The sequence below is a fragment of the Streptomyces sp. NPDC031340 genome, assembly GCF_055569945.1.
The window spans coordinates 55,494-104,270 of record NZ_JBVIIE010000033.1 but is presented as its reverse complement, the minus strand read 5'-3'; the positions used below and the strand labels follow the sequence as shown (position 1 = coordinate 104,270).

General features: G+C 72.0%; 50 protein-coding genes. 17 read left to right on the top strand and 33 right to left on the bottom strand.

All coding sequences use genetic code 11. From position 1 onward, the window contains the following. Window positions 1-142: 142 nt before the first annotated feature. Window positions 143-448, bottom strand: coding sequence for a WXG100 family type VII secretion target (locus ACZ5GT_RS25135; RefSeq protein ID WP_324786381.1), 306 nt, complete (start codon window positions 446-448; stop codon window positions 143-145). Window positions 449-717: 269 nt separating this feature from the next. Here ACZ5GT_RS25135 and ACZ5GT_RS25130 point away from each other — a divergent pair, with 269 nt between their 5' ends. Next, the gene (locus tag ACZ5GT_RS25130) at window positions 718-5,283 is read left to right on the top strand and encodes an FtsK/SpoIIIE domain-containing protein (RefSeq protein WP_469030267.1); all 4,566 of its coding nucleotides are present in this window, start codon (window positions 718-720) and stop codon (window positions 5,281-5,283) included. A gap of 13 nt (window positions 5,284-5,296) precedes the next feature. Here ACZ5GT_RS25130 and ACZ5GT_RS25125 read toward each other — a convergent pair whose 3' ends face one another. Both ACZ5GT_RS25125 and ACZ5GT_RS25120 read right to left on the bottom strand, forming a co-directional pair. Beyond that, the gene (locus tag ACZ5GT_RS25125) at window positions 5,297-7,165 is read right to left on the bottom strand and encodes a serine/threonine-protein kinase (RefSeq protein ID WP_469030260.1); all 1,869 of its coding nucleotides are present in this window, start codon (window positions 7,163-7,165) and stop codon (window positions 5,297-5,299) included. Between the two features lie 110 nt (window positions 7,166-7,275). Continuing rightward, complete coding sequence (locus ACZ5GT_RS25120; RefSeq protein WP_469030257.1) at window positions 7,276-8,124, bottom strand: menaquinone biosynthetic enzyme MqnA/MqnD family protein; 849 nt, start codon at window positions 8,122-8,124, stop codon at window positions 7,276-7,278. 289 nt (window positions 8,125-8,413) lie between these two features. On the opposite strand from ACZ5GT_RS25120, the gene ACZ5GT_RS25115 reads away from it, so the two are divergent. Then, window positions 8,414-8,617, top strand: a complete 204-nt coding sequence (locus ACZ5GT_RS25115; RefSeq protein ID WP_043442843.1) for a cold-shock protein — start codon at window positions 8,414-8,416, stop codon at window positions 8,615-8,617. Window positions 8,618-8,733: 116 nt separating this feature from the next. On the opposite strand, the gene ACZ5GT_RS25110 is transcribed toward ACZ5GT_RS25115, so the two are convergent. The 3 genes from ACZ5GT_RS25110 to ACZ5GT_RS25100 form a co-directional block, all read right to left on the bottom strand. Next, window positions 8,734-9,837: a sugar ABC transporter substrate-binding protein gene (locus tag ACZ5GT_RS25110; protein WP_469030252.1), complete on the bottom strand. Its 1,104-nt coding sequence runs from the start codon at window positions 9,835-9,837 to the stop codon at window positions 8,734-8,736. Window positions 9,838-10,035: 198 nt separating this feature from the next. Then, window positions 10,036-11,976: an AMP-dependent synthetase/ligase gene (locus ACZ5GT_RS25105; RefSeq protein WP_469030249.1), complete on the bottom strand. Its 1,941-nt coding sequence runs from the start codon at window positions 11,974-11,976 to the stop codon at window positions 10,036-10,038. A 207-nt stretch (window positions 11,977-12,183) separates the two neighbouring features. Beyond that, the gene (locus tag ACZ5GT_RS25100; protein WP_469030245.1) at window positions 12,184-13,470 is read right to left on the bottom strand and encodes an acetyl-CoA C-acetyltransferase; all 1,287 of its coding nucleotides are present in this window, start codon (window positions 13,468-13,470) and stop codon (window positions 12,184-12,186) included. A gap of 86 nt (window positions 13,471-13,556) precedes the next feature. Between ACZ5GT_RS25100 and ACZ5GT_RS25095 the strand changes: the two genes are divergently transcribed. Together ACZ5GT_RS25095 and ACZ5GT_RS25090 are read left to right on the top strand one after the other, a co-directional pair. Next, a complete protein-coding gene (locus ACZ5GT_RS25095; protein WP_469030240.1) occupies window positions 13,557-14,903 on the top strand; it encodes a 3-oxoacyl-ACP reductase in 1,347 nt (448 codons plus the stop codon). After that, window positions 14,903-15,862 (top strand): MaoC family dehydratase, encoded by a 960-nt coding sequence (locus tag ACZ5GT_RS25090; protein ID WP_469030235.1) that lies wholly within the window; start codon window positions 14,903-14,905, stop codon window positions 15,860-15,862. The genes ACZ5GT_RS25095 and ACZ5GT_RS25090 overlap by 1 nt, the downstream gene beginning before the upstream one ends. A 64-nt stretch (window positions 15,863-15,926) precedes the next feature. Here the strand turns inward: ACZ5GT_RS25090 and ACZ5GT_RS25085 are convergent, their stop codons facing one another. From ACZ5GT_RS25085 to ACZ5GT_RS25055, 7 genes are all read right to left on the bottom strand, one after another. Continuing rightward, on the bottom strand, window positions 15,927-16,580 hold the full coding sequence (locus ACZ5GT_RS25085; RefSeq protein ID WP_469030232.1) for a TetR/AcrR family transcriptional regulator: 654 nt from the start codon (window positions 16,578-16,580) through the stop codon (window positions 15,927-15,929). A gap of 83 nt (window positions 16,581-16,663) precedes the next feature. Further along, window positions 16,664-16,969 carry a DUF4229 domain-containing protein gene (locus ACZ5GT_RS25080; RefSeq protein WP_469030229.1) on the bottom strand — a complete coding sequence of 102 codons (306 nt, stop codon included), beginning with the start codon at window positions 16,967-16,969 and terminating at the stop codon, window positions 16,664-16,666. 105 nt (window positions 16,970-17,074) lie between these two features. Further along, window positions 17,075-17,599 carry a GNAT family N-acetyltransferase gene (locus ACZ5GT_RS25075; protein ID WP_469030226.1) on the bottom strand — a complete coding sequence of 175 codons (525 nt, stop codon included), beginning with the start codon at window positions 17,597-17,599 and terminating at the stop codon, window positions 17,075-17,077. Window positions 17,600-17,615: 16 nt separating this feature from the next. Further along, on the bottom strand, window positions 17,616-18,284 hold the full coding sequence (locus tag ACZ5GT_RS25070; protein WP_469030223.1) for a UdgX family uracil-DNA binding protein: 669 nt from the start codon (window positions 18,282-18,284) through the stop codon (window positions 17,616-17,618). A gap of 140 nt (window positions 18,285-18,424) precedes the next feature. Continuing rightward, entirely contained in the window at window positions 18,425-19,588 is a 1,164-nt protein-coding gene (mqnE, locus tag ACZ5GT_RS25065; protein WP_469030220.1) for an aminofutalosine synthase MqnE, read from the bottom strand. A 49-nt stretch (window positions 19,589-19,637) separates the two neighbouring features. Further along, window positions 19,638-20,093 (bottom strand): Lrp/AsnC family transcriptional regulator, encoded by a 456-nt coding sequence (locus tag ACZ5GT_RS25060; RefSeq protein WP_469030217.1) that lies wholly within the window; start codon window positions 20,091-20,093, stop codon window positions 19,638-19,640. Between the two features lie 113 nt (window positions 20,094-20,206). After that, window positions 20,207-20,881, bottom strand: coding sequence for a UbiX family flavin prenyltransferase (locus ACZ5GT_RS25055; RefSeq protein ID WP_469030214.1), 675 nt, complete (start codon window positions 20,879-20,881; stop codon window positions 20,207-20,209). 137 nt (window positions 20,882-21,018) lie between these two features. On the opposite strand from ACZ5GT_RS25055, the gene ACZ5GT_RS25050 reads away from it, so the two are divergent. Both ACZ5GT_RS25050 and ACZ5GT_RS25045 read left to right on the top strand, forming a co-directional pair. Beyond that, window positions 21,019-21,237 carry a type II toxin-antitoxin system VapB family antitoxin gene (locus tag ACZ5GT_RS25050; RefSeq protein WP_469030211.1) on the top strand — a complete coding sequence of 73 codons (219 nt, stop codon included), beginning with the start codon at window positions 21,019-21,021 and terminating at the stop codon, window positions 21,235-21,237. Then, complete coding sequence (locus ACZ5GT_RS25045; protein ID WP_469030206.1) at window positions 21,234-21,644, top strand: PIN domain-containing protein; 411 nt, start codon at window positions 21,234-21,236, stop codon at window positions 21,642-21,644. The genes ACZ5GT_RS25050 and ACZ5GT_RS25045 overlap by 4 nt, the downstream gene beginning before the upstream one ends. A 30-nt stretch (window positions 21,645-21,674) precedes the next feature. On the opposite strand, the gene mqnP is transcribed toward ACZ5GT_RS25045, so the two are convergent. Both mqnP and ACZ5GT_RS25035 read right to left on the bottom strand, forming a co-directional pair. Beyond that, complete coding sequence (mqnP, locus tag ACZ5GT_RS25040; RefSeq protein ID WP_469030203.1) at window positions 21,675-22,577, bottom strand: menaquinone biosynthesis prenyltransferase MqnP; 903 nt, start codon at window positions 22,575-22,577, stop codon at window positions 21,675-21,677. Next, on the bottom strand, window positions 22,574-24,025 hold the full coding sequence (locus ACZ5GT_RS25035) for a menaquinone biosynthesis decarboxylase (RefSeq protein WP_469030197.1): 1,452 nt from the start codon (window positions 24,023-24,025) through the stop codon (window positions 22,574-22,576). The genes mqnP and ACZ5GT_RS25035 overlap by 4 nt, the downstream gene beginning before the upstream one ends. Window positions 24,026-24,101: 76 nt before the next feature. On the opposite strand from ACZ5GT_RS25035, the gene ACZ5GT_RS25030 reads away from it, so the two are divergent. After that, on the top strand, window positions 24,102-24,395 hold the full coding sequence (locus ACZ5GT_RS25030) for a PLD nuclease N-terminal domain-containing protein (protein WP_469030190.1): 294 nt from the start codon (window positions 24,102-24,104) through the stop codon (window positions 24,393-24,395). 23 nt (window positions 24,396-24,418) lie between these two features. Here the strand turns inward: ACZ5GT_RS25030 and ACZ5GT_RS25025 are convergent, their stop codons facing one another. Continuing rightward, the gene (locus ACZ5GT_RS25025; protein ID WP_469030183.1) at window positions 24,419-24,769 is read right to left on the bottom strand and encodes an ArsR/SmtB family transcription factor; all 351 of its coding nucleotides are present in this window, start codon (window positions 24,767-24,769) and stop codon (window positions 24,419-24,421) included. 103 nt (window positions 24,770-24,872) lie between these two features. On the opposite strand from ACZ5GT_RS25025, the gene ACZ5GT_RS25020 reads away from it, so the two are divergent. Beyond that, window positions 24,873-25,853: a quinone oxidoreductase family protein gene (locus ACZ5GT_RS25020; protein WP_469030178.1), complete on the top strand. Its 981-nt coding sequence runs from the start codon at window positions 24,873-24,875 to the stop codon at window positions 25,851-25,853. A 40-nt stretch (window positions 25,854-25,893) separates the two neighbouring features. Here ACZ5GT_RS25020 and ACZ5GT_RS25015 read toward each other — a convergent pair whose 3' ends face one another. After that, window positions 25,894-26,196, bottom strand: a complete 303-nt coding sequence (locus tag ACZ5GT_RS25015; RefSeq protein ID WP_469030174.1) for a hypothetical protein — start codon at window positions 26,194-26,196, stop codon at window positions 25,894-25,896. 167 nt (window positions 26,197-26,363) lie between these two features. On the opposite strand from ACZ5GT_RS25015, the gene ACZ5GT_RS25010 reads away from it, so the two are divergent. Further along, complete coding sequence (locus tag ACZ5GT_RS25010; RefSeq protein WP_469030170.1) at window positions 26,364-26,837, top strand: nucleoside deaminase; 474 nt, start codon at window positions 26,364-26,366, stop codon at window positions 26,835-26,837. Between the two features lie 157 nt (window positions 26,838-26,994). On the opposite strand, the gene ACZ5GT_RS25005 is transcribed toward ACZ5GT_RS25010, so the two are convergent. The 9 genes from ACZ5GT_RS25005 to hemL all read right to left on the bottom strand — a co-directional run bounded on the left by ACZ5GT_RS25005 (window position 26,995) and on the right by hemL (window position 36,284). Further along, entirely contained in the window at window positions 26,995-27,825 is an 831-nt protein-coding gene (locus tag ACZ5GT_RS25005) for a tetratricopeptide repeat protein (RefSeq protein WP_469030167.1), read from the bottom strand. A gap of 100 nt (window positions 27,826-27,925) precedes the next feature. Then, window positions 27,926-28,327: an SRPBCC domain-containing protein gene (locus tag ACZ5GT_RS25000; RefSeq protein ID WP_469030161.1), complete on the bottom strand. Its 402-nt coding sequence runs from the start codon at window positions 28,325-28,327 to the stop codon at window positions 27,926-27,928. Between the two features lie 70 nt (window positions 28,328-28,397). Then, window positions 28,398-29,477, bottom strand: a complete 1,080-nt coding sequence (gene ccsB / locus ACZ5GT_RS24995) for a c-type cytochrome biogenesis protein CcsB (protein ID WP_469030156.1) — start codon at window positions 29,475-29,477, stop codon at window positions 28,398-28,400. Further along, window positions 29,474-31,336, bottom strand: a complete 1,863-nt coding sequence (resB, locus tag ACZ5GT_RS24990) for a cytochrome c biogenesis protein ResB (protein WP_469030150.1) — start codon at window positions 31,334-31,336, stop codon at window positions 29,474-29,476. Before resB ends, ccsB begins: the two co-directional genes overlap by 4 nt. Before the next feature lie 3 nt (window positions 31,337-31,339). Beyond that, on the bottom strand, window positions 31,340-32,110 hold the full coding sequence (locus ACZ5GT_RS24985; RefSeq protein WP_360751432.1) for a cytochrome c biogenesis CcdA family protein: 771 nt from the start codon (window positions 32,108-32,110) through the stop codon (window positions 31,340-31,342). A gap of 1 nt (window position 32,111) precedes the next feature. Beyond that, a complete protein-coding gene (locus tag ACZ5GT_RS24980; RefSeq protein ID WP_469030141.1) occupies window positions 32,112-32,729 on the bottom strand; it encodes a TlpA family protein disulfide reductase in 618 nt (205 codons plus the stop codon). Between the two features lie 77 nt (window positions 32,730-32,806). Continuing rightward, window positions 32,807-34,087, bottom strand: coding sequence for a polysaccharide deacetylase family protein (locus tag ACZ5GT_RS24975; RefSeq protein ID WP_469030138.1), 1,281 nt, complete (start codon window positions 34,085-34,087; stop codon window positions 32,807-32,809). Window positions 34,088-34,287: 200 nt separating this feature from the next. Further along, entirely contained in the window at window positions 34,288-34,935 is a 648-nt protein-coding gene (locus ACZ5GT_RS24970; RefSeq protein WP_469030282.1) for a histidine phosphatase family protein, read from the bottom strand. A gap of 32 nt (window positions 34,936-34,967) precedes the next feature. Beyond that, window positions 34,968-36,284, bottom strand: a complete 1,317-nt coding sequence (gene hemL / locus ACZ5GT_RS24965; RefSeq protein ID WP_469030135.1) for a glutamate-1-semialdehyde 2,1-aminomutase — start codon at window positions 36,282-36,284, stop codon at window positions 34,968-34,970. Window positions 36,285-36,667: 383 nt separating this feature from the next. On the opposite strand from hemL, the gene ACZ5GT_RS24960 reads away from it, so the two are divergent. Beyond that, entirely contained in the window at window positions 36,668-37,306 is a 639-nt protein-coding gene (locus ACZ5GT_RS24960; protein WP_469030132.1) for a hypothetical protein, read from the top strand. An 83-nt stretch (window positions 37,307-37,389) separates the two neighbouring features. Here the strand turns inward: ACZ5GT_RS24960 and ACZ5GT_RS24955 are convergent, their stop codons facing one another. Beyond that, window positions 37,390-37,788 carry a nuclear transport factor 2 family protein gene (locus ACZ5GT_RS24955; protein ID WP_469030129.1) on the bottom strand — a complete coding sequence of 133 codons (399 nt, stop codon included), beginning with the start codon at window positions 37,786-37,788 and terminating at the stop codon, window positions 37,390-37,392. Window positions 37,789-37,980: 192 nt separating this feature from the next. Here ACZ5GT_RS24955 and ACZ5GT_RS24950 point away from each other — a divergent pair, with 192 nt between their 5' ends. The 5 genes from ACZ5GT_RS24950 (at window position 37,981) to ACZ5GT_RS24930 (ending at window position 40,731) form a co-directional block, all read left to right on the top strand. Then, window positions 37,981-38,430, top strand: a complete 450-nt coding sequence (locus tag ACZ5GT_RS24950) for an ASCH domain-containing protein (RefSeq protein ID WP_469030126.1) — start codon at window positions 37,981-37,983, stop codon at window positions 38,428-38,430. 38 nt (window positions 38,431-38,468) lie between these two features. Continuing rightward, entirely contained in the window at window positions 38,469-39,008 is a 540-nt protein-coding gene (locus tag ACZ5GT_RS24945) for an SRPBCC family protein (protein ID WP_469030119.1), read from the top strand. Window positions 39,009-39,096: 88 nt separating this feature from the next. Beyond that, a complete protein-coding gene (locus ACZ5GT_RS24940; protein WP_469030112.1) occupies window positions 39,097-39,990 on the top strand; it encodes a phosphorothioated DNA-binding restriction endonuclease in 894 nt (297 codons plus the stop codon). 31 nt (window positions 39,991-40,021) lie between these two features. Further along, the gene (locus ACZ5GT_RS24935) at window positions 40,022-40,288 is read left to right on the top strand and encodes a hypothetical protein (protein ID WP_469030108.1); all 267 of its coding nucleotides are present in this window, start codon (window positions 40,022-40,024) and stop codon (window positions 40,286-40,288) included. Then, the gene (locus ACZ5GT_RS24930) at window positions 40,285-40,731 is read left to right on the top strand and encodes a hypothetical protein (RefSeq protein WP_469030104.1); all 447 of its coding nucleotides are present in this window, start codon (window positions 40,285-40,287) and stop codon (window positions 40,729-40,731) included. Before ACZ5GT_RS24935 ends, ACZ5GT_RS24930 begins: the two co-directional genes overlap by 4 nt. Window positions 40,732-41,241: 510 nt before the next feature. Here ACZ5GT_RS24930 and ACZ5GT_RS24925 read toward each other — a convergent pair. After that, window positions 41,242-43,512, bottom strand: a complete 2,271-nt coding sequence (locus ACZ5GT_RS24925; RefSeq protein WP_469030101.1) for a heavy metal translocating P-type ATPase — start codon at window positions 43,510-43,512, stop codon at window positions 41,242-41,244. Between the two features lie 89 nt (window positions 43,513-43,601). Further along, a complete protein-coding gene (locus ACZ5GT_RS24920) occupies window positions 43,602-43,874 on the bottom strand; it encodes a heavy-metal-associated domain-containing protein (RefSeq protein WP_469030280.1) in 273 nt (90 codons plus the stop codon). Between the two features lie 181 nt (window positions 43,875-44,055). Here ACZ5GT_RS24920 and ACZ5GT_RS24915 point away from each other — a divergent pair, with 181 nt between their 5' ends. Next, window positions 44,056-45,021 carry a hypothetical protein gene (locus ACZ5GT_RS24915; RefSeq protein WP_469030099.1) on the top strand — a complete coding sequence of 322 codons (966 nt, stop codon included), beginning with the start codon at window positions 44,056-44,058 and terminating at the stop codon, window positions 45,019-45,021. Between the two features lie 26 nt (window positions 45,022-45,047). Continuing rightward, entirely contained in the window at window positions 45,048-45,329 is a 282-nt protein-coding gene (locus tag ACZ5GT_RS24910; RefSeq protein WP_469030096.1) for a metal-sensitive transcriptional regulator, read from the top strand. Window positions 45,330-45,486: 157 nt separating this feature from the next. Here ACZ5GT_RS24910 and ACZ5GT_RS24905 read toward each other — a convergent pair whose 3' ends face one another. The 4 genes from ACZ5GT_RS24905 to ACZ5GT_RS24890 all read right to left on the bottom strand — a co-directional run bounded on the left by ACZ5GT_RS24905 (window position 45,487) and on the right by ACZ5GT_RS24890 (window position 48,665). Beyond that, window positions 45,487-46,146, bottom strand: a complete 660-nt coding sequence (locus ACZ5GT_RS24905) for a sigma-70 family RNA polymerase sigma factor (protein WP_469030093.1) — start codon at window positions 46,144-46,146, stop codon at window positions 45,487-45,489. A 166-nt stretch (window positions 46,147-46,312) separates the two neighbouring features. Next, complete coding sequence (locus tag ACZ5GT_RS24900) at window positions 46,313-47,035, bottom strand: hypothetical protein (protein ID WP_469030090.1); 723 nt, start codon at window positions 47,033-47,035, stop codon at window positions 46,313-46,315. 111 nt (window positions 47,036-47,146) lie between these two features. Beyond that, window positions 47,147-48,025 carry a universal stress protein gene (locus ACZ5GT_RS24895; protein ID WP_469030087.1) on the bottom strand — a complete coding sequence of 293 codons (879 nt, stop codon included), beginning with the start codon at window positions 48,023-48,025 and terminating at the stop codon, window positions 47,147-47,149. A 121-nt stretch (window positions 48,026-48,146) separates the two neighbouring features. Continuing rightward, window positions 48,147-48,665, bottom strand: coding sequence for a DUF3515 family protein (locus ACZ5GT_RS24890; protein ID WP_469030277.1), 519 nt, complete (start codon window positions 48,663-48,665; stop codon window positions 48,147-48,149). Window positions 48,666-48,777: the final 112 nt, after the last annotated feature.

The following is a 48,777-nucleotide window of genomic DNA, read 5'->3' as shown; positions in this document are numbered from 1 at the left end:
GTTTTCTGTGAGGGTTTTTGGGGGATTTTTCTGGCTTCTCCTTTCCCACTGACCTCCTTTTGGTGGTTGCAACCCCCCAGCGCGTGCTCTTGCTGCCGCCCCTCCCCCCCCCCCCCCCCCCGGTACGACCTGGAAGCGCCGGTCAGCCCTTGGCCGACTTGGCGAGCTGGTCGTCCAGCTGCTCGTAGGCTTCCTTGGCCTTCTTCAGGAAGTCCGACAGGCCGTGCAGGCCCTGGATGGTCTTGGTCGCGCCCTTGGTGAAGTCCTTCATCGAGTCGTCGTAGGCGCCGGAGGCCTTCTGGGTGGTGAAGCCGTTCTCCACCAGCTGGCTGACCCGCTTCTCGACCGACTTGATCTTGTCTTCGAGCTCGTGCATGTCCTTGATCAGGTCACCGGCGACCTTCTCCATCTCGGCATAAGTAAGGTCTGCGTCTTTGCCCTTGCCCATGACGGCTCTCCTCCCGTTCGTGCGGCCGCAGGGCCTGCCCCCGTGGCGCTGTGGTGCAACGCGGCCGGCGTGGACGCCCGTTGAGCGTCCGTGCGCGGCCGCGTCCGCATGAGCAAAGATCTTACGGGTGTGGCCGGTGGGGCCACAGAGCTCTCTTGCGAGGGAATCGTGAACCGGCGCGTATCCCGTTGCGATGGGCAAAGGGTGGGCGGATATGGTCACTTGCACGGTGAGTTGGCCCGGTGGGCCGAGCGTAGTGGGGGACTGACGTGCGTCTGAGTCTGACCGTCGTCGATCCGGTCGGCGGTGCCAGTGCCGACGTGGTGCTCGACGCCGATCCGGAGTCCACGGTCGGCGACATCGCCCGGGAACTGGCGCGCCAAGTCGGTCTCGGCGACGGTGCGCAGGTCATTCCGATCGGGGCCTCCCGCGCTCAAGTCGGCGGCGGCTCCGGCGCTCCGCTCGCCTACGTCGACGGGTACGCGCTGGACCCGGCCGCCACCGTCGTCGGGTCGCCGCTGCGTGACGGTGTCGTCGTCAGCCTGCACGATCCGGCCGGCTGCGTCCTGGGCGAGCCCACCGGCGTGGTGGAGCTCCGGGTGGTGGGCGGGCCGGGGGCGGGTGCCGTGCACCGGCTCGGGGTCGGGAAGTACGACATCGGCAGCGGGGCAGGAGCCCAGTTGCGTGTCGAGGATCCCGAACTGCCGGGACGGGCGGCTACTTTGTCGATCGCCATCGACGGGACCTGCCAACTCGTCCTGCACACGGGCAAAGAAGAGAACCCCCGCCTCGACGGCGAGGACTTCGAGGGCGGGGAGTGGCCGCTGCGGTCGCAGCTCGCGCTCGGCAACACCCTTCTGGAGCTGACCCCGTACGCCCCGCCGAACGCCGCCCTGAAGTGGTCCGACGACGGCGCCGGCCTCGACTACAACCGGCCGCCGCGGCTGCGCCCCGCCGAGCGCACCACGCACTTCATGCTGCCGAACCCGCCCGGCGACTACGAGGCCCGACCGCTGCCGTGGCTGATGGCGCTGCTGCCGCTGGTCGGCGCCGTGGTCTCGGTGCTGATCTTCGGGCGCTGGTACTACATGGTCATGGCGCTGATGAGCCCGATCATGCTCTTCGGCAACTACTTCATGGACAAGAAACACGGTCGCAAGTCGCACGCCAAGCAGGTCAAGGAGTACAAGGAGCACAAGGCCCGGATCGAGAAGGACGCGCAGGACGCGCTGGTCACCGAGCGCGGCGACCGGCGGCAGGCGGTGCCCGACCCGGCCGCCGTGCTGGCCTTCGGCACCGGGCCCCGTACCCGGCTGTGGGAGCGGCGGCGCACCGACGCCGACCATCTGCTGCTGCGCTTCGGCACCGGACGCCTGCCCTCCGAGGTGGAGCTGGACGATCCGCAGCAGGACGAGCACAAGCGCAAGGTCCGCTGGTACATCGAGGACGCGCCGGTCGCGCTGCCGCTGCGCGAGCTCGGGGTCATCGGCGTCGCGGGCCCCGGCGACTCGGCGGCCGCGCTCGGGCGGTGGGCGGTCGCGCAGACCGCGGTGCTGCACAGCCCGATGGACGTGCAGTTCTACGTCCTCACCGACAACGACGCCCGCGACCGCTGGGACTGGGTGCGCTGGCTGCCGCACGCCCGCCCGGCCGCCGGCCAGGACGCGAACGTCATGATCGGCACGGACTCCGAGACCGTCGGCGCGCGCGTCGGCGAGCTGACCCAGCTGCTCGACGCCCGGCAGAAGGCCCTCCAGCAGGGCGGACGCAACAAGAACGACGGGCCCGCCTTCACCGACCCCGACATCGTCGTCGTGTGGGACGGCTCGCGGCGGCTGCGGTCGATGCCGGGTGTGGTACGGCTGCTGCGGGAGGGTCCGGCGGTCGCGATCTACGCGATCTGCCTGGACGAGGAGGAGCGGTTCCTGCCCGGCGAGTGCCAGGCGTTCGTGGTCGCCGAGCCGCGCCGCGCGGACGATGACGACGCCGGCTTGCCCGTCGCCTCGGCCCAGCAGTCCGCCGGGGGGTTCCCGTCGTTCCAGGCCTGGCACCAGGGTGCGCAGCACGTCGAGCAACAGGTCGAGCAGCAGCGGGAGTTCCGGCTGCGGGTGGAGCAGACGGGGGCGCTGCGGAAGAAGGACGTACGGCCGGACTTCGTGTCCGCCGCGTGGTGCGCCCGGCTGGCCCGCTCCCTGGCGCCGCTGCGTGACATCAGCGGGGAGACCGAGGACTCCGCGCTGCCGGCCGCCAGCCGCCTGCTGGACGTGCTGCAGTTGGAGCCGCCGACGCGGGACGCGATCGCCGCGCGCTGGCGGACGGCCGGGCAGTCGACGATGGCCGTGATCGGCGAGTCTTACGACGGGCCGTTCGGCATCGATCTGCGCCGGGACGGGCCGCACGGTCTGATCGCCGGTACGACCGGTTCCGGCAAGTCGGAGCTGCTGCAGACGATCGTGGCGGCGCTGGCGGTGGCGAACACGCCGGAGAACATGACCTTCGTCCTCGTCGACTACAAGGGCGGGTCGGCGTTCAAGGACTGCGTGAAACTGCCGCACACCGTCGGCATGGTGACCGACCTGGACGCGCATCTCGTGGAGCGCGCGCTGGAGTCGCTGGGCGCCGAGCTGAAGCGGCGCGAGCACATCCTCGCCGCCGCCGACGCCAAGGACATCGAGGACTACCAGGACCTGGTGAGGAGAGACCCGAGCCATCCGCCGGTGCCCCGGCTGCTCATCGTCATCGACGAGTTCGCGTCCATGGTGCGCGACCTGCCGGACTTCGTCACGGGCCTGGTGAACATCGCCCAGCGGGGCCGTTCGCTGGGCATCCACCTGCTGCTGGCCACCCAGCGGCCGAGCGGTGTCGTGTCGCCGGAGATCCGCGCCAACACCAACCTGCGCATCGCGCTGCGGGTGACCGACGCCGGCGAGTCCACCGACGTCATCGACGCGCCGGACGCCGGGCACATCTCCAAGAGCACGCCGGGCCGGGCGTACGTCCGTCTCGGCCACGCCTCCCTGATCCCGTTCCAGTCCGGCCGTGTGGGCGGCCGCCGCCCCGGCGCGGCCGACCCGGCGACCCTCGCGCCGTGGGCGGGCGAGCTGACCTGGCAGGACCTGGGCCGGGCGGCGCTGCGCAAGCCGAAGACCGAGGCCCGCGAGGACGACGAGATCACCGACCTGAAGGTGCTGGTGGACGCCGTGCGGGAGGCCAACCGGGCGCTGGGCATCCCCGCCCAGCACTCCCCCTGGCTGCCCGCGCTGGACGAGACGCTGCTGCTCGACGACGTCCCGGCGGTGCGCGCCCAGGGTGCGCTGCCCGCCGCCCCGTTCGGCGTCGAGGACCTGCCGGCCGACCAGGCCCGCCGCCCGGTCGCGGTGGACTTCGCGACCTTCGGGCACCTCATCGTCGCGGGCGCCCCGCGGTCCGGCCGCTCGCAGGTGCTGCGCACCATCGCCGGTTCGCTGGCCCGCACCAACTCCTGCGCCGACGTCCACCTCTACGGCATCGACTGCGGCAACGGCGCGCTGAACGCGCTGACCCGGCTGCCGCACTGCGGCGCGGTCGTCGGCCGCAACCAGCTGGAGCGGGTCGAGCGGCTGATGAACCGGCTGAGCGGCGAGCTGAGCCGACGTCAGGATGCGCTGGCCGACGCGGGGTTCGCGGACATCGGGGAGCAGCGGGCGGCCGTCGGTGAGGAGGAGCGGCTGCCGCACATCGTGCTGCTGCTGGACCGCTGGGAGGGCTGGCTGCCGACGCTGGGCGAGCACAACCACGGTGACCTGACCGACCAGATCATGGCGATGATGCGGGAGGGCGCGAGCGTCGGCATCCACGTCGTCATCACCGGTGACCGGCAGCTGCTGGCGGGCCGCATCTCCTCCCTCACCGAGGACAAGTACGGTCTGCGGCTAGCCGACCGCGCCGACTTCTCGATGCTGGACATCAACTCCCGCAAGGTGCCCGAGGAGATCCCGCCGGGCCGCGCCTTCCGCGGCGAGTCCGCCACCGAGACGCAGTTCGCGCTGCTGTCCGAGGACACCACCGGTCAGGGCCAGAACGCCGCGCTGCTCGCGATCGGCGAGGCGGCCGCCGCCCGGGATGCCGAAGTGCCGCGTGCCCGGCGGCCGTTCCGGGTCGACGTGCTGCCCAGCCGGATCTCCTTCGAGGACGCGTGGGCGATGCGCGACCCGGCGACGACGTCGTCCCCGCTGTGGGCGCTGGCCGGTGTCGGCGGCGACGAACTCACCGCGTACGGGCCCGATCTGGCCGAGGGCGTGCCGGCGTTCGTGATCGGCGGTCCGGCGAAGTCCGGCCGCAGCACGATGCTGCTCGCCTTCGCCCGCTCCTTCCTCGCCAAGGGCGTCCGGCTCGTCGTCGCGGCGCCGCGGCCCTCACCGCTGCGTGAACTGGAAGGCCAGGAAGGCGTGTTGCGGGTCTTCACCGGCCGCGACGTCGACGAGGACGAGCTGGAGGAGGTCATCGGGTCGGCCAAGCCGCAGGAGCCGGTCGTCGTCCTGGTGGACGACGCGGAGGTGCTGGACGACTGCGACGCCGAGGACGTCCTCAAGCGCATCGTCGAGCGCGGCGCCGAGGAGGGGCTGGCCCTGGTGATCGCCGGTGACGAGGACGAGATCTGCGACGGGTTCTCCGGCTGGCAGGTGGACGCGAAGAAGGCCCGCCGCGGCATCCTGCTCTCCCCGCAGGAGTCCGGCTCCGGCGAGCTGATCGGCATCCGCACCACCCGCAGCATGGTCGGCGGCCCGATCACCCCCGGCAAGGGCATGCTGCACCTGGGCAGCGGGGAGCACCTGACGGTCACGACGCCGTTGTAGCGGGGCTGTCCGGCTACCCCACCCGGGACATGCGGGCCGTGGGGTTGCCCTCCGCCTCGCTGTCCGAGGCGTACGTCAGGTCGTCGCCCACCCGGGTCAGCCGTACCGTGTGCGCGGCCGGGTTGCAGCCGTCGTGGTTGGTCCGGGCGCCGACCGACGTGGCGACGATCTGCTGCTTCGTGACCGACTTCAGGGTCAGTACGTCGTTGCAGACGCCGCCCAGTTGGTCGGTCTGGCGCAGCTTGCCCAGTTCCTCGCCGACGTCCGCCCGGTGGACGGTGAGCCGGAACGTGCCCACCGGCAGGGTGCCGTCGAGGGCGAGGCCCTGCCCCTCCCAGGTGCCGAAGTAGGCGTCGGGGACGGCGGACGGGGCTGCGTCGGGGGCGCTGGAGCCGCCGGTCGGGGTCGAGCCGGGCGCCTCGGACGTGGCCGAGGGGCCGGACGTGGCCGAGGGGCCGGACGTGGCGGACGGGCCGGACGTGGCGGAGCCGGACGTGGCACCGACGGACGGTGAACGGGTGCCCGGGCCGCTCGCGGTGTCGTCGCTGTCCTTGGGGAGCAGGTCGAGGAGGAACACCGATCCGACGGTCACCGCCGCCAGCGCTCCGGCGACCGCCAGCGCCACCGTGCAGCTCATCCGGCGTCCCCGTCCGCCGTCCCCGGGCACGGACGTCGCGGCGACGGAGACGGACAGCTTCCCGGGGCCCTTCCCGGGGCCCGGCCCCACGCCAGTGGCCGTACCGGGGCCCGTACCGGGGGCCGTGCCGAGGTCCGCCCCCGCGTCCCCGCCGGTGCCCCCGCCGGGGCCCGCGCCGGGCCGCTGTTCCGCCCCGGGTGCGTCGCGCGGCCCGGGCACCGGGGACAGCGGCATCGCCGGGGCGGGCCCGAACTCCCCCAGCGTCGGCTGCCCGGCCCCCTCTCCCCCGGCCGTGGGCGACTCCCGCACCGCCGGGCTGCTGAACCCCACCGGCCCGGAAGCGGTCTCCGCCGCCTCCAGGTTCAGCAGCCGTACGGCGCTGCGGCTGACCTGCTCCACCAGCGCTCCCGGCAGCCAGCCGCCCGCGATCAGCCCGGCCGCGCCCTCGGGGGCGAGCCGTCGGGCCACTTCGGCGGGGGCGGGCCGGGCGTCCGGCTCCTTGGACAGGCAGCGCTCCACCAGTCCCCGCAGCTCGCCGCCGGGCAGTCCGAGTTCGGGCGGCTCGTGGACGACCTTGTACAGCAGCGCGGCGGACGAGTCCCCGGGGAACGGGGGCCGGCCGGTCGCGGCGAAGGCCAGCACCGCGCCCAGGGAGAAGACGTCGGCCGCGGCGCCGGCCGGCTTGCCGAGGATCTGCTCGGGGGACATGTAGCCGGGCGAGCCGATCGACACGCCGGTCGAGGTCAGGGAGGCCGTGCCGTCCGTGGCCCGGGCGATGCCGAAGTCGATCAGCAGGGGTCCGTCGAGGGTCAGCAGCACGTTGGACGGCTTCACGTCCCGGTGCACCAGTCCCAGCGCGTGCACCGCCGCCAGCGCCTCGGCGAGGCCCGCTCCCAGCGCCCGTACCGAAGGGGCCGGCAGCGCTCCGCCGTCCGCGACCGCCGACGCCAGCGAGGGGCCGGCCGCGTAGGCGGTGGCGACCCAGGGCACGGCCGCCTCGGTGTCGGCGTCGAGGACCGGCGCGGTCCAGGCGCCGCCGACCCGGCGCGCGGCGTCGACCTCGCGCCGGAACCTGGCCCGGAACTCCTCGTCCAGCGCGAAGTGCGGGTGCACGATCTTCACCGCGACGGTGCGGCCGCCCGCGCTGCGGCCCAGGTACACCCGGCCCATGCCGCCGGAGCCGAGCCGGCCGAGCAGCCGGTAGGGCCCCACGGCGGTGGGCTCGTCGACTCCGAGTGGCTGCATGGCGTCCACCCTCCCCCGTGAGGACCCCTTCGAGGACCCGTTCACCCGTTTTCAGGACCCGTTTCAGGCACCGACCGGTGCCCCGTGCCCCGTGCCCGGCAGCGTAGTGACTACGGCTGGAGCAGCTCCACCTTCACGTCCGCCGGGAAGCCGGTCGTCGGCCCGACCCGCCGGGCGAACTCGGCGACGGCCTCCAGCTGCGGGGGCCCGAACCTGAAGTCGAGGGTGGTGAAGTACTGCTCGAGGACCCGCTCGTCGAAGGCCTCCCAGCGGGCCGCCTGCTCGGCGACCTTGCCCACCTCTTCCAGGGAGAGGTTGCGGGAGGCGAGGAACGCCTCGTGGACCTTGCGGGTGATGACCGGCTCCCGCTCCAGGTAGTCGCGGCGGGCCGCCCACACGGCGAAGACGAACGGCAGGCCGGTCCACTCCTTCCAGAGCCGGCCGAGGTCGTGCACGGCGAGGCCGTAGCGCGGGCCGTCGAGGAGGTTGGCGCGCAGGGCCGCGTCCCCGATGAGCACGGCGGCCTCGGCCTCCTGCATCATCACGCTGAGGTCCGGCGGGCAGGTGTAGTACTCGGGCGTCACGCCGAAGCGGTCGGCCAGCAGCAGCTGGGCGAGGCGGACGGAGGTGCGCGAGGTCGACCCGAGGGCGACCCGGGCGCCGTCCAGCCGGTCCAGCGGGACCTGCGAGACGATGACGCAGGACATCACCGGGCCGTCGCAGCCGACGGCGATGTCGGGGAAGGCGACCAGGTCGTCCGCGTGGCGGAGGAACTCGACCAGGGTGATGGGCCCGATGTCGAGGTCTCCCCGCACCAGCTGCTCGCTGAGCTTCTCCGGGGTGTCCTTGGTCAGCTCGAAGTCGAGGAGCGTGCCCGTTCTCGCGAGCCCCCAGTACAGGGGCAGGCAGTTGAGGAACTGGATGTGGCCGACGCGCGGCCGGGTGCGAGAATTGTCCACATCGCGAGGCTAGCCCCTATGGGGTACGCTCCAGACTCCGGCCCGGTAGTCAACCCCCTGCGCGGTCTTCAAACATCCGGGTGACGTGATCTTGACCTCTGTTGCGTTCGGCTGCCCGCATGCTAGGCTCGCCGCAAGTTGCAGTTTGGTTTCCCTTGCAGTACAGAGCCTGCGGAGCATGTGACCGCGGGCTCTAGTCGTTTTCAGACGTATGCAGTTGTGCGGCATTCTTGTTTTCACACTTGCAGGGTTCTGGAGCAGGGCAACCCTTTGGGCCCAAGGAGGGCTTATGGCTACCGGAACCGTGAAGTGGTTCAACGCCGAAAAGGGCTTTGGTTTCATCGCCCAGGAAGGCGGCGGCCCCGATGTCTTCGTCCACTACTCCGCGATCAATGCGAACGGCTTCCGTTCGCTTGAGGAGAACCAGCAGGTATCGTTCGACGTGACCCAGGGCCCCAAGGGTCCCCAGGCCGAGAACGTCACCGCCATCTGAGTTGACGAGCCCAAAGCTCTGATCCGGAACAGATAGCAGTACCAAGGAGCCCCGCGCCGCACGGCGACGGGGCTCCTGCCTTTTCTCCGGACTGCTTCGGGCCGGTCTTCTCCGGACTACTTCAGGCCGATCGCCGCGCAGTCCGCGGCGTAGGCCGAGGTGCAGATCTCGTCGACGGTGTAGACGCCGTCCGCGATCACCGTCTCCTTGATGTTGTCCTTCGTGAGCGCGACCACCGGGACCAGCATCGAGGGGATGTCCTTCTCGGTCGGGCTGTCGACCTGGTCCTGGGTCAGCGCGTCGAACTCGATGTCGTGGCCCTGGACCTTGGTCACCGCGATCCTCGCCGCGTTCGTCGCCTCCAGCAGGAACGACTTGTAGACGGACATGTACTGCTGCCCCGCCACGATGCGCTGCACCGCGTCCAGGTTCGCGTCCTGTCCGGTCACCGGCGGGATGCGGGTGGCGCCCGCCTCCTTCAGCGTGTCGATGACGGCGCCCGCCATGCCGTCGTTGGCCGAGTAGACGGCGGCTATGCGGTCCAGCCCGATGGCCTGGATCGCCTGCTTCATGTTCGCCGCGGCGGCCTCGGGCTTCCACTCCTTGGTGTCGTACTCCTCGGCGATCTGCACCTTGCCCTTGAGCTCGCTGAGCGCGCCCGACTTGAACCGGCCGGTGTTCGGGTCGGCGGGGTCGCCGTTCATCATGACGATCTTGCTGGTCGCGGCCTTCGTGCCGAGCGCGTCGAGGATGGCGCGTCCCTGCACCTCGCCGACCAGTTCGTTGTCGTGCGAGACGTAGCCGTCGATCGGGCCCTGCGCGAGCCGGTCGTAGGCGATGACCGGTATGCCGGCGTCCTTGGCCTTCTGCACGTCGGAGGCGATGGCCTCGGCGTCCACCGCGTCGACCAGGATGACGTCCACCTTGTCGTCGATCATCTCCTGGAACTGCCGGCTCTGGGTGGCCTTGCTCGCCTCGGCGTTGGCGTAGCGGACCGTGCCCTTGCCCTGGGTGAGCGAGGAGACCTCCTTCTTGATGATCGGATAGTCGAACTTCTCGAAGCGCGCCGTGTCCTTGTCGGGGAGCAGGAGGCCCACCGTGAGGTCGTCGCCCTTCGTCGGCTCGCTGGAACTGCCGGTCGCGCCGACGTCGGTGACGCCGCACGAGGACAGGGAGAGCGCTGCGGAGAAGACGGTCAGGGCTGTGGCGGTGCGACGCACAACGGCCCTTCGGGTGGTGCGAGGGTTCACGTCAGGGGGGCCTTCCGAACCAGGGAGAAACATCGGTGCCAGACCGCCGACAGCAAAGCGTCACCGGACCGACACGTCAAGATGTTGTCGTAACAAGAGCGCAACTGATGTTTACCGGTCGGTATCTTGGGCATGACGGGGCGGTCGGCTCTTGGGGACGGCGCGGCGTCAGCGGCGGGCCGTCCGGGAATCCCGCTGCCGCTCGTAGAGCGCCTCCACCTCCGGCGCGAAGTCCCGCATGACCGCCTCCCGGCGGAGCTTCATCGACGGCGTCAGGTGCCCCTCCCGCTCGGTGAGGTCACGGGGCAGGACGGCGAAGCGGCGGATGGACTCGGGGCGGGAGACCAGTTTGTTGGCCTCGTCGACCGCGCGCTGCAGGACCGCCCGCAACGCCTCGTCGTCCACCAGCCGTTCCGGCGGGACGGCGGGCCGGCCGTTCATCCGGCACCAGTGGGCAGTGCCCTCCTGGTCCAGGGTGATGAGCGCGGAGATGTAGGGGCGGCCGTCGCCCAGGACCATGCACTGGGATATCAGGGGGTGCTGGCGGAGCCAGTTCTCCAGCGGGGCGGGGGCCATGTTCTTGCCGCCCGCGGTGATCAGGATCTCCTTCTTGCGGCCGGTGATCGTCAGATAGCCCTCGTCGTCCAGGCGGCCCAGGTCGCCCGTCGGGAACCAGCCGTCCGCCGTCGAGGGGGCCACCCCGCCGCCGTGCGGGTCCCAGTAGCCGCGGAACACCTGGCCGCCGCTGAGCAGGATCTCGCCGTCGGCCGCGATGCGCACCTTCGTGCCGGGCAGCGGCCAGCCGACCGTGCCCAGACGGGGCTTGAGGGGCGGCGTCACCGTGGCCGCTCCCGTCGACTCGGTCAGGCCGTAGCCCTCGTAGATCTCCATGCCGGCGCCCGCGTAGAAGGCGGCGAGGCGGCGGCCGAGCGGTGAGCCACCGCAGATGATGTGCCGGACGCGGCCGCCCATGGCGTTGCGGATCCGGCGGTAGACGAGGGGGTCGTAGAAGGCGCGGGCCGCCTTCAGGGCCGCGCCCGGGCCGGGGCCGGTGCCGGCGTGCCGGGCCTCGGTCGCTTCGCCGTGGCGGACGGCCACGTTCGCCGCGCGGTCGAAGGCCGTCACCCGGCCGCCGCTCTCCGCCTTGGCGCGCGCGTTGTTGTAGACCTTCTCCAGCATGTACGGGATGACGAGGAGGAAGGTGGGCCGGAAGGCGGCCAGGTCCGTCAGGAGGTCCTCCGCCGCCATGCTCGGCGCGTGGCCCAGGCGGACGCGGGCGCGGATGCAGGCGATCGCCACCATGCGGCCGAAGACGTGCGACATCGGCAGGAACAGCAGCGTCGCCGGGTCCTCGGTGACCTTCGACCGGAAGACCGGGTAGAGGAGTTCGATCGCGTTGTCGACCTCCGTCAGGAAGTTGCCGTGCGTGAGGACGCAGCCCTTGGGGCGGCCGGTGGTGCCCGAGGTGTAGATGACGGTGGCGAGGGTGTCCGGGACCAGCATCCCGCGGCGTACGGCGACCTCCTGGTCGGGGACGTGCTGTCCGAGTTCGGCCAGCCGCTCCAGGTGCTGCTTGTCGACGACCCACAGGTGGCGCAGGTCGGGCAGGCGGCTGAGTTCCGGGCCCAGGGCCGCCGCCTGCCCGGCGGTCTCGGTCACCAGGGCGACCGCGCCGGAGTCCTGGAGGATCCAGCGGGCCTGGAAGACGGAGGAGGTGGGGTAGATCGGGACGGTGACCAGGCCGGCCGCCCAGGCGGCGAAGTCCAGCAGCGTCCACTCGTAGACCGTCCGCGCCATGACGGCGATCCGGTCGCCCGGCGCCAGGCCCTCGCTGATCAGGCCCTTGGCGAGGTCCAGCACCTGCCGCGCGAACTCGGCCGCCGTCACGTCCGCCCAACGGCCTTCCTCCGTACGGCGGCTGAGGACGCGGTCGTCGGGAGCCGCCTCGGCGTTGTCGAACGGCAGGTCGGCGAGCGAGCCGTGGGTGGCCGACGGGACGAGCGCCGGCACCGACACCTCCCGGACCTCTCCGTCCAGCTTCCGTACCTCCGGCTCCACCAGCCGGGGCACGCCGTCGTAGTCGTACGCGGACGGATAGGACACGGACATGGCAACTCCTGAGGCGTGCGGCTCGGTTCCGCTGTGCAACCGGGGGTACGGGACGCGCGTGCCGAGACGTTCACCGCCGGTGCGCGGCCGGCGGGGGCACCGCTGGTCGGGACGGTGATCGTACGGGGCCGAGATGGGGAGTTGGTGCGGGTTCGGGGATGGTCCGGAGCCGGGCGTGTGCAACCTCGGGGGTTACGTGAGGGTCCTTCAGTTCCGCTCCAGAATCGCCGTCACGCCCTGGCCGCCCGCCGCGCAGACCGAGATCAGACCGCGTCCGGGCGCGTCCCGTTCGGCGAGCAGTCCGGCCAGCGTGGCCACGATCCGCGCGCCGGTCGCGGCGAACGGGTGGCCGGTGGCGAGGGAGGAGCCGGCGACGTTCAGGCGGGCGCGGTCCACCGGCGCCAGACCCCGCTTCTCCCAGGCCGCGAGCGTGGCCAGCACCTGGGAGGCGAACGCCTCGTGGATCTCCACCAGGTCGAAGTCCTCGATGCCCAGGCCCGCCCGCTCGAGCATGCGCGGAACCGCGTACGCGGGCGCCATCAGCAGCCCGTCCTCGCCGCCGGCGACGTCGCCCGCGACGAAGTCCACGGCCGCCGTCTCGTACGCCGTCAGATACGCGAGCGGTTGAAGTCCGCGCGCCTCGGCCCACTCCTCGGAGGCGAGCAGCACGGTCGCGGCGCCGTCCGTCAGCGGCGTCGAATTGCCCGCGGTCATCGTCGGGTTCGGCGCGTCCAGGCCGAACACCGGCTTCAGGGAGGCGAGTTTGGCGGTCGTCGAGCCGGGGCGCAGGTTCTGGTCGCGGGCCAGGTCCCGGAAGGGGATCACCAGGTCCTGGAAGAAGCCGCGTTCGTACGCCGCTGCGAGCTTCTGGTGGCTGGCCGCGGCCAGTTCGTCCTGCGCCTCGCGGGTGATGCCCCAGGCGCGGGCGGTGACGGCCGCGTGCTCGCCCATCGACAGGCCGGTGCGCGGCTCGGCGTTGCGCGGGATGTCGGGGATCAGGTGGGAGGGGCGGACGCGGGCGAGCGCCTTGAGCCGGCCACCGGCCGACTTCGCGCGCCGGGCCTCCAACAGGATGCGGCGCAGCCGGTCGTTGACGCCGAGGGGCGCGTCGCTCGCCGTGTCCGCGCCGCCCGCGACGGCCGACTCGGTCTGCCCGAGGGCGATCTTGTTGGCAGCGGCGATCACGGCCTGCAGCCCGGTGCCGCAGGCCTGCTGGATGTCGTAGGCCGGGGTGCGGGCGTCCAGCTTCGAGCCGAGGACCGTCTCGCGGGCGAGGTTGAAGTCGCGGGCGTGCTTGAGGACCGCTCCGGCGACGAACTCACCGACGGCGCCCGGCTCCTGGAGGGTGTACCGCTCGACGAGGCCGTCCAGCGCGGCGGTCAGCATCTCCTGGTTCGACGCGGTGGCGTACGGGCCGTCGGAGCGCGCGAACGGGATGCGGGCGCCGCCGATGATGGCGACCCGCCGTGCCGCCGGGGGCTTCAGGGGGCTCATCTCGACCTGCTCCTCACCTGTGACATAGGATTACCTCCGGTAACCTTACTCCAGAGTAAGCAAGGATCCGCGTGGGGAGAAGGACTGTGGCCGACCGATATCTCCGTTTCACCGGCACCACGCCCGGCCGGTTCCTGACCCGGCGGCTCGGGCTGCCGCAGCCGGAGCCGCTGCGCCGCTGGTCGCCGGAGCACCCCGCCCTGCCCGGTCCCCTGCTGCATCTCACCGCCGGGAAGTCCGGGCTGGACCTCGCGCCGGTCCTCGCCCGCACGGGGCTCGCGGCAGGATCCGACTCCCCTGCGGCCGTCGTCCTGGACGCCACCGGGGTGCGGGACGTCGGCGCGCTCGCCGAGGTGCACGCCGCCCTGCACCCCGTCGTACGGTCGGTCGCGGGCAGCGGCCGGGTCGTGGTGCTGGGCGCGCCCCTCGACGCCGGCGACCACCACCAGGCCGCCGCCCAGCAGGCCTTGGAGGGGTTCACGCGCTCGCTCGGCAAGGAGATCGGGCGCGGGCGGACGGTGAACCTGGTGCGGCTCACGGACGCGGCCGCCGCCGAGTCGACCCTGCGCTTCCTGCTCTCCCCCAAGTCGGCCTACGTCAGCGGCCAGGTGATCGAGGTGGGCCCCGCAGTCCCGGTCGCCGACGCACCGGACGCGGATGCCCCGGACGCCGACATCCCGGACCTCGCCGTCGACCCGGACCGCCCCCTCGCCGGGCGCACCGCCCTGGTCACCGGCGCCGCCCGCGGCATCGGCGAGGCGGTCGCCGAGACGCTGGCCAGGGACGGCGCCCGGGTCGTCGTACTCGACGTGCCGCAGGCCGAGGCGGACGCGCGGCGGGTCGCCGAACGGCTCGGCGGCACCGCCCTCGCGCTCGACATCACGGCCGCGGACGCCGGCCGGCGGATCGCCGAGGCACTGCCCGACGGCCTCGACGTCCTCATCCACAACGCGGGCGTGACCCGCGACCGCAGGCTGGTCAACATGCCCGCCGAGCGCTGGAGTTCGGTGCTCGACATCAATCTGGCGAGTGTGCTGCGCAGCACGGACGAACTGCTGGCCGCCGGGACGCTGAAGCGCGGCGGGCGGATCGTGGCGACGGCCTCCATCGCGGGGATCGCCGGCAACGCGGGCCAGACGAACTACGGCGCGAGCAAGGCGGGCGTCGTCGGGCTGGTGCGCTCGCTCGCGCCGCGCGCGCTCGCCGGGCACGGGGTGACGGTCAACGCGGTCGCGCCCGGGTTCATCGAGACGAGGATGACGGCCGCGGTCCCGCTGTTCATCCGTGAGGCGGGCCGCCGCATGAACTCCCTCGCCCAGGGCGGGTTGCCCGCCGACGTCGCCGAGACCACCGCCTGGCTCGCCCACCCGGCCTCGGGCGCGGTCAACGGGCAGGTCGTGCGGGTCTGCGGCCAGAGCCTGCTGGGGGCCTAGTGTCCGTCGTCCTCCCCTCCTCCCCCGCGCTGGCGCCGCTGCTCGCCCGCGGTGCCCTGCTGTCCCCGTTCAAGCGTCCCCGCCCGGACGCCGGCTTCCCGCAGGACCGGCTGGTGCTGCCCGGCCTGCGCGTCGACCCCGCCCGGCTGGCTGCCTACCAGCGGGTGTGCGGCTTCGCCGCCGGCGACGGCCTGCTGCCGCTCACCTATCCGCACGTGCTGGGCTTTCCGCTGGCCATGCGGCTGATGAGCGGGCGGGACTTCCCGCTGCCGCTGCTCGGCCTCGTCCACACGTCGATCGACGTCACCCGGCACCGGGCGCTGCCGGCCACCGGCGCCTACGAGGTCGCCGTGCGGGTCGCCGGCCTGGCGCCGCACCGGCGCGGGACCGAGGCCACGGTGGTCACCGAGATGCGGGACGGCTCCGCCGTGGTGTGGGAGTCGACGAGCACCTACCTGGCCCGGCACCGTACGGCGGCCGGAGCGGATGACGGAGCGGATGCGGGAGCGCGCGCCGGAGCCGGTGCCGGAGCCGATGCCGGAGCCGGAGCCGGAGCCGGAGCCGATGCCGGAGCCGGGGCCGGTGCTGTCACCGCCGAGCGGGAGGAGCCGGGGCCGCCGCCGCTGCCCGCGGTCGCCGAGTGGCACCTGGCCGGGGACCTCGGCCGGCGCTACGGCGCCGCGTCCGGCGACCGCAACCCCATCCACCTGCACCCGCTCACCGCCCGCCTGTTCGGCTTCCCGCGCACCATCGCCCACGGCATGTGGACGGTGGCCCGCTGCCTCGCCGCCCACGGCACGCCCGACTCGGTGCGCGCACGGGCCGACTTCCGGGCCCCGGTGCTGCTGCCGGGAACGGTGACCTACGCGGCGGACGGCGCCCGCTTCGAACTCCGCGGCGGCGACCGCGTCCACGTCAGCGGCCGGGTCGAGGCGACGGCACCCAGCGACGGACGCTGACCCCAGCGCCGCCGGCGAGGAGGGCCGTGCGGGCCGCCGGGCGGGCGGCCGTGCGGGAGAGGCGTCAGGACTCGGGGACGGTCGGCGGGGACCAGGGGTGGCCGGTCATCAGGTTGGCCAGGCCGGCCCAGGCGAAGTTCATCAGGGTCGCCGCCGCCTGCCGGGCGGTGACGCCGGGGGTGGCGTTGGCCCAGGCGGCGAGGGCCTCGGCGGCGCCGACCAGGGCCTCGGCGAGGCCGGCGACCTCGTGCTCGGGCAGGTCGGGGTCGCGGTGCGCCTCGCGGGCGGCGACGGCGATCAACTGCGTGACGAACGCGACGATCTCCTCGCGCATCGCGGCGACCTCGGCCGCGAACGGCTCACCGTGGGTGCGGGCCTGGAGGTGCAGCACCGACCAGCCGTCCGGGTTCTGCGCGGTGTGCGTGAAGAACGCCCGCAGCCCGTCCCAGAGTTGGCGGTCGGCGGGCAGGTCTCGGTGGACGCCGGTGCGCACGGCCTCGGTCAGCGCCTTCGCCTCGCGGCGGATGCAGGCCGTGAACAGGTCTTCCTTGGAATTCAGGTACAGGTAGACCAACGGCTTGGAGACACCGGCGAGTTCGGCGATCTCGTCCATGGATGCGGCCATGTAGCCACGCTGGCCGAAGGTCCGTACGGCGGCGTCCAGCATCTGCTGTTCGCGGACCGCGCGCGGCATCCGCTTGGTCTTCACGGCACCCATGTGGCAAGGGTAGGCCCTGTCCGGCGGATCGGTCCTGCTCCGGGCCTCGGCGGCCCGCCCCGCGGGACCGCCCGGTCAGCTCTCTACGACGTCTGTTCCCGCGTGCGTCCGGCCGCCTCGTCGGCCGCCTCGTCCTCCTGGGAGCGGCTGGCGGCCAGGTTCTCCTTCATCCGGTCCACCCGCTGCACCACCTGTTCGGAGGCCCGGTCCCGCTCCCCGCGCAGCACCACGAAGCTGATCGGAGCGGAGATCACCAGCGACAGCAGCACGATCCACATGCCGTTGGAGTCGCCGAGACCGCGCGGGACGACACCGGCGTACACGAGGCCCCAGACGACCACGAGGCAGCCCACGAAGATCCCGAGGCGCATCAGCGTGTAGCGGAGCATCTCAATCCACTCTTCCGATTCCAGAAAGGAGCAACGAGCTATGAGCTAGGAGCAAGGAGCACTGTCCAGTGAAGCACGCTCACCCGGTGATCTTCCGGCCGGGGCTCAGCCCAGCGGCAGCAGCATGATCACGTCGTCGCGGTCGTCGCCCGGCGCGACACGGATGGCGCCGGGGATGCGGCCGACCTCCTTGTAGCCGCAGGAGCCGTAGAAGCGCTCCAGGCCGAGTCCGCCGCGGCAGGTGAGGCGGATCGCCTCGACGCCCGCCAGGCCGCGGGCTGCGTCGGCGGCGGCCGCGAGCAGGTCCCGGCCGTACCCCCGGCCCTGGTGGCGGGGGTGCACCATCACGGTGTAGAGCCACACCCAGTGCTTCATCAGCCGGTGGGTGTTGTGCGTGAGGAACGCCGCGGCCGCCACCCGCCCCTCTTCGTCGTGCCCGCAGAGCAGGCGCGCCCGCTCCTCGCTCATCGCCACGAAGTGCTTCACCAGCTCGGGCCTGATCTCCTCCCGCGTCACCGGCGGCACGAACCCGACGGCGCCGCCCGCCTCGGTGACGTCGGCCCACAGGTCGAGCAGGCCGTCGCGGAGGTCGGGCGTGACGGAGGGGTCCAGGGTGAAGGTAAGGGGCATGCGCGAATCGTATCCCTTACGGCACTGACGACAGCACGCGCGCCGCCACCTCCAGGTCCCCCACCAGCCCGCGGTACGCCGTCTCCCGGTCGTCCGCCCGCAGCACCGACGACGGGTGGACGGTGGGCACCAGCCGCCGCGGGCGCCCGTGGATCTCCTCCTCCAGCACCGTCCCGCGCACCCGGCCGACCCGGAACGACGAGCCGAGCAGCGCCTTGCCCGCGGTGGCGCCCAGCACCACGACCAGCTCCGGCTCGACGACCGCCAGCTCGGCCGCCAGCCACGGCCCGCACGCCGTCATCTCGCGCAGGTTCGGCGCCTTGTGGATCCGGCGCTTGCCCGGCCCGGTCCGCGCGAACTTGAAGTGCTTGACGGCGTTGGTGACGTACGCCTCGCCGGGATCGATGCCGGCCTCGGCGAGGGCCCGGTCCAGCAGCCTGCCCGCGGGCCCGACGAAGGGCCTGCCCTGCCGGTCCTCCTGGTCGCCGGGCTGCTCGCCGACGAGCATCACGCGGGCGTCCTCCGCGCCCGCGCCGAACACGGTCTGCGTGGCGTCCCGGTGCAGGGGGCAGCCCCGGCAGCCGGCGGCGGCCTCCCGCAGCCCGTCGAGCGTCAGCCGCTCTGGCCGCCCGGGCAGGAACGGCTCGGCGGTGTAGGCGTCCTCGGGAGCCTCGGTGCGCACCATGCCGGGCGGGTACCCGCCCGGCACCGGGCGTCACGCCCCACGTGGCGTCACGGCTCACGTGGGCGTCACGGCTCACGTGGCGTCACGGCTCACGTGGCGTCACGGCTCACGTGGGTGGTGGGCGTCGGGCGGGCGTCACGTCACACGCGCATCGGCTGCGGGGTGTCCCTGCGCGCCGGGTCCGGGCCGTCGAACTCGCGGATGATCTCGTAGCGGGTGTTGCGCTCCACCGGGCGGAAGCCGGCGTCGCGGATGAGGTCCAGCAGGTCGTCACGGGTCAGCTTGTTCGGCGTGCCGAAGTTGTCCGCGTCGTGCGTGATCTTGTACTCGACGACCGAGCCGTCCATGTCGTCGGCGCCGTGCTGGAGGGCGAGCTGGGCGGTCTGGACGCCATGCATCACCCAGAAGACCTTCACGTGCGGGACGTTGTCGAACAGCAGCCGGGAGACCGCGAAGGTCTTCAGCGCCTCCGCGCCGGTCGCCATCTGGGTGCGGGCCTGGAGGCGGTTGCGGATCTTGCCGTCCTTCATGTCCACGAAGTCGTGCTGGTAGCGCAGCGGGATGAAGACCTGGAAGCCGTTGGTCTCGTCCTGCAGCTCACGCAGGCGCAGCACGTGGTCGACGCGGTGGCGGGGCTCCTCGATGTGGCCGTAGAGCATGGTGCACGGGGTCTTGAGGCCCTTCTCGTGCGCCAGGCGGTGGATGCGGGACCAGTCCTCCCAGTGGGTGCGGTGGTCCACGATGTGCTGCCGGACCTCCCAGTCGAAGATCTCCGCGCCGCCGCCGGTGAGGGACTCCAGGCCGGCGTCGATGAGCTCGTCGAGGATCTCGGAGGCGCTGAGCCCCGAGATCGTCTCGAAGTGGTGGATCTCGGTGGCCGTGAAGGCCTTCAGGGAGACGTTCGGCAGGGCCGCCTTCAGCTCCCGCAGCGACCGCGGGTAGTAGCGCCACGGCAGGTTGGGGTGCAGACCGTTGACGATGTGCAGCTCGGTGAGGTTCTCCGACTCCATCGCCTTGGCGAGCTTGACGGCCTCCTCGATGCGCATCGTGTACGCGTCCTTCTCGCCCGGCTTGCGCTGGAAGGAGCAGTAGGCGCAGGAGGCCGTGCACACGTTGGTCATGTTGAGGTGGCGGTTGACGTTGAAGTGGACGACGTCGCCGTTCTTCCGGGTGCGTACCTCGTGCGCCAGGCCGCCCAGCCACGCGAGGTCGTCCGACTCGTACAGCGCGATGCCGTCCTCGCGGGACAGCCGCTCACCGGAGCGGACCTTCTCCTCCAGCTCGCGCTTGAGCCCGACGTCCATGCCGTTACCTCGTTTCTGAGAAGACTCCGTCAACCGTACGCTGTGCGCGTCAGACCTCTTCCGGCAGCTCACCCACCCGGTTCTCCCACTTCGTGGACAGCACGATGGTGGTACGGGTCCGGGAGACGCCCTTGGTCCCGGACAGCCGCCGGATGATCCGCTCCAAGCCGTCCACGTCCGTCGCCCGGACCTTGAGCATGAACGAGTCGTCGCCGGCGATGAACCAGCAGTCCTCGATCTCCCCGAGTTCCTTCAGCCGGATCGCCACGTCCTCGTGGTCGGCGGCGTCGGAGAGCGAGATGCCGATCAGCGCGGTGACGCCGAGGCCGAGGGAGGCGGCGTCGACGGTGGCGCGGTAGCCGGTGATGACGCCGGCCGCCTCCAGCCGGTTGATGCGGTCGGTGACGCTGGGTCCCGACAGGCCGACGAGGCGCCCCAGCTCCGCGTACGAGGCCCGGCCGTTCTCCCTCAGGGCCTGGATGAGCTGCCTGTCCACCGCGTCCATGCGATCGAAGCCTTCCGCTGTAGGAGTTCCTGAAGTCTGAGGTGCTGTGAAGTGCTGAGAGGTACGGGGAGGTGCCGGGCGGTGCTGAAGAAGCGAGGGGTTGCGTGCTCTGTCTACCGGCCCGGCGCGCCGCCGCCCAGGTCGCCCTTCCACCGCCGGTACAGGCCGTGCTCGACGCCCGCCGCGTCCAGCACCCGCCCGGCGACGAAGTCCACCAGGTCCTGGATGTGGGTGGCGCCCGCGTAGAAGCCCGGCGAGGCCGGCACCACGCTCGCGCCGGCGTCGTCCAGGGCGACCAGGTGACGCAGGGTCTGGCCGCCCAGCGGGGCCTCGCGCACGGCCACGACCAGCTTGCGGCGCTCCTTGAGGGTGACGCTCGCCGCCCGCTGCAGCAGGTCCTTGGACAGCCCGAGTGCGACGCCCGCGACGCAGGCGGTGGAAGCGGGCACGATCAGCATGCCCTTGCTCGGGTACGACCCCGAGGACGGCCCGGCGGCGAGGTCCCCGGCACTCCAGTGCCGTACGCCCGCGAGGTCGACCTGGAAGCGGTCCGGCTTGCCGTCGGCCCCCCGCGACAGCCATTCCCGCAGGTCGTCCTGCCAGTGGCCGTCCCGGAAGGAGATCCCCGTCTCGTCGAGCAGGGTGAGCCGCGAGGCCCGGCTGACGACCAGGTCGACGCTCTCACCGGCGTCCAGCAGCGCGCGCAGCACCGCGGCGGCATACGGCGTGCCGGATGCCCCGGACACCCCCACGATCCAAGGCGTGCGCTGCGTTTCTCCTGCGTTCACATCTTGAGCGTACCGGTGGGACGAGGGGTGCTCGGGACCGCGCTGCCCTGGCGCCGCGCAGGCAGCGCCGCCGGCCCGGCAGCCACTGGTTGATATAAAGTTGTGCGCGATATATACGCGCGGTCGTGGGAGGCCTCATGTCCAAGACCCTGGTCGACATCGACGACGACAAGCTGGCCTTCGCTCAGCGCCAGCTCGGCACCAAGACCAAGCGGGAGACCATCGACCGGGCGTTGACCATAGCGTCCGCGATCAGTGCCGACGACCGGGCACGTGCGCTGGGCTGGCTCCAGGAGAACGCCGATGCGTTCCTGGACTTCGACGTCCTCGCGGAACGGGAACGGGCGGGACTGTGACATACCTGGCCGACACCTCCGCCGTGTGGCGGCTTCTGCGCCGACAGCTCGGTCCACCGTGGCCCGACCGGGTGGCACGCGGGCTGGTCGCCATCTGTCCGCCCGTCGAGGCCGAACTGATGCCGGGCCTCCGGTCCGACCGGGACTACGAGCCCTTCTTCACCGTTCTCGGCCAGACCTTCGGCTGGGTTCCCGCACTCGACGACCCGTGGCCGAAGATCGTGGAGGTACAGCGGGACCTGGTGAGGATCGGGCACCATCGCGGCCCCTCCCCCATGGACATCCTGATCGCTCTCACCGCCGAGCGGCATGGCCTGACCGTCCTGCACGTCGACGACGATTTCGAGGCCATCGCCAAGGTGAGACCAAGCATCCCCATGACCCGGGGTGAGGCACGCGGCGACTGATCCCGCGACACCCCACCGCCCGTCACGACGTCACAGCGTCAGCCCCCGCACCAGCAGGTCCAGCAGGGCGCAGGCGAACAGGGCGATGCCGATGAAGCCGTTGACGCTGAAGAAGGCCCGGTTCAGGCGGGAGAGGTCGTGCGGGCGGACGATGGAGTGCTCGTACACGAACGCGCCCGCCACGATCAGCAGGCCCAGCCAGAAGAAGGCGCCCGCGCCGGTGGCGAGGGCGTACCAGACGAACAGCGCCGTCGTCACCGCGTGGCACACCCGGGCGCCCCAGATCGCCGCCGGGATGCCGAAGCGGGCCGGGACCGACATGACGCCGATCTCGCGGTCGGTCTCGACGTCCTGGCAGGCGTAGATCAGGTCGAAGCCGCCGATCCAGACGCCGACCGCGAGGCCGAGGATCACCGCGTCCCAGGACCACTCGCCGGTGATGGCGAGCCAGCCGCCGACCGGGCCCATGGCCTGGGCGAGGCCCAGGATGGCCTGCGGGAAGTTCGTGAACCGCTTGCCGTACGGGTAGACCACCATCGGGATCACCGCGACCGGCGCCAGGGCCAGGCAGAGCGGGTTGAGCAGGGCGGCGGAGCCGAGGAAGACCACGACCGCGATCAGGGCGCCGGTCCAGGCGTGCTTCACCGACATCGCGCCGGTCACCAGCTCGCGGTGCGCGGTGCGCGGGTTGCGGGCGTCGATCTCGCGGTCGATGATCCGGTTCACCGCCATGGCGAAGGTGCGCAGGCCCACCATGCAGACCGTGACCAGCAGCAGCTTGGCCCAGTGGATGTTCTTGTCCCACTCGTACATCGCGGTGAGCGAGGCGATGTAGGCGAACGGCAGGGCGAAGACCGAGTGCTCGATCATCACCAGGCGCAGGAACGCCTTGGTGCGTCCGGGCTGCGGGATCGCGGCGGAGGCGCTGGTCACAGGCCGTACTCCTTCCAGCGGCGGTCGACCTTCGCCGCCGTCTCCGGGTCGGACAGGACCATGTCGGGCCAGCCGCCGTCGCGGGTGTAGCCCTCCTCGGGCCACTTCTTCGTCGCGTCGATGCCCGCCTTGCCGCCCCAGAACTGCTGGTAGGAGGCGTGGTCGAGGTGGTCCACGGGGCCTTCGACGACGGTGAGGTCGCGGGCGTAGTCCGTGTTGCCCAGGGCCCGCCACGCGACCTCGTGCAGATCGTGCACGTCGCAGTCGGAGTCGACCACCACGATCAGCTTCGTCAGGGACATCATGTGCGCCCCCCAGATCGCGTGCATGACCTTCTGCGCGTGCTTGGGGTACTTCTTGTCGATCGAGACGATCGCGCAGTTGTGGAAACCGCCCGCCTCGGGGAGGTGGTAGTCCACGATGTCCGGGACGATGATCTTCAGCAGCGGGAGGAAGAACCGCTCCGTCGCCCGGCCGAGCGGGCCGTCCTCGGTCGGCGGCCGGCCGACCACGATCGACTGCAGCAGGGGCCGCCTGCGCATCGTCACGCAGTCGATGGTCAGGGCGGGGAAGGGCTCCTGCGGGGTGTAGAAGCCGGTGTGGTCGCCGAAGGGGCCCTCGGGCAGCATCTCGCCGGGCTCCAGCCACCCCTCCAGCACGACCTCCGCGTTCGCCGGCACCTGCAGCGGGACGGTCTTGCAGTCGACCATCTCGATCCGCTTGCCCGCGACGAACCCGGCGAAGAGGTACTCGTCGATGTCGCCGGGCAGCGGGGCGGTGGAGGCGTAGGTGACGGCCGGAGGGCAGCCGAAGGCGATGGCGACCGGCAGCCGCTCACCGCGCCGGGCCGCCACCTGGTAGTGGTTGCGGCTGTCCTTGTGGATCTGCCAGTGCATGCCGATCGTGCGCCGGTCGTGGCGCTGGAGGCGGTACAGGCCGAGGTTGCGGATCCCGGTCTCCGGGTCCTTGGTGTGGGTCAGCCCCAGGTTGAAGAAGGAGCCGCCGTCCTTGGGCCAGGTGAACAGGGCCGGCAGCCGCTCCAGGTCGACGTCGTCGCCGGTGAGCACGACCTCGTGCACCGGCGCGTCCTTCACCTTCTTCGGCGGTACGTGCGCCATCGCGCCGAGCTTGCCGAAGGCCTCGCGGACGCCGACGAACCCGTGCGGCAGCTCCGGCCTCAGGAGCCCGCCGATCTTGTCGCTGATGTCGCCGTACGACTTCAGGCCCAGGGCCTTGAGCAGGCGGCGGTCGGTGCCGAAGACGTTCATCGCGAGGGGCATCGAGGAGCCCTTCACGTTCTCGAACAGCAGCGCCGGGCCGCCCGCCTTCTGCACCCGGTCGACGATCTCCCCGACCTCCAGGTACGGGTCCACCTCGGCCTTGACACGCTTGAGGTCGCCCTCGCGTTCCAGTGCCCTGAGCAGGGAGCGAAGATCGTCGTATGCCATGCGTCCCAGTATCTGCCACCCGATACGCTGGCTCGGTCACCGGGGCCCGCTCACTCGTCTGGGGGATCGCACGACGATGCTCAGGTATCTGCCCTTCCTACTGGTCCTGGCGCTGTGGATCTACGCGTTCGTGGACTGCCTCAACACGCCCGAGGACGAAGTGCGCGGGCTGCCCAAGGTGGCCTGGGTGTTCATCATCCTGCTGTTCGGCGAGGTGCTCGTCGGCCCGGTGGCGTGGCTGGTCGCCGGCCGGAAGCGCACCGCGCCGGCCTCCGGTCAGGGCCGCTGGGTCGCGCCCGACGACAACCCCGAGTTCCTGAAGTCGCTGCGCGAGGAGAACCGGCGCGGCGAGGACAACGACGGCGCCTGAGGGGCGCGGACACCTCGCGGACGTCACGCCTCCCGGGGCGGGGCGTCCTTTCGCAGGACGAGTTCCAGCAGCCCCGGGAAGCGGGCCTCGAACTCCCTCCTGCGCAGCCGGTTGACCCGCCGGGGGCCCTCGTCGCGCTGCTCCACCAGACCCGCCCCGCGCAGTACGGCGAAGTGATGGCTCAGCGCCGCCTTGCCGACCGGCACGTCGAAGCTGCCGCAACTGCGCGACCACTCGGCCGACTCCGCCAACTCCCGCACCAGGGTGAGGCGTACCGGGTCGGCGAGGGCGGCCAGCGCCGTCTGCACGGAGACGTCGTCGGGGTGGGTGTGCTCGGGGGCGGCCCGATGACTGGTGGTGGTCCGCTGCGCCACGCCGCGCTCCTGTCCGCTCTCCGCTTGCGAGTGTTCGATGAGAACCATACACTCCCGACTGTTCGCTTTTGATTGAACAGTCTTCGACGTGACGGGGTGCGGCATGCGCGCGGTGGAGTTCCAGGAGTACGGCGGTCCCGAGGTCCTGAAGGTGGTGGAGGCCGACGTCCCCGAACCGGGCCCCGGCCAGGTGAGCGTCGACGTGGCGTACGCCGGGGTCAACTTCGCCGACCTCAAGGCGCGTTCGGAGGGCTACCGGGTCACGGAGCTGCCCTTCCGCCCGGGTCTGGAGGTGTCCGGCCGCGTCCGGGCGGTGGGCGAGGGCGTCACCGGTCTGACCACGGGGCAGGAGGTGACCGCCCTGACGGAAGGCGGGGCGTACGCGGACGTGGTCCTCGCCGACGCCGTGACCGTCTTCCCGCTCCCGGCCGGTGCGGACCTGCGCACGGCGGCGGCACTGCCGACCGTGCTGCCCACGGCCTACGCGCTCGTCCACGCCGTGGGCCGGCTCCAGCCCGGCGAGACGGTCCTCGTGCAGGGCGCGGCGGGCGGGGTCGGCACCGTGGTGGGGCAGTTGGCGAAGGCGGCGGGCGCCGGGGCGGTGTACGGCGTGGTGTCGGGCGCGGCGAAGGCGGCGTACGCGCGCGGACAGGGCTACGACGAGGTGTTCGTCGGGGAGTTCGCGGAGCCGGTGCGGGCGGTGACCGGCGGCCGCGGGGTCGACCTGGTGCTGGACCCCGTCGGCGGCGAGACCCTCCGGGCCGGCCTGGCCTCGCTGGCGGTCTTCGGGCGGCTGGTCTCCTTCGGCAACGCGAGCTCGGCGCCGGCCTGGAGCGTGGGGCAGCCCGAGCTGTACCCGCGGGGCGTGTCGGTCGGCGGCTTCTCGATCCTCACGCTGGCGCGGACGGCGCCGGGCGAGCTGCGGTCGCTGGCCGAACGGGCCTTCGCGAAGGTGGTGGACGGGACGGTGTCCCTGCCGGTGACGGCCGAGTTCACCCTGGAAGAGGCCGCCGAGGCGCACCGTCTGATGGGCGCCCGGACCAGCACCGGCAAGCTGCTGCTGCGGGTGGGCGGCGCGCACTGAGCACCGGGCGGCCGGCGCTCCAGGTGCGGGGAGCCGCCGCTCACTCCTCCGGGTCGGCCTCCAGCCAGGTCAGGAGCATGTCGTCCAGCAGGGACTGCAGGGGGCGGCCCGAGGCGTGGGCGTTGATCTCCACCTGGACCGTGGCCCAGCAGGTGAGGCTCATGACGAGGACGCGCAGGCCGTCCGTGCCGTAGCGGTCGAGGATGTCGTCGGCGCAGTCCAGGGCCTCCCGGGCGATCTCCTCGGCGGGGTAGGTCCCGGCCGCCCTGCGCAGGAGGTCGATGGAGAGGCGGGAGACCTCGGGGGTGAGGGCGGCCAGGCGCTTGTCCTCTTCTTCGTCCACGCGCTCACCGTAGGGGACGGGGCGCCTTCTGTGCCGTTTCCGAGCGGAATCCGCCCGTAAGGGAAGAACGCCCGCAGGTCACGGCCCGCACGGCCCGCACGGCCACGACCGCCGCCGCCGGTCAACGGTGGTTGCCCTCGCGTTTCGGCCACAGGAGAGTGGGGCGCATGGATCTGGCACAGGCACGCACCTGGCTCACCACCGCCGTCGAGGAGGCCCGCGCCGGTCTCGCCGAGGGCGGCATCCCGATCGGGGCCGCGCTGTACGGCGCCGACGGCACCCTCCTCGGCCGGGGCCACAACCGGCGCGTCCAGGACGGCGACCCCTCGACGCACGCGGAGACGGCCGCGTTCCGGGCGGCGGGGCGGCAGCGCTCGTACCGCGGCACGACGATGGTGACGACCCTGTCGCCGTGCTGGTACTGCTCCGGCCTGGTCCGGCAGTTCGGCATCTCCCGGGTCGTGATCGGGGAGGCGGAGACCTTCCACGGCGGGCACGACTGGCTGGCGGAGCACGGCGTGGAGATCGTGCTGCTGGACGACCCCGAGTGCGCCGGGATGATGCGCGACTTCATCGACAGGCAGCCGGCCCTGTGGAACGAGGACATCGGTGACATCGGCGGCACCGGCATCGGTGAGTGACGCCCTGCCCCCGTGTTCCGGCCATCGGTCTGCGGCCCTGGCCGGCGGGCGCCGAGCAGGCGCAGCCTGTGGTCCCGCGGCGCAGGCCGTCGCGGCTCCCCGGTGGCGGCGAGGGCGCACACGGTGCCGTGGAGCGGCTCGGCCCGGCGGCCCGGGTTCATTGCCGGAGGGCCCGCCGGGCACGGGGGTCACCCAGCGCGGCCGCCTCGGTGAACCATCGCACGGCCTCGCTCTCGCGGCCGTCCTTGGCAATGAGCACCCCGAGCGCGTACATGCCTCCGGCGTTCCCCGCCTCGGCGGCCCTGCGATACCACTGCTCGGCCTCCGCCGGGTTCCCCTGTCCCTCGTACAGCAGCCCCCGGTTCACCGCCCCGCCGGTGAACCCGGCGTCGTACGAGCGCTCGTAGAGAGCGGCGGCCCGGCCGAGGTCGCCGCGTCTCTCGGCCAGGTGGCCCAGGATGTCCAGCGCGCCGGGGTGTCCCCCGGCCGCCTCCCGTTCCAGCAGTTCCTCGTCCTGCGGGTAATCGGCGCGCCTGAGCCGGCTGCCGGCGATGGCGATGGCGGCTTCGCGGTGACCCGAGTAGGAAGCCATCTCGAAGTGCCAGTTGGCCTGGTTCTCGTTGCCCGCCGCCTGGAAGTACCGCCCGAGGTTGTACTGCGACTCGACCCGGCCGAGGGCGGCCGCCTTGCGGTAGTGATCGAGCGCCTCTTCGACCACCTCCGGATTCCCGGTGTCCAGGAGGCACTTGGCGAGCCCGTGCATGGCTCCGGTGTCACCGCTGTCCGCGGCCCGGCGGAACCATCCGATCGCCTCGTCGAGTTCACCGGCGTCCACGTGCAGCAGCGCCAGGTTGTACTGCGCGTTCACGCTGCCCGCGTCCGCCGCGCGGCGGTACAGCCGACGGGCGGCGTCGACCCGCCCGCTCCGGGCCAGTCCGACCGCGCGCACACAGGCCGTCCAGCCCTTCAGCCCACCGTGTCTGCCCACCCCGCCCCCCGTTGTCCGCGGACACAGCGCATGGTCCCACGGGCTCGGGACACCCCGGAAGGGTGCGGCCCGGCCGGGCGGTGGCCGTCGAGTGGCCGTTCTAGGACTTCTCCAGGACGTCGATCAGGCGCTCGAAGCGGGCGCGCCAGCGGGCCTCGGACTCGTGCTCGCCCTGGAACTCGTGGGTGAAGCGGAGCAGGCAGCCGTCGTCCCCGGCCCGTTCCAGGTGGAATCTGACCCGCCCGCCGCCTCGCAGCGTGTACTCGGCGACCCGGTCCACGTCCCACGCCGTGACCTGGCCCTCGCCCAGATCGCGCAGGGCGACCTCGCCGCCGAGCCGGGGCTCCAGGACGTCGGCGGCGGTGAACCACCCCGCGAGCCCCTCCGGGGTGGCCAGCGCCGGCCAGGCCTGCTCCATGGGCCGCGGGAGCCGCACCAGGAAGTGCAGGATATGCGTGTTCCCGTGGGTCTGGCTGGTGCCCTGTTCTATGGAACCGGTCATGACACCAGCGTGACGCGCACGGGAACGTTGTGCACCCGAGGGGCTCGGAGTCCGGCTCGGAGTCCGGCTCTCAGACGCCCGCGTAGGAGTGCTTGCCGGAGACGAAGATGTTCACGCCGTAGTAGTTGAACAGCCAGCAGCCGAACGCGAGCAGGGCGAGGTAGGCGGCCTTGCGGCCCTTCCAGCCGGCCGTGGCGCGGGCGTGCAGGTAACCGGCGTAGGCGACCCAGGTGATGAACGACCAGGTCTCCTTGGGGTCCCAGCCCCAGTAGCGGCCCCACGCGTCGCCCGCCCAGATGGCGCCCGCGATGATCGTGAACGTCCACAGCGGGAAGACGGCCGCGTTGACGCGGTAGGAGAACTTGTCGAGGCTCGCCGAGGCGGGCAGCCGCTCCAGGAACGACGTGGCGAAGCGGCCGGGCTTGCCGCCGGTGGCGAGCTTGTTCTCGTAGCTGTCCTTGAACAGGTACAGCAGCGTGGCGACCGCGCCGACGTAGAAGACCGCGCCGCACAGGATCGCCGTGGAGACGTGGATGTACAGCCAGTACGAGTGCAGGGCGGGCACCAGCTGGGCGCTGGCGGTGTACAGGACGGTGACGGCGAGACCGAGGTCGAGCAGGACCGTGGTGATCAGGAAGAGCCCGAGCCAGCGAATGTTCTTCTTCAGCGCGAGCAGCGTGAGGTACACGCCGACGGCGACCGTGGAGAAGGTGATGTTGAACTCGTACATGTTGCCCCACGGCGCCCGCTCCACCGACAGGGCCCGCGCGAGGACACCGCCGAGCTCGACGAGGAAGGCGAGCGCGGTGAGGGAGACGGCGATCCGCCCGTAGAGGTCGCCCTGCGCGTCCCCGCCGTGCGCGCCCGGCCCGTCCGGCACGTCACGGGAGCCGGCGGCGGACCGTACGACGACCTTCGGCCGCTCCAGCACGGCGGTGCCGCCGGCCTTCTTGACGGTGACGGCAGGGGCCGCGGCCGCCTTCTTGGGCTCGGTGAGCGCGGCGGCCGTGCGGGCCACCTTGCTGCGGCTGCCGAAGAGCCATTCGGCGATGTAGGCGAAGAAGGCCAGGGTGTAGACGGCCATCGCGGAGTAGATCAGCGTGTTGCTGATGTTCGCGAGGTGTTCGTTGGTGGCGGCGGCGAGATTCACTGCTTCTCAGCCCCTTCGGCAGGAACGACTTCGGGGTCGGGGGAATCGGAGGGATCGGCGGAGTCGGAGGAGTCGGCGGAGGCGGAAGCTGAGGAGGCGGCGGATGCCGGGCCGGAGGGGTTGGCGGGTGCCCGGCCGGAGGGGCCGGCGGAGGCTTCGTCGGTGTCGTCCGCGGCGTCGGAGGCGTCGGAGTCCGCGGAGGCGTCGGGTTCGGGGGCGCCCGGCGCCTGGTCGTAGAGGATTCCGGCGAGGTCGCCGAGTTCCTCGGGCACCTTGGCGGACTCGCTGCGGCCGAGCCCGGCCATCTCGACGACCGTGACGCCGTCGGCGCCCCGCGTTGCCCGCACCCAGACGCGGCGCCGCTGGACGAACAGGGACGCGGCGAGGCCGAAGATCGCCACCAGGGCGCCGCCCAGCGCCCACCCGCTGCCGGGCTGCTGGGTGATCTGGAACTGCGCCCATTCCCTGACGTGCTTCTCGAGGGTGATCGAGCCGGCGCCGCCCGGGAGCGTCATGGTCTGGCCGGGGTGCAGGTTCTTGCGCAGCACCTGGCCGTCGGCCTTCTTGAACGGCTTCATGTTCTTCAGGTCGAGCTGGTACACGCTCTGCGGGATGCCCGAGTCGACGCCGAGGTCGCCGTGGTAGCCGACCAGGTTCAGCGTCGGGTTGCGCAGTGCCGGGAACGTGGAGGCCGTCTCGCTGCCCACGGTGTAGGTCGGCAGGAAGAACGCCTGGAAGCCGAGCTGCTCCCGGACGCCCTTGGCGTTGCGGTAGCCGTCCATCACCTTGATCGCGCCGGAGGAGGTGGCGAAGGAGTCCAGCGGCAGCAGCGGGACGGCGTCGCGGTAGACGACGTTGCCCTTGCCGTCGCGGACGGTGACGACGGGCGCGTAACCGTGGGCGGCGAGGTAGACCTTGGAGTCGCCGACCTCCAACGGCTCGTTGACCCTGATCGTGGTCTTCTTCTCCTTGCCGTACGCGCCCACGCTGTAGTCGATCTTGGCCTGGTAGGTGCGCGGCGTGCCCCGGTTGGGGCCGGTTTCCTCGTAGGTGCCCCGGAAATCCTTCAGGTCGAAGCTGAAGGGGGTGAGGTCGTCGGTGGTGAACAGGTTGCCCGACTTGAAGTTGTCGTACTGCGTGATGGTGTTGGCGAAGCCGTCGCCCTCGACCACCAGCTTGTAGCCCTCGGACTTGAACAGCTGGCCCCAGGCGAAGGCGACCAGCATCACGATCAGCGCCACGTGGAAGGCGAGGTTGCCGATCTCGCGCAGATAGCCCTTCTCGGCGGCGATCGCGTCACCGGCGATGTGGGCGCGGAAGCGGCGCTTCTTCAGCAGCGTGAGCGCGGCCTCGCGGACCTGTTCGGGCTCGGCGGTGGTGCGCCAGGTGGTGTAGGCGGGCAGCCGGGTCAGCCGGCGCGGGGCGGCCGGCGGACGGCCGCGCAGCTGGCCCACGAACTGCCAGGTGCGGGGCACGATGCAGCCGATGAGCGAGACGAACAGCAGGATGTAGATCGCGGAGAACCACACCGAGCTGTAGACGTGGAAGAGGCCGAGCTTGTCGTAGACCGGCCCGAGGAGGTTGTGGGCCTTGCGGAACTGGGCGACCTTCGTCGCGTCGATGCCGGTCTGCGGGATCAGCGAGCCGGGGATCGCGCCGAGCGACAGCAGCAGGAGCAGCAGCAGCGCCACCCGCATCGAGGTGAGCTGGCGCCAGAACCAGCGCGCCCAGCCGATCACGCCCAGGGAGGGCAGGTTCGGCAGTTCCTCCTTGGGCGCGGTGGACAGCTGGGAACCGGCGGCGCCCAGGTCCTGGTCCTCGCCCGTGGCGGGGGCGTTGTCGGTGGTGGTCTTGCTCATCGATCAGATCCCCACAGTGAAGCCGGCGGACCAGGACTGCATGTCCTGCACGAGGCGGTCCCAGGCGCCGGTCAGCAGCAGCAGACCGGTCACGATCATCATCGTGCCGCCGATCCGCATCACCCAGACATAGTGGCGCTTGACCCAGCCGAAGGCGCCGAGCGCCTTGCGGAAGGCGACCGCGGCGAGCACGAAGGGCACACCGAGGCCGAGGCAGTAGGCGACGGTCAGGACGGCCCCGCGGCCCGCGCTGGACTGCTGCGAGGACAGGGCCAGCACGGAGGCGAGCGTCGGGCCGATGCAGGGCGTCCAGCCGATGCCGAACAGCGCGCCCAGGACGGGGGCGCCGGCCAGGCCGGCCACCGGCCGCTTGTGCAGGCGGAACTCACGCTGGGTCATCCACGGCATCAGGCCCATGAAGAAGAGCCCCATGAGGATCATGAACGCGCCGAGCACCTTCGACAGGACGCCCTTGTTGTCCTGGAGGCTGTCGCCGAAGTAGCCGAACAGCGCGCCGCTGGAGACGAACACGGCGGTGAAGCCGAGCACGAACAGCGAGGCGCCCGCCACCATCCGCCCGCGCCGGGCCTCGGCCAGGTCGGTGCCGGTGACCCCGGTGACGTAGCTGAGGTAGCCGGGGACGAGGGGCAGGACGCACGGGGAGAAGAAGGAGACGAGTCCGCCGAGCAGCGCGACGGGCAGCGCGACCAGCAGGGCCCCGTTGAGCACCGTGCCGTTGTAGCCCGTCGCGGCGAGCGTGGTGACGGCGCTCACGTCACTTCTCCGCGAGGACCGGGGCGACCATCTTGCGCAGCTTCTCCTCGCTGAGCGCGGCCAGCGAGCGGGCGGCGATCTTCCCGTCCCGGTCCAGTACGAGGGTGGAGGGGACGGCCTGCGGGTTCAGGGTGCCCTTCTTGAAGCGGAGCATCAGCTTGCCGGTCGGGTCGTACAGGCTGGGGTAGGTGATGCCCTGCTGCTTCTCGAAGGCGACCGCGTTCTCGATGCTGGTGTCGCGGGTGTTGATGCCGACGAACTGCACGCCCTTGCCCTTGAGGTCCTGGTAGACCGTCTCGAAGTTGCGCGCCTCGGCCCGGCAGGGGGCGCACCAGGAGCCCCACATGTTCAGGACGACGATCTTGCCCTTGAAGGAGGCGACGTCGACCTGCCCGCCGTCCACGGTCTTGCCCGACAGGTCGGGCGCCGCGGCGCGCTCCCCCTTCTCCGCGGTGGAGATGCCGTCCTTGCCCATGACGAAGTTGGTGTCACCGCCCCCGCCCGAGGTGCCTCCCGAACCGCACGCGGACACGGTCAGCGCGGCGGCCGCGGCCAGGGCGGCGAGGGCGGCACGGCTACGTCGGTTCGAGCGCAGGGGGGCGCGGCTGGCGGCGGTCATGTGAAAAGTTTCGCATGTCCGTTCCGAGGATCTTGCGCACCCCCCTCACGGTCGCCCGGGGACCGGGGAACCGCAGGTCAGGCGGCCTTTCCGGAGGCCGTGGAGACGACGTCCGCAAAGTAGTCCTTCCAGCCTCCGGCGGGCCGCTGGCCGACGTCGAGGGTGCGCAGCTTCGCGAGCACCTCGGGCTTCTGCACGTCCATCCAGTCGGCGAACTGCCGGAAGGAGACCATGCGCACGTCCGCGCCCTTCTCCTTCTCCCGCGCGATGTGCTTCAGCGCCTGCTCGACGGCGTCCATGTAGATGCCGCCGTTCCACTGCTCGAAGTGGTTGCCGACGAAGAAGGGCGCGCGGTTGGTGTCGTAGGCCCGCTCGAAGCCCGATATGTACGCCTGGGCGGCCTGCTCGCGCCAGGCCGGGTAGTTGTAGGCGGGCGCGTTCGTGGAGTTGACCGACTGGTTGGCGAGCATGTTGTAGTCCATCGACAGGACCTCGAAACTGTGTCCGGGGAAAGGTATCTGCTGCAGCGGCAGGTCCCACAGGCCCTGCTTCTTGTCGGGCCAGACCTGGCGGCCGCCGGGCGAGGAGGCGTCGTAGCGCCAGCCGAGCTCGCGGGCGGTGGGCAGCAGGTTGTCCTGGCCGAGCAGGCAGGGGGTGCGGCCGCCGACGAGTTCCTTGTCGTAGTCGAAGGGCAGGGCGGGCAGGTCGGTCCAGCCGGTGTTGGTGCGCCACTCCTTGACGAAGGACTTGGCCTGCTGGATCTCGCTCTTCCACTGCTGGGGCGTCCAGTTGCCGACCGTGCCGGAGCCGGAGCAGAAGTGGCCGTTGAAGTGGGTGCCTATCTCGTGCCCTTCGAGCCAGGCGCGGCGGACGTTCTTCAGGGTGGCCTTGACGTGCTCGTCGGTGAGGTAGCCGATGTCGGAGGCGCCGCGCGGGTTGTTGGGCGGGTCGTACAGCCGCTTCTTCGACTCCGGCAGCAGGTAGAGGCCGGAGAGGAAGAAGGTCATGTGCGCGCCGTGCTCCTTGGCGAGGTCGAGGAAGCGCGGGAAGAGGCCGTTGCCGACCTCGCCGGCGCCGTCCCAGGAGAAGACGACGAACTGCGGCGGGGTCTGGCCGGGCTCGAGCGGTTCGGGCTTCTTCGGCTGTCCCGGCTGGCCGCCGGTGAACGAGGTCGAGCCGTCACCGAGGGGCCGGGCCGGATGCCCGGTGGGCTTCTTGCCGTGGCCTCCGGATCCTCCGGCGCCTTCGCCGCGGGCCGGTCCGTGCGACGGCTTGAGGCTGCCGCAGCCCGCGAGTCCCGCGGTGGCCGCGACTCCCGCACCGAGACCGAGCATTCCCCTCCGAGAGAGCGCGCGCATTACAACCCCGTTCGTCATGTCCTCTGTTGGTTCACATAGTCAGAGGACATGACGAACGTGGAGGTTCCGGCCCGGCTCACCGGTTCCGCAACGAATGTCACGAGCGCGTCATGGAGCGCCGGGAACCAGAGGCACCCGGCGGGCACCCGCCGGGCACCCGGCGGGCACCCGCCGGGTTCCTCCGGGATGTTCCGGGTGTCTCAGGCGCCGAACGCCTTGTCCTTCCCCTTCACCGGCCTGGCTCCGGCGAGGAGATGGGCCGGGACCAGGTCGCGGGCCGGCTCGGAGTAGCCGACGGACACGATCCGGTCGCCCTGGTAGGTGAAGGTCGTCAGCGAGGCGAGCGTGCACTGCCGCTTGCGCGGGTCGTGCCACAGCCGCCGCCGCTCGACGTACGAGCGCACGATCCAGATCGGCAGCTGGTGGCTGACGAGCACCGCCTCGTGGCCGCGGGCGGCGTCCTTGGCCGCGTCCAGCCCCCGCATCATCCGTACGACGATGTCGAGGTACGGCTCACCCCAGGACGGCTTGAACGGGTTGACCAGGTACTTCCAGTTCTCCGGCCGGCGCAGCGCCCCGTCCCCGACGCCGAAGGTCTTGCCCTGGAAGATGTTGTCGGCCTCGATGAGCCGTTCGTCGGTGGCGAGGTCGAGGCCGTGCGCCTTGGCGATCGGGGTGGCCGTCTCCTGGGCCCGCTCCAGCGGGGAGGAGACGGCGTAGGTGATGTCGCGGCCGGCGAGGTGCTCGGCGACCCGGTCGGCCATCTGCCGGCCGAGCTCGGACAGGTGGTAGCCGGGCAGCCGCCCGTACAGGATCCCGTCCGGGTTGGCGACCTCGCCGTGCCGCATGAGGTGGACGACCGTGATGTCGCTCGGGGTGCTCACGCCGTCGCCTCCGCAGCGGCTCGGGCCGCCGCCGGGAGGGCGTCGGCGATCTTCTGGACGGCCCGCTCGTCGTGGGCCGTGGACACGAACCAGGACTCGAAGGACGAGGGCGGCAGGTAGACGCCCTGCGCCAGCATCGAGTGGAAGAACGCGGTGAAGCGGAAGGACTCCTGCTTCTTGGCGTCCTCGTAGTCACGGACCTCGCGGTCGGTGAAGAAGACGGAGAACATGTTGGAGGCGTTCTGCACCTGGTGCGCGACGCCCTCCTTGCCCAGCGCCTCGGTGACGAGCCCGCGGATCTGCTCCGACACGGCGTCGACCTTGTCGTACGCGGCGTCGTCGAGGAGGCGCAGCTGGGCGAGGCCGGCCGCGGTGGCGACCGGGTTCCCGGAGAGGGTGCCGGCCTGGTAGACGGGCCCGGCGGGCGCGAGGTGCGCCATGACGTCGGCCCGGCCGCCGAACGCGGCCGCGGGGAACCCGCCGCCCATCACCTTGCCGAAGGTCATCAGGTCGGGCCGGACGCCGTCGACGCCGTACCAGCCGGCGCGGCTGGTGCGGAAGCCGGTCATGACCTCGTCGGAGATGTAGAGGGCGCCGTTCTCCCGGCAGGCGTCCTTCAGCCCCTGGTTGAACCCGGGCCGCGGCGGTACGACGCCCATGTTGCCCGGCGACGCCTCGGTGATCACGCAGGCGATCTCGCCCGGGTGCCGGTGGAACGCCTCCTGCACGGCCTCCAGGTCGTTGTACGGCAGGACGATGGTGTCGCCGGCCTGGGCGCCGGTGACGCCCGGGGTGTCGGGCAGGGCGAAGGTGGCGACGCCGGACCCGGCGGAGGCGAGCAGCGCGTCCACGTGCCCGTGGTAGCACCCGGCGAACTTGATCACCTTGGCGCGCCGGGTGAAGCCGCGCGCGAGCCGGATGGCCGACATGGTCGCCTCGGTCCCGCTGCTGACCAGCCGCACCTGCTCCACCGGCTCGACCCGGGCGACGATCTCCTCGGCGAGCGCGACCTCGCCCTCACCGGGTGTGCCGAAGGAGGTGCCGCGGGAGACGGCCTCCTGCACGGCGGCGATCACCTCGGGGTGGGAGTGCCCGAGGATCATGGGCCCCCAGGAGCACACGAGATCGACGTACTCACGCCCGTCCGCGTCGGTGAGGTACGGCCCGCTGCCGGACACCATGAACCGGGGCGTGCCGCCCACGGCGCCGAAGGCGCGCACCGGGGAGTTCACGCCGCCGGGGGTGACGGCGGCCGCCCGGTCGAACAGGGCCTGCGAGACAGGCGCGTCGTATGAATAGGGCAATTCGCTCATGACCTGCGACTTCTCCGACCTTCTCCGACTTGCTCGGGATCCGGTTGCCAGTGACCTCCTCAGGGTAGGCCAGCCGTCGCCGGCGGCAGCGGGCGCACGAGCGAGCGCACGGCCCGGTCTCCCGTGCGGCCGGTGCCGGGTCCCGTGCCCGGTCTCCTGACCCGGCGACCCGCCCCCGAGCCCCGTGGTCTGCGAGACTGGGACCTGATACACACAGCTCACGGGCCCCATGACGCACACGGGCGTGGTCGGGGGCTGCGGAGATCCCGCGGACGGGTATTTCAGCGCACGTTTCGGCGTGCGGCCGTGGGGGAGGTCACTGACACGATGATCGGGTTGCGCGGCGGGGGCCACGCGTCCTAGAAAAGCAGTCGGGTGGAGATATGCATCGCGGTGGCGGACTGGGCGAGGGGACTGACGACCTGGGTCCTCGACGTGCCCGGCGGGGAAGGCACCGACGCGAAGCGGAGGAATCTTCGGAAGCACTCAAAGGACACGGCGTGCCGGGTGAGTCGGAGCGCGACGAACGACGTATGGAACGTCGGATCGATCAGCTCAGCACGGGAAGCAGGAATGGTGGTCGGGTGGGGGTGACGTACAAGTACTTCGGCGCGCCCGACGGCGCGACCGCGGCCCGCGTCCCGATCTCGATGCGCCCCGAGGAACTCGGCGGCGACGAGCTCGGTATGGGTGGCATGTTCACCAAGATCAAGCCGGAGACGATGGCGGCGATGGTCCTCACCGGCATCGAGGGCGTCCCGCTGCACAAGGTGCCGCCGCTCGAGCTGGTCGTCCTGCATCCGGACTACGCGGTCGTGAAGCTGCCCATGACGGTCGTCGACCCGCTGCGCGGCATAGGCGAGGAGGCGGTCGGCGCGGCGGCGTTCATCTGGTCGACGGTCCCCGACCGCGGCGGCCCGCGGGACGCGTTCAACGTCTACCAACTCCTCCACGAATGGCAGGACTTCAGCCACCGCCTGCACGAGGCGGGGCACCAGCCGTACTGCCTGGTGTGGCCCTGACCCGGTCCGAAGCCGAAGCCCCGGGGGGGCTCACCCCGGGGCGGGTCCTGTGCCGACGGCCGTGCGGGGACCGGCGGGTGACGTCAGGGCTGGTCGTACCAGGCGAACGCGGTGATCCGCCAGCCGTCCGGGGTGCGGACGAACTGGATGGTCTTGGTCCCGCCACCCTCGTACGGCTCACCGTCCAGGATCCCGGACTTGCGGTAGTCACCGAAACGCGACGCGATATCGCCCGCGATCTCGGTCCGCTCGGAGACCTCCCACTCGGAGAACTCGACAAGCCGGCCGTCGGTCAGCAGCCGCCGGCGAGGCTCGATGAACTCCTCCACGGTGTAGACCGTGAACTCCGGACCGGACTTGACGATCACACCGTTCGGAAGGACCAGCCGGCGGATCCGGGCCACGTCGGCGACCTTGCCACCCCGGTTGTCGAAGGCGCCGAAGAACTCGGCCGTCACCGCGTCGATCTCGGTCTTGGACACGCCGGGACGGTAACACCGGAGCGGCGCCCCGGGCACCCGTGCCCGACCGGCGTCAAGCGCTTGCGTCGGCGGGGTCGCCGAGGATCACCGCGGGCGCAGGCGGCAACCCTGCCCCGCTCTCCCTGCCGCGTCCGGACGAAGCGGAGTGCGGCGGGGCGGGTGCCGACCCACCGAGCCGAGAGGAACCCGACCGTGCCCCATGACCTCCCGACGCTTGAACTCGCCTTTCCCGGCCCGGAACGTGACCGTGGTGTGTCGGCGGTCCTGAGCGGCCGGAAGACCGCGCTCACCGGCCTGCTGGAGATCTACGAACACGCCGGAGAAGCGCTGCCGGTGATCGGCCAGCGCTTCTCGGTGCTCGATTCCGCGGGCCGTCCGGCCGTCACGATCGAGGTCGTCGACGTGCGCGTCGTTCCCATGAAGGAGATCGACGACGACTTCGCCCGCGCGGAAGGGCGCGGCTACTCGGACGCGGCACAGTGGCGGGCAGCCCACGAGGAATTCTTCCGGAGCAGCGGCGTGAGCGAGTTCCTGGGGCACACCCCGGTCATCGACGACGACACCCTCGTCGTCGCCGAACGCTTCCGGGTGGTCGAGCCCGACGCCCCGGACACCCCGCGGCCCGCCGATCCGGCCGGCTGACGGCGGGACCACCGATACCGGACGATCAAGGAGACGTGATGTCATACGCGGACATGCCCAGCACGCAATGCGAGATCTTCGTCGCCGCGGCGCCACCCCGGGTCTGGGAGATCGTGATCGACATCGAAGCGCCCGTCCGTTGGAGTCCCGAACTGCAACGCGCGGAATGGCTCGACGGCGCGACGGCTCCCGCGCTGGGGGCACGCTTCGCCGGTTACAACCGGCATCCCCTGATCGGTGACTGGCGCACGGTTTCGCAGATCACCGAACTCGCCCCGGAGCGGGCCTTCGCGTGGTGCGTCTTCGATGCGGACGGCCGCTTCGGGACGGCGACGCCGAACCCGGCGGAACCCGCGGCGACATGGCGCTTCGCACTCGTCCCGGAGGCGGGAGGCACCCTGCTCCGGCAGACCGTGCGCATCGGCCCCGGACCCTCGGGGCTGAGCGCCCTCATCGACCGGATGCCGGAGAAGGAGGACCATCTCGTGGCGCACCGCCTCGGTGAGCTGCGCGACAACATGCACGCCACGCTGAACGGGATCAAGGCGGACGCGGAGCAGGCGCAACAGGCTGTCTGATCGCGGGACTTGCGGCGATCACCACGGCGGATCCCTCCCGTCCGGCCGATGTCGTCCGGGCGGGAGCGGCCGTCTACGATCAGCCGCCATGGACTGGCTGGAGCGGATCGCGAAGCTGAGGCAGTGGAGCAGGAGCGGGACCCGCGCCCCGCACAAGCCGCTGCTGCTCCTGTACGCCCTCGGCCGGTTCCAGCGGGACGCCGAGGACGGCCTGCGGTACAGCGCGGTGGAGCGGGATCTGCAGCGGCTGCTGACCGAGTACGGCCCGCCGAACCGGACGACGCCCGCCTACCCCTTCCACCACCTGGTCAGCGACGGCGTGTGGGAAGTGCGCACCGACCGCGGACCCGGCAGCCCCGGCAGCGGGGTGGGAGACCTCCGGCAGACCGGCGCCGTAGGACGGTTGGCGCCGGAGCTGAGGGCGGCGCTGCGACGGGAACCGGAACTGCTCGGCAGGGTCGCGCGGTTGCTGCTCGACCTGCACTTCCCGCCCTCCCTGCACGGCGAACTGTGCGAGGCAGTCGGCCTGGAGCTGGAGCCGGCCGGGATCCAGCAGCCGTCCGCGGCGCGCAGGCAGCGGGATCCGCGGATGCGGGAGCGGGTGCTGATCGCCTACGAGTACCGGTGCGCCTTCTGCGGTTACGACGGCAGGATCGGCACGGTGCCGGTCGGGCTGGAGGCCGCCCATGTGCGCTGGTGGGCGTTCGGCGGCCCGGACGACACCGAGAACGGGCTGTGCCTGTGCTCGCTGCACCACAAGCTCTTCGACAAGGGCGTCCTCGGCGTGGGAGACGATCACCGCATCCTGGTCTCACAGCGCTTCGTCGGCCACAGCGCCGCCGCCCGCGAGCACGTCATAGCCCTCGCCGGCCGCCCGCTCACAGGACCACAACCCGGCTCCCGTCCGGTCGCGGCCGCCCACCGCGACTGGCACACCCATCAGGTCTTCCACGGCGACCCCCGCCCGGCCACGGCCGCCTGACCACTGCGACCCTACGTGGCATACTTGAAGTATGGCCACTCGTAAGATCACCATCACCGTGCCGGAAGAGCTGGTCGAATCGATCAAGGAGCGTGTCGACGCGCGCGGGGTGTCCGGCTACATCGCGGCCGCCGCCGCTCACCAGGACGCGATGGACCGACTGCGCGAGCTGGCCGAACGCCTTGAGGCAGAGCACGGCGAGGTGTCGGACGACGAGCAGCAGGCGGCGCTGGACCGCATCGCTGCCATCGACGGCTGGCACGACGAGCAGCGGCCGGGTACGGACGAGGCCGCGTGAGCCGCACTGGACGAGCGCTGCCGCGCCAGCCGCGACAGCGCGTCTTCGTGTTCGATTCCGAGGCCCTGTCCAAGGCGGTACTGGGCGACCGGGAGCTGGCCGCGCTCATCAAGACGGCTCCGCAACTCGACATCCCCATCGTCACCTCGTCCCTCACGACCCTGGAGGCGTGGGATCCTCGCGAGGCGTCGAGGCAGGCGCTGTGGAACTGGACGCTGTCCCGGATCCGCGTCGTGCACACGGACGACCAGGTGATCGCCCTGGCGCGCGACATGCTGAAGGCGGCCGGCCTGCACGGTCACAAGTACGCGATCGACGCCGTCCTGGCGGCGGTGGCCCGGCGGGAGGCGATGCAGGGGGCCCAGGCAACGGTCTTCACCTCCGACGCCGACGACATGAACCAACTCCTCGCGGGCCACTCCGTGCGCGTCGAGAAGGTCTGACGGACCGGTCGTCCGGAACACCGGCAAGTCCATGGGGCTGCCCGGGCGTGGGCCGCGCGGGAGTGGACCGTGCCGGCCGAGCAGTGGCTGACCTCGGCCGCCTCCGCGCACGGCAGGCCGCGTTCGAGGAGGGCGGCCTGCCCCGTCGCCTGTGGCGCGTCACCCAGACCCTGCCCCGATGACCGGGCTGCCCGACGACGACTGACCATACCCACAGGGGGTATACAGGTCGTGTGACGGCGAAGGGTATCGCCCGGTTGGCGAGCAGGACGTCGTGCGGGACGTGGTGCGGTCTCGGCACGGCACAGGTGACGTTGGTCCGGCAGGTGCTGGGGGTGTGTCTGCGTGTGCAGGTCACGCTGGGCAGGCAGTCCTGAGCCGGCGCGGGGCGACTGCGGCGGGCCGGACGCGGGAGACCGGAAGAGGGGGGGGGGGGGGGGGGGGGGGGGGGGGGGGCCCCCCCCCCCCCCCCCCCCCCCCCCCCCCCCCCCCCCCTCCGCTGAGGCTTGCTCAGTCCGCTGCCTTGAAGCCGCGCAGGCGCAGCGAGTTGCCGACGACGAAGACCGAGGAGAAGGCCATGGCCGCTCCGGCGATCATCGGGTTGAGCAGTCCCGCCGCGGCGAGCGGCAGGGCGGCGATGTTGTAGGCGAAGGCCCAGAACAGGTTGGACTTGATGGTGCCCAGCGTCTTGCGGGCCAGCCGGATGGCGTCGGCGGCGGCGCGCAGGTCGCCGCGTACGAGGGTGAGGTCGCCGGCCTCGATGGCGGCATCGGTGCCGGTGCCCATCGCCAGCCCCAGGTCGGCCTGGGCGAGCGCGGCGGCGTCGTTGATCCCGTCGCCGACCATCGCCACCGCACGGCCCTCGCCCTGGAGGCGCTTGACGACGTGGACCTTGTCCTCCGGCATGACCTCGGCGATGACGTGCTCGGGGGAGATGCCGACCTCCGCGGCCACCGCCTCGGCGACGGCCCGGTTGTCGCCGGTGAGCAGGATCGGGGTCAGACCCAGGGCACGCAGCCGGGTGATCGCCTCGGCACTGGTGTCCTTGACGGCGTCGGCGACTTCGAGGACGGCCCGCGCCTCGCCGTCCCAGGCGACGGTGATCGCGGTGCGGCCCGCGGCCTCGGCTCCGGCCTTGGCGCGCGCCAGCCCGACGGGCAGTTCGATGGCCCATTCCCGCAGCAGCTTCTCGCGGCCGACAAGGACGGCGTGGCCCTCGACGATGCCCTGCACGCCGAGACCGGGGACGTTGGCGAAGTCCTCGGGGGCGGGCAGGGCGCCGACGCGGTCGGCCGCCCCTGCCGCCACCGCCCGGGCGATCGGGTGCTCCGAGGAGTGCTCCAGCGCGCCCGCGAGGCGCAGTACCTCGGTCTCGTCGGTGCCGTCGGCGGTGTGCACGGCGAGCAGCGTCATGCGGCCGGTGGTGACGGTGCCGGTCTTGTCGAGGACGATGGTGTCGGCCTTGCGGGTGGACTCCAGCACCTCGGGACCCTTGATGAGGATGCCGAGTTGGGCGCCGCGCCCGGTGCCGACCATCAGCGCGGTCGGCGTGGCCAGGCCCAGGGCGCAGGGGCAGGCGATGATCAGGACCGCGACGGCGGCGGTGAACGCGGCGGCCGGTCCGGCTCCGTTGCCGGCCCAGAAGCCCAGGGTGGCCAGTGCCAGGGCGATCACCACGGGGACGAAGACCCCGGAGATGCGGTCGGCGAGCCGCTGGGCGGCGGCCTTGCCGTTCTGCGCGTCCTCGGCCAGCTTCGCCATCCGGGCCAGCTGGGTGTCCGCGCCGACCCGGGTCGCCTCGACGACCAGACGGCCGCCCGCGTTCAGGGTGGCGCCGGTGACCGGGTCGCCCACACCGACCTCGACGGGCACCGACTCGCCGGTGAGCATGGAGGCGTCGACCGCGGACGCGCCCTCGACGACCGTGCCGTCGGTGGCGATCTTCTCGCCGGGGCGGACCAGGAAGCGGTCGCCCACCACCAGTTCCGCCGTGGGGATCGTGCGTTCGCTGCCGTCCGGGCCCAGCACGGTGACGTCCTTGGCACCCAGTTCCAGCAGGGCCTTCAGCGCGGCGCCGGCCTTGCGCTTCGAGCGGGCCTCGAAGTAGCGCCCGGCGAGGATGAAGGCGGTCACCCCGGCGGCCGCCTCCAGGTAGATGTTCCCGGCGCCGTCGGTGCGGGCGATGGTCAGCTCGAAGGGGTGGGTCATGCCCGGGGTGCCGGCGGTGCCGAAGAACAGCGCCCACAGCGACCACAGGAACGCGGCCGACGTGCCGACCGAGATCAGGGTGTCCATGGTGGCCGCGCCGTGCCGGGCGTTGGTGAAGGCGGCCTTGTGGAAGGGCCAGGCCGCGTAGGTGACGACGGGGGCCGCCAGGGTCAGCGACAGCCACTGCCAGTACTCGAACTGCAGGGCGGGCACCATCGCCATCGCGATGACCGGGACGGCCAGCAGTACGGCCGTGACCAGCCGCTCCCGCAGCGACCGCAGTCCGTCGGCGGGCTCCGCGTACTCCGCGCCGGACGTGCCGGGCGCGGGCTCGGCGCGTACCGGCTGGGGTTCGCGGGCGGTGTAGCCGATCGCCTCGACCGTGGCGATCAGGTCCGGGACGGACACGTCACCGGAGTAGTAAACCTTGGCCTTTTCCGTGGCGTAGTTGACGGTGGCGGTGACCCCGTCCATCCGATTGAGCTTCTTCTCGATCCGGGCGGCGCACGAGGCGCAGGTCATGCCGCCGATGGCGAGTTCCACCTCGGCTGTGTCGTGGACGGTGGCAGCCATCACCACTCCTCAAGCTGATCGGGGCAAAGGGACTGTGTCGAGCGAGGGGGGCCGGGCCCGCGGGCGGACCCGGCCGGTGTGCGGGTCCTTCAGGACGCGCGGCCGGTCAGCTCGTAGCCGGCGTCGTCGACGACCTTGGCCAGCAGCGCGTCGTCGGGCTCGTCCGCCGTGGTGACGGTGACCTGGCCGGCTGCGAGGTCGACATCGACCGCCAGCACGCCATCCACGGCGCCGATCTCCCTGGTGAGCGTGGCCTTGCAGTGCCCGCAGGTCATCCCGGAGACGTCGTAGACCGTGGCGATGCCCTCGACGGCCACGGCGGTACCGGTGGAGCAGCTGCCGTCAGTGGTGCAGCAGGACATGGGTTCCTCCAAGAGAAGACGATCGCTTATACCCCCTGGGGGTATTGCTGACACCAACCAGATATACCCCCAGGGGGTATGTTTGGCAAGCGCCAACAACCCCTTGCATATACCCCCCTGGGGTATATAGTCGGGGTCACATCCAGCCCAAGCCGGCGACGCCGAGGAGAGAGGGCACGTCATGAACACCGGCCTGAAGATCACTGTTTTCGCTGCCGCGCTCGCGGCCGGCTTCGGCACCGCCTACGGTGTCGGCGGCGCGGTCGACCCCGCCGCCCCGGACCGGGGCTCGACAGCCCACGCGGCACACGACCGCCCGACACCCGCCGGCCACGCCGGCCACGGTGAACACGCGGACACGACCCCGGCGGGTCTGCAGATATCCGAGGCGGGCTACACCCTGGACCTCACAACCCCTCGCGTGACCGCGGGCCGAAAGAGCGAACTCCGCTTCGTCATCCGCGACCAGGACGGACGGCGGCTGATCTCGTACCGACGCGAGCACGGCAAGGAACTGCACCTCATCCTGGCCTCCCGCGACCTGGTCACCTACCGGCACCTGCACCCCACGCGGGCAGCCGACGGCACCTGGAGCACCCCTGTCGACCTGCCCACCGCAGGCGCCTACCGCGTCTTCGCCGACTTCACCCCCGACGCCGAAGGCGCCACCGGCCTCACCCTCGGCGCGGACCTCGCCGCCTCCGGCACCTACGAGGCGGCGGCTCTGCCCCGACCCGCCGCCACCGCCACGGTCGACGGCTACACCGTCACCCTGAACGGCGCCCTGCGCCCCGGCGAAGCCGGTGAGCTGACCCTCGGGGTCAGCCGGGACGGCCGCCCGGTCACCGATCTGGAGCCCTACCTGGGCGCGTACGGCCACCTGGTCGCCCTGCGCTCCGGCGACCTCGCCTACCTCCACGTCCACCCGAACGGCGAACCCGGTGACGGCACCACCGAGCCCGGCCCGGAGATCTCCTTCACCGCCACCGCGCCCAGCGCCGGGACGTACCGCCTCTTCCTCGACTTCAAGCACCACGGCACCGTCCGCACCGCGGCCTTCACCGTCCGGGCCGGAGACACCGCCCCCGCCGGCACGCCGCAGCCCTCGGCCGGCGAAGAGCACACCGGCGGCAACCACCAGCACTGACCCCGCGAGCAGGAGGAAAGCAGCCGATGGCCGGCTACAGCATGCGAAAAGAGGACGTGCACAAGCGACTGCGGCGGATCGAGGGACAGGTCCGGGGCCTGCAGAGAATGGTGGAAGAGGAGACCTACTGCATCGACGTCCTCACCCAGATCTCCGCCACCACGCGCGCCCTGCAGTCCTTCGCGCTGCAACTGCTCGACGAGCACATGGACACCTGCGTACGCACCGCCGTGGCGGACGGCGGTGACAGCGGCGACATCAAGCTGAGGGAAGCGAGCGACGCCATCGCCCGTCTCGTGCGCTCCTGACGAGCGACGGCAACACGACGGCCGACGACCAGGTGACCGCCGGGGCGGACCGCCGGGGCGCGGGACACGCCGAAGGCGGCCGGGGCGAGGGTGTCGAGCAGCCGGTGCCGGCGTCGGCCGGTGCCGACGGAGGACGTCGGCACCGGCCCGTCCCGGCTCAGGCCGCCTGAAGGGCGGGGTCGGCCGGGTCCTCCAGCAGGTCCATCAGGGCCGCCCGGGCGCGGGCCACGCGGGAGCGGACCGTGCCGACCGGGCAGTGGCTGACCTCGGCCGCCTCCGCGTACGGCAGGCCGAGCAGCTGGGTGAGGACGAAGGCCTCCCGGCGCTCGTCGGGCAGCGACGCCAGCAGGTCGAGCAGGGCGACGCCGTCGTCGAAGCCGGGCAGGTCCTGCGGCTGGACGTTCTCGACGGCCAGCTGCCAGTCCGGCACGTCGCACAGCCGGGGTCTCGCGGAGGCGTACCGGTAGCTGTCGATCACCGCGCGCCGGGCGATGGACAGCAGCCACGCCCGGGCCGACGAGCGGCCCTCGAAACGGTGCAGGCTGCCGAGCGCGCGCAGGAACGTGTCCTGCGCGAGGTCGTCGACGGCCTGCGGGTCGCCGCACAGGTGGGCGACGTAGCGCCGCACGTCCCGGTGCAGCGCGCGCACGAAGTGCTCGACGGCGTCCGCGTCCCCGCCGCGCGCGGCGAGCGCCCAGGCGGTGATCGAGTCGTCGCGCGACGCCGTCGCGTCACCGGCTCCGCCGTCGTGGCTCGCACCGTGTTCGCCGCTGTTGTCGCTCGTGCCGCGCGGGGCGGGCAGGACAGGAGTGATCACGTGGTGTCCTTCTCGTCGTCCGTGATCCGGACCGGGGCGCGCGGGCAGCGGCGCGGGGCGGTCCGGTGAAGTGGGGAGACGGCCGTACGGCGCCCGCAGCGGCGGGGGCGTACGGCCGGTGCCCGGGACGCGCCGCACAGGGGCCGCCCCGGGAAGCCGGCTGTCGTCAGGCGACAGCGGTCCCCGCGGGCGGACCCCGGTGAGTGATCGCGTGGACGAGGAGAAGGCGCGGCGCCCGGTCGGGGCCGTGGCGGCGCACGCGCGGGCGCGGGCGGTCGGGGACCGCGGGCAGTACGAGGAGCAGCAGCCGCAACGGCGCCGCGAGCCATCCGGCGACGGCGCGCAGGATGCGGAAGGCGGCCTTCTCGCCGTACGCCAGCCACAGTCCGCACAGCAGCGCGGCCAGCAGGTGGGCGGCGAGCATGCCGAACGACGACGAGTCGGGCGCGGAGGGAGCCAGGTGAGCTCCGTGGTCCATGTGGCTCATGTGGCCGATGTGGCTCATGTGGCCCGCGCCCACAGAGCCCATGTCCATTGAGCCCATATTCATCGAGCCCATGTTCACGGAGCCCATGTTCACGGAGCCCATGTTCATGGCGGCGGCGCCGCCCGCGCCCGTGGAGGGCGTGCCCCCGCTCGTCGCGGCGAGCGAGAACGCCGTGTGCAGGCCCGTCTGGGCGGCGACCACGACCGCCACGATCAGCGGCAGCCCGCGCTCACGGCCCGCCAGGGCCCAGCCCACCGCGCCGGTCACGGCCGTACCGGCGACGAGCGTCCAGGCGGGCACGTGGTCGCCGGACATCATGACGTGGCCCAGGGAGGCGAGCAGCACGCAAACGGCCGCGAACACCGCGGCCCGTATCGTGCGAGACCACCACCCTGCTGTCATGGCGTCTCATCCTCGCATCCGCACATCACCCATCATCCGTGGGTACGGCCGGGGTACGGGTGACGCACTCAGCACCGCGGGTGTGATCCTGCCCACGAGCGGCTTCCCCGCTCATCCCTCACCGCGGACGACGGCGACCGGGCAGGCCGCGTGGTGCAGCAGGGCCTGGCTGACGGAGCCCAGCAGCAGGCCCGTGAAGCCGCCGTGGCCGCGGGCGCCGACGACCACCAGCTGTGCCTCCTGGCTGGCCTCGATCAGGGTCGAGCGGACGCGGGCGCGCACCAGGCGCCGGTCGACGGCGACCTGGGGCCAGCGCTTCTCCCACGGCTCCAGCGTCTCGTCCAGCAGCCGCTGCTCCGCGGCCACGAGATGGTCGAGGTTGTCCGTCACGTTGAGCGGGTCGCCGGGGCCCTGGTGGGCGCCGTCGGTCCAGGTGTTCCAGACGTGCACGGCCAGCAGGCCCACCCCGCGCAGCGACGCCTCGGCGAAGGCGAACTCGACGGCCCGCTCACCCGCCGGAGAGCCGTCGACCGCGAGCAGCACGGGAGCGGCCGGGTCGGGCTTGCCCCGGACCACGAGCACCGGGCAGCGGCCGTGGGCCGCCAGGTGCACGGCGGTGGAACCGAGCAGCAGGGTGCCGAAGGCCCCCAGTCCACGACTGCCGACGACGACCAGCGAGGCGGTGCGCGACTCGATCTCCAGCACCATCAGCGGCTCGCCGACGGTGACCTCGCGAGCGATCTCCACGTGCGGCGCGACCTCGCGCGCCCGTTCCTCGGCGTGCGTCAGCGTGCCGTCGACCAGCTCGCGCACTCCCGCGGCGCCCGGATTCCACGGCGGCACGCCGGGCGGCACCCGGCCCGACGGCCAGCCGAAGGCGTGGACCAGCCGCAGCCCGGTTCCGCACCGCTCCGCTTCCCGCGCCGCCGCCTCGACCGCCTCCATGCCGGACGGCGAGCCGTCCACGCCCACCACGACCGGTTTCGTCATGTCGCACCTCCGGCGATCGGGTCCGTCGCCGGCGTCGTCGCCCGCGTCCGCTGCTCCCTCCCAGCCTCCGCCAACACGTCGCATACCGCATGGGCCGGACGGCCCCGCGGGCGAAACCGGCTCACCCGGCCGGGGCGGTCACGTCGTCGTCCCCCACGCATTCGGAGCGCTGCCGGATGGGCTCGACCGTGCGGCTCAGCTCGACCAGCACCGCGTCGATCCCGGTGACCCGTTCGGCGACGGAGATCTCCACCGCGGGGTCGCGCCCGTAGGTGACCAGGACCCTGCGGCCGTCGTGGGACGCGGACTGGTCCCACACCCAGTCCACGCCGTCGACGTCGACGCACGGATCGACGGTCGCCGCCGGCGGCCGGAGTCCGCAGCGCAGGGTCACCGCGCCGTCGCCCCAGACGGCGAGCCCCGGCCGGCCCGTGCCGGACAGCCGCCGGCCGTCGAGGACCGCCGGGTAGTCCCCGGCGATGCGCGCGCACTCCGGCGCGTCGCCGCGCGCCGGGACGCCGGGCACGGCCGGGTGCGCCGCGCGTACGGCGAACACGGCGAACACGGCGCCGACGACCAGACCGGCCAGGGCGACGACAACGGCCGGGGCGATCGTCCGGTGTCTCCCCCGTCGCAGCATGACCACGTCACTGCTCCTTCCCCCGCCGCGCAGTCTGCCACCGGCCACGCGCCCCCTCGGCCCCTGCCCCCTAGGCCGCCGGCCCCCGCCTCCCCCTGTCCCCAGCCGCCGA

Coding starts and splice junctions, on each gene's coding strand:
- ACZ5GT_RS24945 (WP_469030119.1), top strand. CDS start 38,469: ATGTCATACGCGGACATGCCCAGCACGCAATGCGAGATCTTCGTCGCC.
- ACZ5GT_RS25030 (WP_469030190.1), top strand. CDS start 24,102: ATGCTCAGGTATCTGCCCTTCCTACTGGTCCTGGCGCTGTGGATCTAC.
- ACZ5GT_RS25000 (WP_469030161.1), bottom strand. CDS start 28,327: ATGACCGGTTCCATAGAACAGGGCACCAGCCAGACCCACGGGAACACG.
- ACZ5GT_RS25070 (WP_469030223.1), bottom strand. CDS start 18,284: ATGGTGCGCACCGAGGCTCCCGAGGACGCCTACACCGCCGAGCCGTTC.
- ACZ5GT_RS24915 (WP_469030099.1), top strand. CDS start 44,056: ATGAACACCGGCCTGAAGATCACTGTTTTCGCTGCCGCGCTCGCGGCC.
- ACZ5GT_RS24900 (WP_469030090.1), bottom strand. CDS start 47,035: ATGACAGCAGGGTGGTGGTCTCGCACGATACGGGCCGCGGTGTTCGCG.
- ACZ5GT_RS24935 (WP_469030108.1), top strand. CDS start 40,022: ATGGCCACTCGTAAGATCACCATCACCGTGCCGGAAGAGCTGGTCGAA.
- ACZ5GT_RS25020 (WP_469030178.1), top strand. CDS start 24,873: ATGCGCGCGGTGGAGTTCCAGGAGTACGGCGGTCCCGAGGTCCTGAAG.
- resB (WP_469030150.1), bottom strand. CDS start 31,336: ATGAGCAAGACCACCACCGACAACGCCCCCGCCACGGGCGAGGACCAG.
- ACZ5GT_RS24895 (WP_469030087.1), bottom strand. CDS start 48,025: ATGACGAAACCGGTCGTGGTGGGCGTGGACGGCTCGCCGTCCGGCATG.
- ACZ5GT_RS24970 (WP_469030282.1), bottom strand. CDS start 34,935: ATGCGGCACGGCGAGGTCGCCAACCCGGACGGGATCCTGTACGGGCGG.
- ACZ5GT_RS25105 (WP_469030249.1), bottom strand. CDS start 11,976: ATGTCCGTGTCCTATCCGTCCGCGTACGACTACGACGGCGTGCCCCGG.
- ACZ5GT_RS25135 (WP_324786381.1), bottom strand. CDS start 448: ATGGGCAAGGGCAAAGACGCAGACCTTACTTATGCCGAGATGGAGAAG.
- ACZ5GT_RS25085 (WP_469030232.1), bottom strand. CDS start 16,580: ATGGGTGCCGTGAAGACCAAGCGGATGCCGCGCGCGGTCCGCGAACAG.
- ACZ5GT_RS25080 (WP_469030229.1), bottom strand. CDS start 16,969: ATGCTCCGCTACACGCTGATGCGCCTCGGGATCTTCGTGGGCTGCCTC.
- ACZ5GT_RS24960 (WP_469030132.1), top strand. CDS start 36,668: ATGCATCGCGGTGGCGGACTGGGCGAGGGGACTGACGACCTGGGTCCT.
- ACZ5GT_RS25100 (WP_469030245.1), bottom strand. CDS start 13,470: ATGAGCCCCCTGAAGCCCCCGGCGGCACGGCGGGTCGCCATCATCGGC.
- ACZ5GT_RS25125 (WP_469030260.1), bottom strand. CDS start 7,165: ATGCAGCCACTCGGAGTCGACGAGCCCACCGCCGTGGGGCCCTACCGG.
- ACZ5GT_RS24920 (WP_469030280.1), bottom strand. CDS start 43,874: ATGTCCTGCTGCACCACTGACGGCAGCTGCTCCACCGGTACCGCCGTG.
- ACZ5GT_RS25115 (WP_043442843.1), top strand. CDS start 8,414: ATGGCTACCGGAACCGTGAAGTGGTTCAACGCCGAAAAGGGCTTTGGT.
- ACZ5GT_RS24980 (WP_469030141.1), bottom strand. CDS start 32,729: ATGACCGCCGCCAGCCGCGCCCCCCTGCGCTCGAACCGACGTAGCCGT.
- ACZ5GT_RS25035 (WP_469030197.1), bottom strand. CDS start 24,025: ATGGCATACGACGATCTTCGCTCCCTGCTCAGGGCACTGGAACGCGAG.
- ACZ5GT_RS24925 (WP_469030101.1), bottom strand. CDS start 43,512: ATGGCTGCCACCGTCCACGACACAGCCGAGGTGGAACTCGCCATCGGC.
- ACZ5GT_RS25010 (WP_469030170.1), top strand. CDS start 26,364: ATGGATCTGGCACAGGCACGCACCTGGCTCACCACCGCCGTCGAGGAG.
- ACZ5GT_RS25060 (WP_469030217.1), bottom strand. CDS start 20,093: ATGGACGCGGTGGACAGGCAGCTCATCCAGGCCCTGAGGGAGAACGGC.
- ACZ5GT_RS24890 (WP_469030277.1), bottom strand. CDS start 48,665: ATGCTGCGACGGGGGAGACACCGGACGATCGCCCCGGCCGTTGTCGTC.
- ACZ5GT_RS24940 (WP_469030112.1), top strand. CDS start 39,097: ATGGACTGGCTGGAGCGGATCGCGAAGCTGAGGCAGTGGAGCAGGAGC.
- ACZ5GT_RS24975 (WP_469030138.1), bottom strand. CDS start 34,087: ATGCGCGCGCTCTCTCGGAGGGGAATGCTCGGTCTCGGTGCGGGAGTC.
- mqnE (WP_469030220.1), bottom strand. CDS start 19,588: ATGGACGTCGGGCTCAAGCGCGAGCTGGAGGAGAAGGTCCGCTCCGGT.
- ACZ5GT_RS25075 (WP_469030226.1), bottom strand. CDS start 17,599: ATGCCCCTTACCTTCACCCTGGACCCCTCCGTCACGCCCGACCTCCGC.
- hemL (WP_469030135.1), bottom strand. CDS start 36,284: ATGAGCGAATTGCCCTATTCATACGACGCGCCTGTCTCGCAGGCCCTG.
- ACZ5GT_RS25050 (WP_469030211.1), top strand. CDS start 21,019: ATGTCCAAGACCCTGGTCGACATCGACGACGACAAGCTGGCCTTCGCT.
- ACZ5GT_RS24910 (WP_469030096.1), top strand. CDS start 45,048: ATGGCCGGCTACAGCATGCGAAAAGAGGACGTGCACAAGCGACTGCGG.